The sequence below is a fragment of the Clostridium sp. AM25-23AC genome, assembly GCF_003435125.1.
Lineage (GTDB): Bacteria > Bacillota > Clostridia > Lachnospirales > Lachnospiraceae > Pilosibacter > Pilosibacter fragilis.
Map to the genome: position 1 here is coordinate 1 of NZ_QWGI01000015.1, position 57,671 is coordinate 57,671.

Below are 57,671 nucleotides of genomic sequence, written 5' to 3' on the forward strand. Positions count from 1 at the left end.
TTCACTCGGACACTTGGATGAGTCTGGGTGGGACGAGAACATTGTTTACTCAAACTCAATCGTAGCCGGCGGTTTCCCTGTGCAGTCATAGAGTACGCGGTTAACATGCGGTACTTCGTTGACAATACGACTTGATACAATTCCGAGAACTTCCCACGGAATCTCAGCAGCCTCGGCAGTCATAAAGTCGATGGTGTTTACGGCTCTCAGGGCAATCGCGTAGTCGTAGGTTCTCTCATCACCCATAACGCCTACGGAGCGCATATTGGTCAGGGCTGCGAAGTACTGACCGATATTGCGGTCGATTCCTGCCTTTGCGATCTCTTCGCGATAGATCGCGTCAGCTTCCTGTACCATCTTTACTTTCTCCGGTGTTACGGCGCCGATAATACGGATACCAAGTCCCGGACCCGGGAACGGCTGGCGGTATACAAGCTTCTCCGGAATTCCAAGTTCCAGACCGGCTTTACGAACCTCGTCCTTGAACAGGTCGCGGAGCGGCTCGATAATTTCCTTGAAGTCAACGTAATCTGGAAGTCCTCCGACATTGTGGTGGGATTTGATCACTGCAGATTCTCCACCGAGACCACTCTCTACAACGTCCGGATAAATTGTTCCCTGTACAAGGAAGTCAACAGCACCGATCTTCTTTGCCTCTTCCTCGAATACACGGATGAACTCCTCACCTATGATCTTTCTCTTTCTCTCCGGCTCCTCAACGCCTGCTAATTTATCGTAGAAACGCTGCTGCGCGTTTACACGGATAAAGTTCAGATCATACGGGCCATTCGGTCCAAATACTTCCTCTACCTCGTCGCCTTCATTCTTACGGAGAAGACCGTGATCAACGAATACACAGGTGAGCTGGTCGCCAACTGCCTTTGCGAGCATAACAGCTGCAACAGAAGAGTCAACTCCGCCGGATAATGCACAGAGAACTTTTCCATTTCCAACTTTCTCGCGGATCGCTTTGATGCTGTTTTCAACAAATGCGTCCATCTTCCATGTTCCGGCACATCCACAGACTTCATAGATGAAGTTATGGAGCATCTTTGTACCTTCCTGAGTATGAAGAACTTCCGGATGGAACTGGATCGCATATAATTTCTTCTCCTCGCACTCAGCGGCTGCAACCGGACAGTCCGGAGTATGTGCGACGATTCTGAATCCAGGTGCTTCTTTCTCGATGTAGTCATTGTGGCTCATCCAGCAGATCGTCTTCTCGGATACATCTCCGAAAAGCTTGCTTGTCTTATCCACAGTCACTTCGATCTTGCCGTACTCACGAACCGGTGCCTTGCATACATGTCCGCCGAGAACGTGGGACATCAGCTGCGCGCCGTAGCAGAGTCCGAGTACCGGAACGCCCATCTCAAACAGTTCCTTGCTGCATGTAGCAGCACCTTCCTCATAAACGCTGTTCGGACCTCCGGTTAAGATGATTCCTTTCGGATTCATTGCCTTGATCTGTTCGATCGGAGTCCGGTAGGAGTAGATCTCACAGTATACATGGCATTCACGGACACGACGGGCAACCAGCTGATTGTACTGGCCGCCGAAGTCGATAACAATAATTTTTTCCTGATTCATCGGGTGCCTCCTGAAATATGTGCATGTACTTCTTGATAACTGCCCGGCAATCCGCATCGATTTGTGCCGGAATGCCGGACAGATATAAATTTTCCTATTTGGAACTAATTATAAGGGATTCATAGAAACTTGGCAAGTGCTTTCCCTCAAAACCTCACGACAAACGCATGAATGATTGTCTACCACCAATTCTGTTTTCAGCTATTTTTAAGCTTCTAAAAGTTCTTCCAGATACTGAATTGGACGCATGCTAACTACGAACCTTTTCTTTCTCATCGACAACTTATGCCTTGTCATTTGTGCCGGCTTCAAAATACTTAGGCTCCATTTTCTTATGATATTCAAATTTTGTGCTGCCATTTTATCTAACGTTGTGTTTGCATCTTCCCGGAATGTTACATCCAAATGCCAGTGCATACTTTCTATACTCCAATGTCCTCTGACTGCACGACTGATCTGCTCTATATCTGCCTTTAAACTACTGATAAAATAACGATACTCTATCCTTCTCTTTCCATCCTTCTCTATCGTTTTCTTTTCCATCACGATACTGGACAGCCCTTTCCAGTTCTTTTTCTGACTTAACCATTTAATATCTTCTGTTTGATAATACTCCCTTATTTCAACCTGACCATGTGCCTTTTCCTGTGTCTTTTTGTAATTACCGCTCGCACGGATTCTTTTTTGAAACTCTTCATCCGAAAAGTATTCCTGCACATCCTCATACAGGCTGTTTTGATTTCTCTTCAATGCAAGAACATAATCTGCCCGTTTTTTCTTTATTTTTTCCGCTATTGCAGTCTGTGTTCCCATTGCATCAATCGTTACGGTCTGGCCTTTTATCTGGATCTTATCCAACAATTCTGGAATCACTACGATTTCATTGCTTTTTTCTTCAACAGCTTTTTGTCTAAGACAAAAACCATCCTCTTTACTCCACGCGGATACAATGTGAGCTGCCTTTCCAGCTCCCCTTTTATTGGAACGCATGGTTTTTCCATCAATACAGATGATTTTTTTCAGCAGCTCTCCATCATCCTGATTTAATCGGTCCTTCCATTTTCCATAGAGTTGTTGTAAGATTTCTGGTGATATCATCCCCATAACACGTCTGATCGTATCATGGGATGGAATCCCGTTCTTTAACTCGATATACTTACGAAGATAGTCCTGATAATTTTCCGCAAACAATGCCATTTCTACCCAGTCATCCGCATTCGCTAACGTTGCGAACAACACAATAACAAGAATATCTTTTAATGTGTGACAAATTTTTCTTTGCTGGCGATCATCTTCTATGTATTCCAGCCAATCTAATAATTCCTGCATATACCAACGCCCCTTTTCTTTTAATTTTACCAGAAAAGGGGCATGTTCACAATTTATTTACTCATGCGTTTTTCGTGCTCAAAACCTGTACTTTAATAAGTATGAAGGTTACTGTACTCAGGTAGGAATTTTCTGAACTGAAAATTCCGTACAATACAGTGGTGGTAGTGGATTTTGCCGATTCGGAATGCGAAGCATCGGCAAAATCCTGTTACAGTGCGCGGGCATGGAGTGCCCGTGTACTGTAACGTATGAAGGTTCCTGTACATAGTCAGGCACATTTGCACCTCGTGCAAGCAGCAACATTATTTCTCATACGTTCCCTTTTTAAGGATTTTCCCGTCTCTCATCATAGGCACGCCCATAGCGATCACCGTATCAAGAGAGAGATCTTCATTCATGATCAGGATATCCGCATCACTTTCTTCCTTCACAGCACCCTTTTTCGGATATAATTCCAGAGCCATCGCCGGATTCTTAGTTCCGAGAGCCAGAAGTTCCTCCAAATCCATATTTTCTTCTTTTACCATGTAGACGATCTGACGGTAGATCGTATCCACATCGGAAACACCGATCTCCACAAGTTTTCCTTCTGCATCATAGTTAGACCAGCTTCCCTGTCCGTCGGAGCTCATGGTCACCTTCTCCATTGGAACTCCTTCTTTTTTCGCTTTCTTGACAGCATCTGCAACAGAGTGGAACTTACTTTCAGATTCCCCACAGGTGAGGTCGATCGTTCCGCCCATCTTCGCGAACTTAAACGCATCCTCTAAGAGGTTCGCGTTGCGTCCCACGTGAGTCGGCTGAAATGTTTTCGGCGGAATCGAGGTGCGCTCTAATGCCTCAAATACCGGTTTTAATGCTCTCTTATCTCCGCCCATGTGAAGGCAGATAAATCCAGGTTTTCCACTCAGCATTCCTGCGGTGCGGACATCACTGGCCAGACGGATCAGTTCCTCTGTCGTGATATTCGGCGCACGGTGATCAGAGATCGCAAGCTTCACTCCAAGGATCTCATCGATAAACATAATGTCCTTGCTGACACTTCCGGTCACGGTCGTACTCGGATAACCATAGGCTCCGCAGATCGCATAAGCGGAAATTCCCTCTTCTTTTAACGCTTTTACCTTTGCTAAAAGATTCTCCACGCTTCTGCTGATTCCGTCAGTTCCCAAAAGTCCAAGTACAGTTGTAACACCACCCTTGATCAGGCTGGACAGCTGGACCTGCGGTGCCTGAGTGTGGAAGCTTCCTTCTCCGCCGCCTCCGGTCACATGGACATGACGGTCGATAATACCTGGAGTCACGATCTTTCCGGTTCCGTCGATTACTTCACATCCCTCATACTCCGGCAGATGATCCGCGATTCTTTCGATCCTTCCTCCGGCGATCAGGATATCCTTCACTCCGAGATATTCCGGTGCGTAAACTTTTGCGTTTTTTACTAACAGCATGGGCTTATTCCTCCTGTGTGATCTCTGTTTTACATAACTGCCCGATAGCAGGAAATTCAGTTCAGACAAACCAACGTACGGCTGAACTGTAATAGAAATTACTGTTGGACAATTATGATTTTCTTATTATTTTAGTATAACATACCGCCGGAAGTATTCCAAGTGATGATTCAAAACTTTCATTTCTTTACTCGTTACAGTACACGGGCACTCCATGCCCGCGCACTGTAACAGGATTTTGCCGATGCTTCGCATTCCGAATCGGCAAAATCCGCGGTCATAACGGTATCATACGGAATTTTCAGTTCAGAAAATTCCTACCCATGAAAAGTAACCTTTACTCGTCTGAACCGGCATCTCCGTTCTCAAGATACCGCTTGACATACTGCCCCGTATAGGACTCCGGAACCTTCACGATCTCCTCCGGCGTTCCTTTCGCGATCACGGTACCGCCGCGGTCTCCGCCTTCCGGTCCCATGTCGATAATATAATCCGCGGTCTTGATCACATCCAGATTGTGCTCAATCACAACCACCGTATTTCCACCTTCGGAAAGCTTTCTTAAGATCTCCACCAGCTTATGGACATCCGCGAAGTGGAGTCCTGTCGTCGGCTCATCGAGGATATAGATTGTTTTTCCGGTTCCGCGTCTGGAAAGCTCTGTGGCGAGCTTGATCCGCTGCGCCTCGCCGCCGGAAAGCTCCGTTGAGGGCTGTCCGAGACGGATATAGGAAAGTCCCACATCGTTCAATGTCGCAATCTTTCTCGCGATAGACGGCACATTCTCAAAGAACTTTAGCGCCTCCTCCACGGTCATATTCAGCACATCGTAAATGCTCTTTCCCTTATACTTCACTTCCAGAGTCTCACGGTTGTACCGCTTTCCGCCGCAGACCTCGCAGGGCACATAGACATCCGGAAGGAAATGCATTTCGATCTTGATGATTCCGTCACCGCTGCAGGCCTCGCATCGACCGCCCTTCACGTTGAAGCTGAACCGTCCCTTTGAGTATCCCTTCGCCTTCGCATCGGTGGTCGCTGCAAAAAGATCACGGATCAGGTCAAACACACCAGTGTAGGTCGCCGGGTTTGATCTCGGCGTTCTTCCGATCGGGGACTGGTCGATGGCGATGATCTTATCCAGCTGTTCCACACCATCGATTCCGTCGTGATCTCCCGGGATCGTCCGGGCACGGTTCAGCTTTTTCGCCAGCGCCTTATAGAGGATCTCGTTGATCAGGGAGCTCTTTCCCGATCCCGACACACCGGTCACGCAGGTCATAATTCCAAGTGGCACATCCACATCGATATTTTTCAGGTTATTCTCCCTCGCGCCGCGGATTTTGATCCAGCCTGTGGGGCTTCTTCTCTCCTTCGGCACCGGAATTTTGATCCGGCCGCTTAAATACGCACCGGTGATCGATTCTTTACACTTCATGATCTGGGCTGCCGTTCCCACAGCGACCACATTTCCGCCGTGTTCCCCGGCCCCCGGACCGATATCCACGATACAGTCCGCCGCCCGCATCGTATCCTCATCGTGTTCCACGACGATCACACTGTTTCCGAGATCCCGGAGATGTTCCAGCGTTTTCAACAGCTTATCGTTATCTCTCTGGTGCAGTCCGATACTCGGCTCATCAAGGATATAGGCAACCCCCACAAGTCCGGAGCCGATCTGGGTCGCCAGACGGATCCGCTGTGCCTCGCCGCCGGAAAGGGTACCGGTCGCCCGGGATAAGGACAGATAATCCAGTCCCACGTCGATCAGGAAGCTGATCCTCGCCCGGATTTCCTTCAAAATCTGTTCACCGATCATCTTCTGCATCTCGGATAGCTTCAGATCATCGATAAACTCCCTGAATTTTACGATAGACATATTCGTAGCCTCGTAAATATTCAGCCCACCTACCGTCACCGCCAGAGAAGACTGCTTTAAACGCTGTCCATGACAGGTGGTACACGGTGTGATCCGCATAAAGCTCTCGTACTCTGCCTTGCTGGCCTGGGAGAATGTCTCCCGGTAACGGCGGTTTACGTTCTCGATCAGACCCTCAAAGGCCACGTCATAAACACCGGTTCCCCTCTGTCCTGTATAGTGGACCTTTACTTCCTTTCCGCCGGTTCCGTAGATCAGGATATCATGGATCTCCTTCGGATAATCTTTGAACGGAGTATCAAGATCAAAGTGATACTCTGCCGCCAGGGCATCTAAGATCGCCCTTGAAAAGCTTCCCGGCTTCGCGCAGGACTGCCAGCCGAGAACGACGATTGCTCCCTCGTTGATACTCAGGGACTTATCCGGGATCATCAGATCCTCATCAAATTCCATCTTATATCCCAGACCGAAACAGTCCGGGCAGGCGCCGAACGGGTTGTTGAAGGAGAAGCTTCGCGGCTCCACCTCCTCGATGCTGATCCCGCAGTCCGGGCAGGAAAAGCTCTGGCTGAAGTTGATCGGCTCGCCGCCAGCTACATCCACGATCATCAGACCATCTGACAGCTTCATCACCGTCTCGATGGAGTCCGTCAGACGTTTCTCGATCCCCGGCTTCACAACGAGACGGTCCACAACGATCTCGATATTGTGCTTGACATTCTTCTCCAGCGTGATCTCCTCAGACAGCTCGTGGAGATTTCCATCGATCATCACGCGGACATAACCGCTGCGTTTCGCCTGTTCCAGAACCTTCTCATGACGTCCTTTTCTTCCACGGACCATTGGCGCTAAAAGCTGGATTTTCGTCCGCTCCGGCAGTGTCATGATCTGGTCCACCATCTGGTCCACGGTCTGTTTCCGGATCTCCCTGCCGCACTTCGGGCAGTGGGGGATACCGATCCTCGCGTACAGAAGACGCATATAGTCGTATATCTCCGTCACAGTTCCTACGGTGGAACGCGGGTTGCGGTTCGTGGATTTCTGGTCGATGGAGATCGCCGGGGAAAGTCCCTCGATGCTCTCAACATCCGGCTTTTCCATCTGGCCTAAGAACTGACGCGCATAGGAGGACAGAGACTCCATATAGCGTCTCTGTCCCTCCGCGTAGATCGTATCAAATGCCAGAGAAGATTTTCCCGATCCGGAAAGTCCGGTCAGGACTACCAGCTCATTTCTCGGGATATCCAGGGAAATATTTTTTAAGTTGTGCTCGTTGGCACCTCGTATTTTTATATATTGCTTCGGCATTGTGTTTCTCCTCTTTGCCATGTCTGCTTTTGCTTTATCATTCTCACAGAGTTCCGGGACTATACGTTTTCCATGGATTCCGGTTACTGTCCCGTGTTACGGTCAGTATACCACAATTCCATTTTATATGCAAACATTTGTTCGTTTCATATTTTACCACTTTTCATCTGCGCAGACCGTTTCAATCGGCATATCCATCTGTCTTTTCCCCAAAAAACGCGAAAGACCCCGGCAGCTGCCCGCCGGGGTCTCTCTTTATGGGTTTCTATGAAATTCTACATTATCTGTGTGTACTGTTTTTCAGCATTTCCCTGCTACGAGATCTTCTATACGCATATAAATTTAAGACTTCCAGAACTATTGATACAAATTCAGTCGGTAGAAGCAGCATAAACATATGGTACACCGGGATATACGTTATGAAAAGCTGTCGACATATCTTGTATGAGATAAAAGCTATAGGAACTATGAGTAGTATCCATCGTCCGTCTCTACTTCTTAAACTATCGTAAACAGCCAGTGCATATAGAATTTCAAGCACAAATATAATGCATGATACGCTTGAAATATTCGCAACATTACTTGCCAGTACTTCATCGACTAATTCTGGATTTTTTACCAGCTCATTCCAATATTCAAATGTAATGACTCCTGCCGGAGGAATATATTCTTTATGTCCGTTTTTCAGAATAAAGCCAATAAAGAATATATTAAACAAAATAACTGTCAAAGATGATAAATAAAAAAATTTGCTTTCTTCATAGCTATTCATTCCCTCCTAATCATATGAGATAATGTAATAGACACACTTTCTTTTCAATTCAATAAAAACATCGCCGTCATCATCCTTTATATAATCAAGCTTTTTGTATCCATTCCTACCAGGAAACTTCTACATTATATCCACCGTTCTGATCCTTCGTGATCTTATATTTCACGCCGTCCGCATCTGTCACGGTTCCGCTGGTCTTAACCTTACCGGATTCATTGACTACATATGTCTTTCCGTCAACGGTGACTTTCTCGTACTTCATTCCTTCTTCCGCACTCACAAGGCGTCCGTTCTCGTAGAGACTTCCGTCCTTCACACCCGTGAATCCGTCGCCTCTCGTTCCGATACTGCCGGAAGTTGTGAAGTAGAATACTTCGTTGTCATGGTTATCGTCGTTGATCACGATCCGCCCGGTCTTCATCTTTCCGTCACTGTCAAAGTAGAACTTTCTGCCGTCGCTCAGCTCCACAAGACCTGTCTTCATGCGGCCCTTTTTATCAAAGCAGTAGGTCTCGCCCTTGATCTTTGCTATTCCGTATCCGCAGGCCTCCGTTGTTTTATAGGATGTGGAGTATGCGCGGCCATCTTTAAAGTAGTACCAGTTTTCCTCAGCGTCATCCGGGGATGCCATATATCTCCAGCCGTTCATCTGCTGTCCGCCGCTGCGGAAGTAGCGAAGGGCATTGACATCGCTGTTGGAGAGGTCGTCACGTCCTGTAGATGTGTAATCAGACTCATTTACCCAGCCAGTCAGCATCCTTCCGCTGTGGTCAAAGATATAGGTCTCACCGGAGATCTTCAGCTCACCATCATAGATCAGCTTTCCACTGGAATTAAAATAGTACCAGTACTCACCCCAGTCATCCTCTCTGTCCGCCAGTTTTCTCCAGCCCGTCGTCATAGCTCCGGAATCTTCTAAATGATAGATCTTACCATCGATCTCCACCCAGCCGATATCCAAAACGGAATCCGTAAAGTGGTACCACACGTCATTGATCTGTTTCCAGCCGTTTGTGTACGCCTTTCCGTTCGCTCCAAAATATCTCCATCCGCTCTCGTTCCAGCGGCTGTTGTTGATGTACTTCCATGTGTTTGTGATCATGACACCATTCTCGTTTACATAATAAGTATCATCGATCAGGCTGTTTGTCTGCATCACTCCATTGTAATCCATATAATACCATGCATCCTTGGAGCATACCCAGTCATTCCGAACGAGGCGTCCGTTGTTGTCATTGTAGTAATACCATTTTCCATTCTGCTGCGACCAGTCCGCAAAAGAGGTCGTCGCCATTCCTGCGGTTAAAATCATCGCCGCAACTGCTGCACCTGCAAAATATCTCTTCTTCATAGAAACCCTCCTCTTCTAAATATTTCCGTTTCCGGAATATACTTTTTCACTTTCCCACCGGTTTCCTTTTCATCGTTCCCACGGTGGCTATTTGTTTTCGATATCTCCGTTAGATATCTTTCGTTTTTTGTTTGTACTTGTATTATACAGAAAACTTCCTAAAAACTCTTCTCTTTTTCCTTACATTTCATTAAAAATATGACGCAAAAATGCGGCAAAAACAGGATTGCATTCCCATTTCTGCCGCATTTAAAATTTTCTTATGATTTGCCGCCGGACACTGCAGTTTCTCCCTATGTCTTACCGCAGCACTGAACGTATATCCGACATTTTTATTTTACTCTGCATCTCCAAACAGACGGTTAACTGCACTGAAGATACCTCTTAAGGATGCTCTCGTGATGTTGGAGCTGATGCCGACACCGTATGTCACCTTGCCGGTCTTCTGATCCATCAGGTGGATATAGGAAGCCGCCTGTGCCCCGGAACCGGATGTCAGCGCATGCTCGCTGTAATCGAGAACCTTGATTGAGATACCAAGCTCCTCCTCCAGTCCGCGTTTCACAGCATCGATCGGGCCGTTTCCGACACCTTCAAACTGTTTTGTCTCGCCGTGGTTAGAGTAGGTAACAACAGCAACGGTTGTGAACTGGTCTCCGGACTCGAAATCTGTGGTCTTGCACTTGCGGAAGTGGTACGGTTCCTTGCGGTCGAGATACTCGATGCGGAACTCTTCCATGATCTGTTCCGGTGCGACCTCTCCCTGCTTCTCTGCGATCTTCTGGATCACATCCGCGAACTCTTTGTGCATGCCGCGTGGAAGCTTGAATCCAAAGAAGCTGTCCATAACGAAAGCAACACCGCCCTTTCCGGACTGGCTGTTGATACGGACCACCGGCTCGTACTCTCTTCCGATATCGGACGGATCGATCGGCAGATACGGAACCTGCCAGATCTCGCTCTTTCTTTCCATAAGCACATGCATTCCCTTGTTGATAGCATCCTGATGGGAACCGGAGAATGCAGTAAATACCAGCTTTCCAGCGTACGGATGACGCGGATCGATATGCATCTTTGTGCAGCGCTCGTAAACTTCCGCGATCTTCTTGATATCGCCGATTTCAAGCTCTGGGTCGATTCCCTGAGAGAACATATTGTAGGCGATGGTCAGGATATCCACGTTTCCGGTACGCTCACCATTTCCGAACAGGGTTCCCTCAACGCGGTCAGCGCCTGCAAGCATTGCAAGTTCTGCAGCAGCGACACCTGTTCCGCGGTCATTATGCGGATGAACGCTTAAAATGATGCTCTCGCGGTTCTCCAGATGTTTGCTCATCCACTCGATCTGGTCTGCAAATACGTTCGGCGTCGTCATCTCGACAGTGGACGGAAGGTTGATGATCATCTTATTGTCCGGTGTCGGTCCCCATGCTCTCTGGACCGCGTTGCAGATATCAAGCGCATAGTCCATCTCTGTTCCGGTAAAGCTCTCCGGGGAATACTCCAGGATCACTTTTCCGTCATAATCTTTCATGTACTTCTTTACCATATCGACGCCATCGATGGCGATCTGCTTGATCTCCTCGCGGTCCATATGGAATACAACATCACGCTGTAAGGTGGATGTAGAATTGTAAATATGTACAACTGCCTTTGGAATTCCCTGGATGGACTCGAAGGTTCTCTTTAACAGGTGGTCACGACACTGGGTCAGAACCTGGACCGTCACATCATCCGGGATCAGCCTGCGCTCAACAAGCTGCCTTAAAAAGTCAAATTCGATCTGGGAAGCGGCCGGGAAACCGATCTCGATCTCCTTAAAGCCCATCTGCACCAGCATATTGAACATTTCAATCTTTTCTTCAACAACCATTGGCTCAACAAGGGCCTGGTTGCCGTCGCGCAGATCCACGCTGCACCAGATCGGCGCTTTCTCAATCTCTTTATTCGGCCACTCCCGCTCCGGGTAATTCATGACCGGTACTCTCTGATATCTCTTATAATTCATCATAGTTTCTTTCCTCCGCTTTTCTGATAAAAGTTATTTTCATTCCTGCATTTCATGAATTTTTGTAATCATGCAGTCTTTCCAGGCACTGCAGTTTCCCTCCAGCTTCATAGTCGCAGGCCACGGAGTCGGTAAACCACGCTGTACTTCTCAATTATAAACAATGTTACGCTTTTAGGTCTAACCCCATTTTCATCAGTCCTTTTTTTGTGAAATTCAATCGACGGTCGCGTTTTTGACCGTCCTTTTCCGTTTTTTCATTATATCACTGTGAAAATGGAATCGCAAGGATCTATGCCATAACATTTAGATATAGGAGATATGAAGTGTTACAGTACACGGGCACTCCATGCCCGCACACTGTAACAGGATTTTGCCGATGCTTTGCATTCCGTATCGACAAAATCCGCGGTCATAACGATATCATACGGAATTTTCAGTTCAGAAAATTCTTACCCATGAAAAGTAACTATGAAGTCACTATGAAGTCACTATACACCTCCCAAGCCTTTCTGAGACTGTAACCGTATATAAAATGAGGCAGCGAATTTTTTCACTGCCTCATCGTTCATCTTTTATATTTCAAGCAATCAGCCTTCTGTCACATGACCTTTTTTCTTCAATACATCGATCACCTGATCCACATACTTCTCGCAGATCTCCGGTGTCTCCGCCTCGACCATAACGCGGATCAGCGGCTCTGTTCCGCTCTGGCGGAGAAGAAGCCTGCCGTCATTTCCAAGTGCCTCATCAACGGCCTTTCCTGCTGCCTGCACATCCGGATCATTTAATGCCGCCGTCTTGTCTGCCACGCGGACATTTTTTAGGAGCTGCGGAAGGATCGTAACCTCAGAAGCAAGCTTTCCGAGCGTCTCCTTCTTCTCCAGCATGACCTCCATGATCTTTAAAGATGTCAGTATTCCGTCTCCGGTAGTCGCGTACTTGCTGAAAATGATATGTCCGGACTGCTCGCCACCGAGGCAGTTTCCGGTCCTGGACATGTTCTCGTATACATATTTGTCGCCGACAGCCGTCTTTTCGTAGCCGATGCCCTCACGGTCAAGTGCCTTGTAAAGACCAAGGTTTGACATAACTGTGGTAACAATCTTGTTGTTGCGCAGAAGTCCCTGTTCCTTCATATATTTTCCACAGATGTAGAGGATCAGGTCGCCGTCCACGACGTTTCCGTTCTCATCCACAGCCAGGCAGCGGTCCGCGTCACCATCATAGGCAAAGCCCACATCGAGACCTTTCTCCTTCACGAATTTCTGAAGGTTTTCAATATGGGTGGAACCGCAGTCACGGTTGATGTTCAGTCCGTCAGGCTTGTCATTGATGACGTATGTGTCAGCGCCGAGGGCATCAAATACACTCTTCGCAACGGAGGAGGCGCTTCCGTTGGAGCAGTCGAGGCCGACTTTCTTGCCCTTGAAGGATCTCGTAGCGATTGAGATCAGGTAACCGATATAGCGGTTTCTTCCCGCTGCAAAATCCTGCGTTCTTCCGATATTTTCTCTCTTTGCAAGCGGGATCTCTTCCAGCTCTCCGTCTAAGTACTTCTCGATCTCTGTGATCACGCTATCCTCGAGCTTCTCGCCGTTGCCGTTCATGACCTTGATTCCATTGTCATAGTACGGATTGTGGCTGGCGGAGATCATGATTCCACAGTCGAAATCTTCCGTGCGGATCACATGGGACACACTCGGAGTTGTTGTTACATGTAAGAGATAAGTGTCAGCGCCGGATGCTGTGAGTCCCGCCGCAAGGGAGTACTCAAACATATAGCTGGAGCGTCTCGTGTCTTTTCCGATCACGACTCTGCAGCGGTCTCCCTTGGCCTGTTTTCCATAATACCAGCCGAGAAATCTTCCGACTTTATACGCATGTTCCACGGTAAGATCGACGTTTGCCTCGCCGCGGAAGCCGTCGGTACCAAAATATTTTCCCATTCCTCAATTTCCTCCATATACCGCGAACCTTATAGAGAATCGGACATTTCCATAAAACAATATCCTCATTCTCTATAGAGTCCGCGGTTTTCTGTCTCTTCATAGATTATGCGCATCTGCACCAAACTGTCCGGCATTGATACGCTGCTGACAGGACTTCGCAGATCCTGTTTTCTCTGATAAAACAGGCTGCCGGAGAACATGTCTTCACCGACAGCCGTATGTCTTTTTATAAGCAGGACCGGTCTTTCATCGCCAAATCCTGATCTTTATCTCAGTCCGGTAAGACTCCACCGCTTTCAGGCAGTGAATCCTTCTACCAGGTGATCTCCTTCAGATATCTCGCAACCGCGTCCTTCCACTCCGGAAGACGCTCGAAGCCGTTCTCTGTAAGCTTTTCCTTGCTCATCCGGCTGTTCATCGGGCGTTTTGCCTTTGCTGCCGGATACTCATCGGAATGCACCGGTGTCACCTTGACATCTATGCCGGCTGCGCGGAAGATCTCGCACGCGAACTCATACCAGGAGCAGAGTCCCTCGTTGGTCGCATGGTATCTGCCGTATTTGTCGGTCTGGATCATATCCACAAGGAGTCTTGCGAGATCGTAAGTGTAGGTCGGGGATCCGATCTGATCATCAACGACAGATGCGGCTCCTCGCTCCTTTCCGATCCGCAGCATGGTCTTGATAAAGTTCTTGCCGTTTACGCCGAATACCCAGGCGATGCGGACGGTAAAGAATTTCTCTACCAGCTCCTCGACTGCAAGCTCTCCCTCATATTTGGACTGTCCATAGACATTCAGTGGATGTCTCTCGTCATCCGGCTCCCACGGGCGGGTTCCCTGTCCGTCGAACACATAGTCCGTGCTGATGTACATCATCTTAATGCCGAGCTTTTTGCAGACTTCCGCGATATTTCTTGTCCCGCCTGCGTTGACCTTCATGCAAACATCCACATTGTCCTCCGCTGCGTCAACCGCTGTATAAGCGGCACAGTGGATGACCGCCTCGACATTTGCCTCCGTGATCACACGGTCGCATGCCTCTTTATCGGTAATATCCATCTCCGCAAGATCGACTCCGATCGGAGTCAGACCGCGTTTTTCCATCTCATTTACAACGTCATGACCAAGCTGGCCTTTTACGCCTGTTACTAAAACTCTCATGTTCGCGTTATTCCTTTCACCTGAAAGTGCCTTACTTTAAATCTTTACCGAGGCGGTCGCCGTACATATTATCGAAGTAATTGCTGTACTCACCGCTTAAGATGTGCTTCCACCAGTCCTCGTTATCCAGATACCACTGGATCGTCTGCTGGATACCGGTATCAAAGTTGTATTTCGGCTTCCAGCCAAGCTCTGTCTCAAGCTTTGTCGGGTCGATGGCGTAACGTCTGTCGTGGCCCGGGCGGTCTGTTACGAATTTAATGAGGCTCTCCGGCTTATTTAATGCCTTTAAGATCGTCTTAACGACCTCCAGGTTTGTTCTCTCATTGTGTCCGCCGACGTTATAAACCTCACCGACACGTCCGTTGTGGATGATCAGGTCGATGGCCTCACAGTGGTCGGAAACATGGAGCCAGTCGCGGACATTCTCGCCTGTTCCGTATACCGGAAGCGCCTCGTCTGCGAGGGCACGGCTGATCATCAGCGGGATCAGCTTCTCCGGGAAGTGGTACGGGCCATAGTTGTTGGAGCAGCGGGAGATCGTCACCGGGAGTCCGTAGGTTCTGTGGTAAGCGAGAACGAAAAGGTCAGCGCTTGCCTTGGAGGAAGAGTACGGGCTGGAGGTGTGGAGCGGTGTCTCCTCTGTGAAGAAGAGATCCGGGCGGTCCAACGGAAGATCTCCGTAGACCTCATCGGTGGAAACCTGATGGTAACGCTTGATCCCGTAGGTGCGGCATGCGTCAAGCAGCGTTGTAGTTCCCATAACATTTGTGCGGACAAAGCTTTCCGGATCTACAACGGAACGGTCAACATGGCTCTCCGCTGCGAAGTTTACAACGATATCCGGTTTCTCTTTTTCGAAGAGGTCGAATACGAATTTACGGTCTGCGATGTCGCCCTTTACGAACTTGTAGTTCGGCTTATTCTCGACCGGCTTTAATGTCTCAAGATTTCCGGCGTATGTTAAGAGATCGAGGTTTACGATCTGGTACTCCGGGTATTTGTTTACCATATGGTGGATGAAGTTGCCGCCGATAAATCCGGCGCCGCCTGTTACGATGATTTTCATGTGTTTATTTCTCCTTCATGAACATGATCCTGACTGCAAAATTTCCCTACAGGAATACACTCAGCTCATGTTCCATCCTTTCCTGTATCAGTTCAGAAGCTTCCACTCAAACGCTTTGTGTTTGGGCGTGAGTGCGCTGAAAGCCTGCTGTTTTTTCTCTTTACTTATCTGCGTGTCCCGGCAGTTTGTCGATATATTTTCCGTCGATGACATCCTTTAAATACTGGCCGTACTGGTTCTTCTTATAGATCTCGTATGCGGCCATAACTTCTTCCTTGGAGATCCAGCCATTCGTGTAGGCGATCTCTTCCAGACACGCGATCTTTCTGTGCTGGTGGGTCTCGATGGTCTTAACGAAGTTTGTGGCCTCAACTAAGGACTCGTGGGTACCGGTGTCAAGCCATGTAAAGCCCTGTCCTAAAAGTGTTACATCCAGCTCGCCGTTCTCAAGATAGATCCGGTTAAGGTCTGTGATCTCAAGCTCGCCTCTTGCGGATGGTTTTAAGTTCTTTGCGTACTCCACAACGCGGTTGTCGTAGAAATAAAGACCGGTTACGCAGTAGTTGGACTTCGGCTTCTCCGGCTTCTCCTCGATAGAGATTGCCTTTCCTGTCTCGTCGAACTCAACGATACCGAAACGCTCCGGATCATCGACATAGTAGCCGAATACGGTTGCACCTTTCTCCTTCTCCGCAGCTGCGCGGAGACGTTTCTTTAAGCCCTGTCCGTGGAAGATATTATCTCCCAAGATCATCGCAACAGAGTCACCATTGATGAATTTTTCACCGATGATGAAGGCCTGGGCAAGTCCGTCCGGGCTCGGCTGTACGGCGTAGGATAAGTTCACGCCGAACTGTTTTCCGTCACCTAACAGCGCCTCGAATCTCGGAGTATCGTCCGGTGTGGAGATGATGAGGATATCTCTGATTCCTGCGTTCATCAGTACGGATAACGGATAATAGATCATTGGTTTATCATAAATTGGTAAAAGCTGTTTGGAAGTTACCTTAGTGAGCGGATACAGTCTTGTGCCGCTTCCGCCGGCAAGTATGATTCCTTTCATATGCTCTCCTTTTCTCATCTGTTTTTGGGCACACTACGCCCTATACTGGGGTCATTATAGCATAAATGCCTTTTATTTTAAAGGTACTTCCTCTTATAATTCTCTTAAAAAACATGAAGATTTATGTGGATTTTTTATAATTTTCCCCATATTTCACATCATACCTATAATGTTCGCTGTCCGTTTTCCTCTGCAGACATCTGTTTTTCCTTCTGACTCTTTTCTTAACTGCCCCTGCACCTTCTTCGACATTCATTTCCCTTTGCAGTTCTATTCTTAAATATTCTTATAGACTATCCCTTTGTTTAAGAAAATTCGCTGAAATCATACCACAGGACCATACTTAAAAACCGTAACTTTTCCCAATTGCAAATCTTATAAAAATATGTTAGAACCTATATTATATTTTTTTCTGGAGGATGTATCTACATATGAATAATCGTCTTTTCAGCCGGAACGACCTGGTGCGCCTGATCATCCCCCTGATCGTGGATCAGTTTCTACAGGTCGCCGTCGGTCTTTCCGACTCCATCATGGTCGCCCGGGTCGGGGAGGCAGCCGTCTCCGGTGTTTCCCTGGTCGACACGGTCATGCTTCTCATCATCAATATCTTCACGGCTCTCGCCACCGGCGGTGCGGTGATTGCCGGACAGTATCTTGGAAGAAAAGATCCGAAAACCGGCTGCGAAGCGACCGCCCAGCTTTTTAACTTCACATTCCTGTTCTCGATCTTTATTATGATTCTCGGCTACCTCGGACAGAACGTGATCCTGTACCATGTATTCGGAAAAATCGAGCCGGAAGTCATGAAGGACAGTCGTACCTACCTGCTGATCGTCCTGTCTTCCATCCCGATGATCGCCATGTACAATGCGGGAGCCGCGATCTTCCGCGCCATGGGAAATTCCAATGTCGCGATGAAGACCTCACTTCTCATGAACTCCATCAACGTATTCGGAAACGCGCTTTTGATCTTCGGATTTCACCGCGGTGTCGAGGGCGTTGCGATCCCGACGGTCGTGTCCCGGGGTGTTGCCTGCGTGGTGATTCTTATTTTGTTAAACAACCAGGAACATGAACTTCACATTTTGCACCCATATCCGTTTAAGATCAAGTGGAATGTGCTGAAAAAGATCCTCTATATCGGAATTCCGAACGGCCTGGAGAACAGTATGTTCCAGCTTGGAAAGATCGCCGTTTTAAGTCTCGTCTCCGGTCTCGGAACCGCATCCCTGGCGGCGAACGCGGTCGGCAATAATATCGCGAACTTTGCGATCCTGCCCGGCATGTCCTTCGGCTTTGCACTTCTCACGGTCTGCGCCCAGTGCGTCGGCGCGGGAGATTTCGAGCAGGTAAAATATTACACAAAGCATATGATGCGCGTGGAGTATCTCTGCCTGATCGCATCAAACCTCATCGTGATCCTGGCGCTGCCGTTTATCCTGTCGGTCTACAATCTCTCCGACGAGGCCGCCCAGTATGCAAACGATATTATCCTGTATCATGCTGCCTGCGTTGTGACGATCTGGCCGCTGTCCTTCACGCTGCCGAATACGCTGCGCGCCGCGGCGGATGTGAAGGTCACCATGGTGCTCTCCATCATCTCCATGTGGGTGTTCCGGTTTGGTTTCAGCTACCTGCTGACCATGGTGTTCCATATGGGAATCTTCGGTGTCTGGGTTGCTATGACCATCGACTGGCTTGTCCGCGGGATCTTCTTTGTCTGCAGGTATAAGAGCGGACGGTGGCAGAAGATTATTTTCTCATAAAGAGAATGTGCCTTTTGTGAAATAGGGAATTTCTTGGAATTTCCCATTTTTTCAAGTCGAACGTCCATGAGACTTGACGCGTAATTCTGGTCAGCGCAAGCTTACATATTCTTTACAGAATCACTGCGCATCCTCGCGGAGCGTCTCTCTCAGTCGGAGACCTAACTCCCACTGAGACTAATCTGTTATGACTCACCACCTGAAGAGGTGGGAGTCTTCTCGACTGAGGTAAAAAATACCTTCGAAGATCATTTCTGGTCCTCGAAGGTATTTTTTAATTAGTTCTCATTCATCTTCGCAAGCTTCGCCGCCTGGTCAGCTGCGATCAGGCTGTCGATCAGCTCCTGAATATCGCCGTCCATGATGGCATCGATCTTATAGAGTGTCAGCTTGATCCTGTGGTCTGTCACACGTCCCTGCGGGAAGTTGTAGGTACGGATCTTCTCGGAGCGATCACCGGTACCGATCTGGCTGCGGCGCTCTGCCGCCTCCTCATTCTGGCGTCTCTCCAGCTCCATATCATATAACTTGGAACGCAGTAAACGGAACGCTTTCTCCTTGTTCTGAAGCTGGGACTTCTCAGTCTGGCTGTAGATCACGATTCCTGTCGGGATATGGGTTAAACGCACCGCGGAGTCTGTGGTGTTGACACACTGTCCGCCGTTACCGGACGCACGCATAACATCAATACGGATATCCTTATCATCGATCACAACGTCGAATTCCTCAGCCTCCGGCATGATGGCAACGGTTGCCGTGGAGGTGTGGATCCTTCCGCCGGACTCTGTCTCCGGGACACGCTGTACACGGTGGACGCCGCTCTCGTATTTTAACTTGGAGTAAGCGCCGTGTCCGGTGATCATAAACTCAACTTCCTTCATGCCGCCGATTCCGCTCTCACTGACGTTGATCATCTCTGTCTTCCAGTGCTGGCTCTCCGCATAGTGCACATACATGCGGTATAACTCGGAAGCGAATAATGCTGCCTCGTCTCCGCCTGCACCGGCACGGATCTCGACGATTACGTTCTTCTCATCGTTCGGGTCTTTCGGGAGAAGCAGGATCTTTAACTCCTGTTCCAGCTCCTCGATCCTCTTCTTTGCGTCGGCAAGTTCTTCCTTCGCGAGTTCCTTCATCTCCTCGTCGCTCTCCTCATCGAGAAGCGCAAGGCTGTCCTCCACGTCCTGTTTCGCCTGCTTGTACTGCTTGTATGCGTCAACGATCGGCGCCAGGTCTGCCTGCTCCTTCATCAGCTTGCGGAATTTTCTCTGGTCTTCCGCCACCGACGGGTTATTTAATTCCAGCATTAACTCTTCGTAATGCCGTAACATGTCATCCAAACGGTCAAACATCTATAAAACCTCCTCATACGCCTGCGGTCTGCCAGGCTCCGCACACAACGCGGTCTTTTCCTGCCAGATCCTGAATCACTCTTGTATCCTTAAAACCATGGATATCCAGCAGTTCCTTCACCGCTGCTCCCTGGTCATATCCGGTCTCAAAATACACATGTCCTCCCGGCGTCAGATGTTTGGCACATTCTTCTGCCAGAATTCTGTAAAAATAAAGCCCGTCCGCGGTCCCGTCAAGAGCTCCCCGGGGCTCATGGTCCCGCACTTCCGGTTCCAGCTCTTCGATAACTGCGCTGGGGATGTAGGGTGGGTTGGAAACGATCACATCAAACTGTTCTGTCTCCGGAAAATTGCTGAACATGTCACTGTGGCGGAATGTTACACCTGCCTGCGACAGCTTGCTGGCTTCAGAAATCTTGCGTTTTGCAGAATTATTCTGTTTATTCTGATTATTTGTCAGATTCGTGCAATTCTGTATTTGTTCTGTCCTGCTGCTGACTGCATCATTATTTACATCGTTGTTTTCAAGAATCTCTTCTGAATTTCTTTTTGCAACCTTTAACGACTCTTCCGAGATATCCGCGCCTTCCACATGCGCATATCCTCCAAGCTTCTTCAAGCTCACCGCAATACAGCCGGATCCAGTACACATATCAAGGATCGAAATATCCTTATCCTTCTGCTCCTGCAGCACAAGCTCCACCAGCGTCTCCGTATCCTGCCTCGGGATCAGTACATGCTCATTGACAAAGAACGAAAGTCCCATGAACTCCTGTTGTCCTATGATCTGCTGCAGCGGAATGCGGGCTGCGCGTTTTTTCAGTGCGTTCTCATACGCTGACAGTTTCTCTTTCAGCCACAGTTCTACACAGTCCAGCGCGTTTTTGCTCTCCAAAGAATTACCAGTCTGCTCTTGAGCAGTCATTTTCTGTGCCGTGCTTCCGACAATGTTCTCCCTTGCGCAAAGAAAATACTGCGCCCTGGAGATCCCGAAGCTCTGCTCAAACAGATACCAGGCGTCAAGATCCGCCTCCACAATCCCCGCATTCTTTAAGATCTTTTTTCCGTAGTTTAGGACATCTGCCCAGATCTTAAATTCACGCACACTATTTCCCGCGCATAGATCATCTCCAGACCGACCTGTTCCAGCCCCGACAGCGTTCTTCATCTCGCTCATGCCGTTATCTCCTGCGCGTTCTTCCCTGTCTGATCTTCTCTCTCAAAATATCCTGCCGGATACTGCTCCGGGAAATTTTCTTCCAGATATTTCTTCCAGTCAAACACAGCCTCGACCGCGACAATCGCTACCTCGATCATCGAGTCATCCGGCTCCTTTGTCGTAAGTCCCTGCATCCACATGCCCGGACGGCTGACGATGTCCATGATCTTCGAATTGCTGGTTCCTGCAAGGCGGAGCACCTCATAGGAGACACCCGCGATCACCGGGATCAGGACGATCCGGCTGACGATCCGAAGCCAGATCGTATCTACACGGACCACCATGAAGAACAGGATGCTGATCACCATAACGATCAGAAGAAAGCTCGTTCCGCAGCGCTTATGCTCTTTGGAGCTTTTTCTTACATTCTCCACGTTGAGCACAAGGCCATGCTCTAAGCAATTGATGCATTTATGTTCCGATCCGTGGTACATGAACGTCCGCTTGATGTCCTCCATCCGTGAGATCACCTTAATGTAGGTGATGAAAATCGCAATTCGGATACAGCCTTCAAGAATCGCCATCACAGTCTCAGAGTGGATAAATTTCCGGAAGATTCCCGCGATCAAAAGCGGGAGTACCATAAAGATCGCAATCGCCATAAAGATGGAGAATACCATCACCGCCGACATAACGACATTATCTACTTTTTCACCAAATGTATCGATCAAAAATTTCTCGAACTTTCCCGGCTCCTCGTCCTCCTCATCGTCCTCAAAGAAGCTTGCCGACCATGTCAGGGAACGCATTCCCAGGATCATGGAGTCCGCGAAACTAAAGATTCCTCTCACAAACGGCAGGGAGAAAAACTTTACTTTTTCTGTCATGCTCACATAGGTATCTTTCTTGACAACGATCTCGCCGTCCGGCTTTCTGACAGCCGTGGCGTAATTGTCCTTGTTCTTCATCATGATACCCTCTAATACTGCCTGTCCCCCGATACCGGAATATTTCAAGATTTTACCTCCATATATGTCTCATAGTGTCATACCAGAATCGCTCCGCACTTCGTGCTCCCGCGATTCTCCACAAACATTCATAATCCGCTCATTTTTCTTACGAAAAATGGCTGCTTGTTCATGTTTGTGCGGGAATCAAAGAGAAAAAATCCCCTGCAAGCAAGCTTGCGTTGATTTTTTCTCCTTGATTCCCTGTATGACAAAAAAGGCTGAGTTTTCAGAGTTATCCAAAAGCTCAACCTTTCACTAATCAAACCTTATTTGTCTGTTTTCATACCATACTTACGGTTGAACATCTCGATACGTCCGCGAGCGGAAGCAGCCTTCTGCTGACCAGTATAGAATGAATGGCATTTGGAACAGATTTCTACGTGAATGTCTTTCTTGGTAGAACCAGTTACAAATTCATTACCGCAGTTGCAAACGACCTTGGCCTGATAGTAATTTGGGTGGATTCCCTGTTTCATGATTTTCACCTCTTTAAAATTTTTGGTACATGACTGACAGTCACGTTACGTTAATAAAAAATAATACAGCTTTACAGCCATATGTCCTGTTCCGCCAGAACAGCTTAATAATTATAGCATATGCATACTGCTAATGCAAGTATATTTTCCGCGGTTTTTCATGATTTTTGCAGGTTATCCACAAGAGTTCTCACATCGCCCTGCTTTTTCCCCATTATCTCCCCGTAAAACAAGTTAAGGCCGACCGCGAGCGGATTATTCCACCGGCAGCCAGCCTTTGTTTCCTATAAGATCACTGCGTCATAAACCTCTTCCGGCTTTGCATCAAGAAGACGTTTTGCCATATCCCGCTTCATCTGTGCCAGAATCACTTCTTCTTCCTCGGTGCGGTTTGGTTTTCTTGCCATCTCAATGAAATCCTGACGTACAAAGCCCGGGCGAATGGTGACAACCACCGTCTTTCCTCTGTAGCTGAACCGGAAATAATATCTTCCATGGGGGCTTTCCAGAATGCCTGCTGCCTCCGGCAGATCTTTGTCTACATGGATCCGTCCGCCAGTAACGCAGCGGGTCACCATCTCGAAAGCATCCAGCCCTCCAGGACCCGGAAATGCGGTGACGAGCTCGATCTCCCTGCGCTCCAGAAGTTTTCCGTCATCAAGCTGCGGAAACGCTCTCTGCATGACCTGAAACGCGTGTGCTACACCGCCCGGATATCCTACTCCGTGATACTTTAACAGGTCCTCAAAGCTGAATTCAAGTTTCTGTCCCTTTTCAAGTACTATAATTTTTTCCATTTTTATTTCTCCTTTTTCTTAAGATTTCTCATGTATTATTCCTGTCTGTTGTCCAGAATTTCAGAAACCTGTTCATCTGTCAACTCATACTGATAAACAAACTCGAAGAATTCCTTCACTTCCTCTTTCATGTCCATATCGGCGAAAATATCCGGATACTGGATCTTTGCGGCCCACTTGACCATGAGCGGTGTCTCCACACCTGCCGGATCCCAACGGTAAGCGCCGATCGGGATTTTATAGACCTGATGATTCTTCACTGCATTGATAACGGACCAGTCTCTTCCGGTCTGTTTGTTTTCCAAAAGATCCGATGGCATCAGATCTGAATGGTTTCCAATATAGATGATATCCGGATTCCATAAAAGCATCTGCTCCATGTCGACCTCGGCCATCTTTCCTGTCAGGTCTTCCGCCGGATTTTTCGCTCCGCTCGGGATCATCCAGTGGTCATACTGTTTTACGGACACATTCATATCACTGTAAAGCTCAACGACTGTCGGTTTGTCCTCTTCTGACACATCGGCAAGGCGTGAGGTAACCTCCTCGATTCCCTCGTCAATATACTGCACCAGCTGCTCTCCGCGCTCTTCTTTCTGGCAAACAGCTGCCATGATCTGAAGATTTTCTTTTACACTGTCCAATTCCGCGCTTCGAAGTGCCACAACTTTAAGTCCCGCGTTTTCCATCTTCTCGATTTCCTTGTCATTCGTCGAATAGATGAATACAACATCTGGGCGCAGTTTCAGGAGTTCCTCAACATTTACGGTGGAATCCTTTGTGCACCAGTCTGTCTCTGCATTTTCCAGCTGCGGGTACATGTCCTTCAGCACGCTTTCATTGTACGCTGTGATGGAAGATGGGTTGCAGCCGACGATATTGTCCGTTGCGCCCTCGATCGCATAGTAGATGGACGGGAACGGCTTGCCGACTGTGGCAACACGCTCCGGAACCACATCAAATTCGATCTCCTTTCCGCGCACATCTGTGACTGTATAGCTTCCGCTCTCCGTCTCAGCTGCCGCTTCTGTCTGCGTCCCAGGAACTGTTGTCGCAGCCGCTTCTGTACTCTGACTGGCATTGTTTCCGCTGCAGGCAGTCAGCGCAAATGCAGCAGCTCCTGCTAAAACTAAGCCCATCATTTTTCTCATGTCTTTATTCCTCCGTTTGTTTTCTAAACTGAAATTTAAACACTTAAAGGATAAACCTCCATCAGATCTGCCGCCTCTTCCCGCAGGATATACGGTCTCTGGCGCAATCCTTTTCCAGTGTCGATCCGCTCTTTAAGAGAAGTACCTCTGATTCTCTCTTTCAGACATGTCTGCACTTTTTTCAGTTCCGCTTCACTGTAAGGCGCTTCTTCCAGAACAGACAATGCCTCATCGATCTGTTCCTTTGAATTAAAGGTTCCCAGAACGGAATGTACCCATGGGATCGACAGCACATAGCTGTAAGCCGCCTGCACAAGACTCTGATCTTCCCGGATCCGTATCGCGTCAAAAATATGGGAATATTTCAGAATATCTCCCGTTGCCAGCGGATTCATGGCTATGGTTCCCGCCCCGCTTTCCCATGTTGCTTTCAGTCCGTCCGCCCGGTACGCGCTGTTGACCACATTGAACCCCTGCACACTGTAGTCAAAGGGATACTCTTTTACGATCGGTTCGAGTTCCTGATTTTTCATATGCGCGGAGATCGCGATATGTTTTATCAATCCCTCTTCTCTGGCCCTCTCCATCTCTTTGAGTACTCCATATGCCTTCGCGCCGCTCCATTCTACGCCGCTTTTAACGCCCCAGAGGCAGGTAAACGCATCGATGCTGTCCACACCAAGCCGTTTCAGGGAATTTTCCAGATCCCGTCTAAATGTTTCATGATCTCCTGCATGTGTCTTTGACATGATAAAGAACGGGCGTTCTCCCTTTTTCATTTCTTTCACCGCCTCTCCCAGGATCAGTTCCGAATATCCTTCCCCGTAGGTGACGGATGTCTCAAAAAAATTGATTCCTTTTTTATAGGCATATAAAAAGTTCTGAACATGTTTGTCCATATCTGCCGGATCATTCAGATGATGGGTCCCCATGGAAATTCTGGACACGGAAATTCCTGAACGTCCTAAAACCGTATACTTCATTTTTCTCCTCTCTCTTTCTCCTCTTTCCGGTCATTGTCTGCGATCCGGTAAGGTGCGATCGTTCGGTAGGTTCTTCCTTCAGCTGAAAAATCCAGAATTCTGGCATGCGTCTGGAAGAATTCTTCCACATTGTTTTCGGTAATGATCTCCGCCGTGTCTCCGAACTTCTGCCGGTAATTTTGCCCCAGCAACAGCGTCTTGTCTGACAGTTGCAGCGCATGAGCCGGGAAATGTGTGTTGATGACGCAGGCCGTATTCTTTTCCTGATTGATATACGAGATCGCGTCCAAAACCCGCAGCTGGTTCTTCATGTCCAGATTTGACTCCGGCTCATCTAAGATCAGAAGTTTCGGTCCTGAGACCAATGCCCGCGCAAGCATTACCATCTGCAGCTCGCCGCCGGAAAGTTCGTTGCAGTACCTCCCTGCAAGTTTTCCGACGCCCAGTTCCTTTAGCATCTCATTTGCCTTGTCAAACTGATCTTTTTTCGGAGTATAGAAGAAACTGTTCTCTTTGTCGAGCCCCATGACGACCATTTCCAGAACTCCATAGGAAAATGCGCTCCGTTTTGCCTGCGGCACATAGCTGATCTGTCTCCAGAGTTCTCTATCGGAATATGCTTTTAAATTCTTCTCAAGGATCCGCGCCTCTCCCCCGTTCCATGGCAAAAAACCCATGATGCATTTTAAAAGAGTCGTTTTTCCCACGCCGTTCGGACCTAAGATCGTCATAATCTTCTGCTCTTCCAAGTCAAACGAGATATTCCTCAATATTTCCCTTTTCCCATAAGAAAAACTTCCATTCTTTACTCCCAGTATCATTCCCTGCCTCCTGACGTCTTTCTGAGGATCACGGCAAAAAACGGAGCGCCGACCATTGCTGTCAGGATGGACAGCGGAACCTCTCCCGCTGTGGCCGCTCTGGCTGCCGTATCGATCAACAGCAGGTAGATTGAACCCATAAGCACACTTGCCGGAATCAATGTCCGGTGGTCATTTCCGATCAGAAGTCGTGCAATATGGGGAATCACCAGACCGATCCATCCAATGATACCGCAGACGGACACGGTGACCGCAGTCATGATCGTTGCAATCAGGATCACGGCGAGGCGAAGCTTTTTGACGTTGATTCCCAGGGATCTGGCTTCCTCCTGATCCAGTGAAAGCAGGTTCATCTTCCAACGAAGGATCATGGCCACTGCCAGACACGGAATCTCAATTGCTGCGCAGAGCAGGACATCCCTGTATGAAACATTTGCCAGACTTCCCATCAGCCACATGGTGATCGTCGGAAGCTTGTCTTCCGGATCCGCAATGTACTTGATAAAGGAAACCAGCGCATCAAACATGGACTTCACAATAACGCCCGACAGCACCAGCACGAACAGTTCGCTGCGCCTCTTGATGCGTGATAGGTTCAGAACGATCACCACTGCCAGAAGGCCGCAGCCGAGTGCGATCACCTGTGTAGCAGCCATGCCACACGATAACAGGATCGCTAACGCCGCGCCAAATCCAGCTCCCGAAGAGACTCCGAGAATATCCGGGCTTACGAGTGGATTCCCGAAAACGGCCTGATAAATCGCGCCGGAAACAGAAAGCCCTGCCCCCACCAGAATTCCCATAAGGATTCTCGGAAGGCGGATACTCAGTATAACACTTGACTCGTATACATCCATTCCATCAGTCTTTCCGATGAACGATCTCCCTATAATTTCGAATGCCCGAAACGGACTGATCGGATATCGTCCTACACAGATCAGTACCAGAAACAGGACGATCAGAGCGATGGTCATGATGAACATCGCCGGTCTTTTATTATTTTCCAGAATTCCTCGATCCATTGTTGTCTCCTTACACATGGCTCATTGGTTAGTCACCACTAATTAGATATCACTAACTATACATTATTTTTCGAATTTTGTAAAATAAATAAAATTGTTCATTTATAAATAAAAGCTATGATGCATTAAAAATGAGCCCCGGCACATTCTCACGCCGAGCGCGGGCGCTTGCGACAATCTACATCTTCGTGCGAGTGTGCATCAAAATAGGCGGCCCGCTATCGGACCGCCCCGTAAAATTTCATGATCTCTTTTATAAACTGCTGCACTTCTTCCTGCTTCCAGCTGTCTTTTGTCCAGGCAATGCAGATTGGAACAGGCTTATCGCCTTCCAACTGTTTCCCAACGATTCCATCATTCTGACGGATCGCCTCCGCCGGAAAGTATCCTGTCGCCATATTTGCGGCGATCATCTGAAGCGCCGTGCTTTGCTGGTCGTATCTCCATGAGACCTGCGGCCCCTCCTCATAACCTGCCTGTAAGAATATCTGCCGTAATGCCTCTGTTTTGTAATGGTCGTGTTTTGTGGATACCATCTTTTCTTTCGCAATCATCGGTACTGTGATCCGCTCTTCATGTGCCAGCGCATGGTTTTTCGAGACACAGTACAGCATTTCTGTAGTCTTAAGTTCCGCCCATTTCAAATCATTTTCCATTGGAGCTCCACCGTGATTCAGGACCAGAACGGCATCCAGCTTCTTGTCCCGCAGTTTCTCGATCAGTTCTGATGTAGAATCCACGGTCACCTTTATCTCCACATTCTGATACTTTTCGGCCTCATTCGAAAAATACTCCATGTAGGCGGCAGAACCCGCAGATTTTGTCAGACCGATCCGCAGATTTCTCGTATGTTTTACCATATTATGTACCTGGTCATCGAATTCCTTCGCGTGATCCAGCATCTGGGACGCATATTGGTAAAATCCTTCCCCCGCCTTCGTGAGCCGGATACTTTTCCCTTCCTTATCCACCAGGCGGACCGCATACTCCTTCTCCAGTTCACGGATCGCAGCCGTAACCGCTGGCTGCGTCACAAAAAATTTTTTCGCGGCCTGCGTGATGCTGTGGCATTCGCAGACCATGCAGTAGTATTTCAGTTGTTGTAATGTCATTTTTTCACCATGTATTGATCTATTAGGACTATAAATGTTTAAAATATATAAGTTAGTTCTTACTAACCGTATATATTATACTACATGGTTTTTGATGTTGCAAGTCTCTGAACAATTCTCACAGTATATCAGTTCTATTCCGGTTACTGTACACGCCTTGCGCAAACAGTAACTGATTTTACCGATGCTTCGCATTCCGAATCGGCAAAATCCACTACCACCACTGTATTGTACGGAATTTTCAGTTCAGAAAATTCCTACCCGTGTGCAGTAACCTATTCCGTCCGTTCACATTTCTTTAATTTTCCCAATCTTATTTTCTGCAATATACGTATTATAGAACTCCTCAAATACATCTGCCGCCAGACAGACCGTCTCCAGACAGCGCACATCGTCCTTCTTATAGACTTTCACCAGCTCTGAGCAATCTGTATTTCCAAGCTTATTGCGGAATGCCTCCACGAGATCTGCGCATGTATCCTTAAAACCATCGGTCGCATGGGCACGGGTATTTACCGTCAGCCGTCCCAGCGCTGCCATCGCACCGCATAATGCGCCGCAGGATGATCCGCATCCCATTCCGCCGCCAAACGCACTGACCAGCTTGAAATCATCTTCCGTAAGACCGATCCCGTATTCCTCGTCAATACATCTTAAGATCGTCTCCGCACAATTGTAATCCTGTTCCAGATAGTATTTTTTTACGTTATCTCTCAGCATACCCTCTTCCTCCAATTCTTTTTTCTGACTGAGTCCCAATTCTCTCTCAAAGTACTTTAATGATGAAAAATGATATCGACGCTCAAATTCTCTTTCATGAAGCTTTTTTATTCCTTTTATATGTTCGACATAATCATCAACAAATTTTATCACAGAATCTACTATCTTTTCAATATTATATATAACTTCTTTGTATTCGTCCTGATCAACAACAGTGATATCCTCGTTTATAAATTCTTGATTGGTGACAATTACCACTTTTGTAAAATCCAATCCCGAATGATGCTTTCTCGATCTTTCTGATGCTTGGAAATGATACGCATATTTATGACGTATTTCAGTCCGAAACGGTACACATATCAAGTATCCATGTTGTTTAACAAGAAGACATGAATATGGTCTATCCTCTTTACTTAGAATTTCCTCATACATTTTAGATGGATACCTCTGATAAAATTTTTTGCTTAATTTCTTTATACAAAATTCAATTGATGTATTCATGGTAAGAATCCCCTAAGAAAAATAGACTGGTATAGAAAAGGGAGGATTTCTCCTCCCTCAAAGATTCTTCGCTCGGTCACTTTTTATTTTACCGACGAGTCGGAACCGTCACTCGTCTCATCGCTCGGTCACTTTTTATTTTACCGACGAGTCAGAACCGTCACTCGTCTCATCTGCGAAGGAAAGATTAACTCTTTCACTGATAGTATAGTGGATTTCTTATCGAAATACTATTAGCATTTTTTACAAAAAAGAACGTTTGAATTTTACGTGCTGCTGTTCATGCGGTACGCAGACAGTAACGGATTTTCTGCAGTTCTTATTCCCCCCTATCCTTCCAGTTTTCTCCCTCCGGACAATACTCTCCACACCCCCGGCAGGAAACGGACGAGGAATTTTGCGAGAATGTAAGAGGCAATAACTGCGATTGCCGGAAGCAGGAAATAGACGACCAGGGAGATTCCGGCGGCTGTTGTTGTGCCTGCAAGACTTCTCGTCACGACGGCTGTTCCTTTGTTTACGAATCGTACGACGATAAAATGGATCGCATAAAGAAACATGCTCTGGCGCATCCATGGACGGATCTTCGGAAGACGCACTCCGCAGGCGAAAGCCCAGCACGTCATCGGCACAGCCATGCGGTAAAAGCAGGTCCAGAGGACGGCCGCTTCAGGTGCCATCATCCTCCTGTAACAGAATACAGAGATCATGACTCCCGCCAGGCCTTCTGCAAAACAGCGCCTTCTCACATGGTCCGGGATGACACTGGCTGTATTTCCATCTTTGTCCTCTGGAGCAGCTTTCTTTTCTTTCGTTCCATGATCTTCCTTCCACCCGGCTGCTTCTTCCTCCATACTTCTCTCCACCAGCCCGCGCCGATGGACTGCAAAGTATGCAGCAACCGAATAGTAAAGCAGGGCGTCCGTATTCGGATGGCGCATATCCAGATGGAGATGCACCGCAAACACAAGTCCCACGATCCAGAAAAGACCGACCGCCCGATTCTTAACAAGTGCGTAGATCATCGGTGACACGATGATCAGGAAGATCAGCTGATAAAGATACCAGAAGATTGGCGCATACGCATACTGTGAGACCGCCCGCCAGATCTCCTGCACGGAAAATGGAATGATGTCACGTCCGACCACGGATCGTATGGCGAGAAACCGGGATGCTGCCATATAACCCAGATAGTAGATGAGATTCCAGACTACATAAGGGATCAGGACGCTGAATACCCGGCTCTTCCATTTTCCGACTAGCTTGTCCCAGGAAAAATTCCGGAAAAACAGGTAGGAGGACAGCAGGAAAAAGCCCGGAACGGCGATTTGTCCCAGTCCCACCGACACGAAATTTTCGATCCGGTCCGCAAGACTCCATATCCCATCCCGCGCCCCACCGGAAAACAGATCCACATTATAAGAGTGGACCCAGATCACAAATATGCTGAATAGAAACATCAGCCATGATATCTGGTCATGAAATCGTTTTTCTCCGCCGCCTGTCACCATACGCACTCCCCACAGTTTTCTTTTATCTTACCATATAAAATAGGACATTTCCAGACAGACTATCAAAGAATCCAAAATCAAGTTGAACGTCCGTGAGGTTTGACAGATTCCTCATTTCCCATTAATATTTGTGATGTCGGGGCAAGAGGTCAGAAACCTGCCTCAGGCCTGCTTGCAGGAGGATTTTTAACCCTGATTCCCGCCCAAACATGTGTAAGCAGCTATTTTTCAAAGAGAAACGAGCAAATTGCGAATATTTTCAGAATACGATCCTTTTGAAAGAAGGTCCTTATATGTACATTTTTCTCCAGTCCATCCTGCGCATGACCGCATGGCCGATGACACCCCCGGTGCCTTATTCTGCCTTCCATATTCTGCTGACTCTCTTTGGGGCAGGATTTGCGTTCTCTTTTGCACGGGTTTTCGGCAAAAAAATACGGTCCATGGCATCGCCTGAACCGTATTTCCGCCATATTCTCTTTTCCTGTGGAGTACTTCTTGCACTCATGGAACTCTATAAGCAGGCATTTTTATATGTCATCGAATTTCACGGGCATTTCGACTGGTGGTATTTTCCATTCCAACTCTGCAGCATTCCCATGTACATCTGTCTTGCTGCACCGCTCCTTCACTCCGAAAAAACACTTCGCCGCGCCGCCACCTTCCTTCAGGATTTCGGGCTGCTGGGCGGAATCATGGCCCTGGCTGTGCCGCCAGGACTCATGCATCCGTACTGGACGATGACGCTCCATGGCTTCCTCTGGCATTTTACTCTGCTCTTCCTTGGACTTTTATCCTGTATGTCAGGCATCGCCGGACATGAACGGCGGGATTATATGGATATTCTTCCGTTCTTTTTCCTATGCTGTGTAATTGCCTGTGTGATCAACATCGCCGCAGGTCCCACCGCTGACGCTGACATGTTCTACATATCCCCATTCCATCCGTCCTCGCAGCCGGTTTTCCACGAAATCGCGTGTACGGCTGGTATCTTCTGGGGAAATCTGCTGTATGTCGTATCCATGATAGCAGGAGGACTTCTAATGCACAAATTTTCATCGCAGCTTTTATAATTAACAAAAGCGCTCCGCGAGGATGCGCAGTGATTCTGTATGGAATATGTCAGCTTTGCTGACCAGAATCACGCGCCAAGTCTCACGGACGTTCGACTTGAATAACCACCTGCACAACCTACCACTGGCAGCGTCTGCCTGATGTACGTCTGCGAACATAAAAGACCGATATCTCTTTCCATCACAGTGGTTTGACATATCGGCCTTTTTGATCATATCCTAATCTAAGACTTTTATTTCAGACACTTATTAACCCACTCAATAAAGTTCGTCACAGAGTCCCCAGTGCTCTCTGCCATCGTATGGCCTTCCCCCCAGATTGTCGCAAAATCCACATCTGCGCCATAATTTTTCAACGCCAACGCCAGATTTACTTCTGTTGTGAGAGAAGTGTCGCTCTGGGCGATTCCGGTGCGGATGCGCCAGTAGTCGGCAACGGTGGATTTCTGGTAACCGTCGTAATAGCTGGACAGATAGTACAGGGGATTATACATATTTCCACGCTCAGTTACAGTATTTCCCTGTGAATCGGTCTTTTCCATCGCCTCTGTGAATGCCGCGCCGTAGGTCTCGTCGTCCTTTAAGAGGGCTGCCAGTGTGGCATCAAAGTGGGATGTCGTTCCATCGCCATATCCGAATAAGGTGTTTTCTGCCTGACTCTCATCCAGGGCGTCGAACGCACCGATTCCTTTGGAGGCACGCTTGCATGCGTTCGTGAAATCCACGATGCTGGTGATCGTCGCCGTGTTGGTTGCGCTGTCATAGTTGACCCATGTACCGTCCGCATTCAGGGCATCGATGTAGTCCTGGGCAGTTTCGTAGGTACCGGAGAGTGTCACGCCGCCTGTGGAGAGATTGCGGTCTACTCCGTCCATGGCGTAGAAATCAGGAGCGCCGTTTCCTTTATCCGAAGCTGCATCTCCGTCCGCATTCTTGTCTGCCGGTGCTTTCTCTTCCGATGCTTTGCGATTTTTTTCTGTCCTTGTCTTTGTCGTATCATCTCCGGCTTTATTTTCATCCGATGTTCCCTGAGCTTGTTTTCCGTCCAGTCGTCCATCCTTCTGACCGTCTTTCTGCATATCATCAGGCATTCCGTTTCCGTCCTGCGGTGCTCCATCCGGCTTCTGACCACTATTTTCTCCCTGCGGCGCTCCGTCCGGTTTCTGGCCGTCCGGTCGTTCTCCGCCGCCCCGCGGACCTTTTTTCGTCTCCACCGTATACGGAAACGTGGTATCTTCCAGGAAATTATTCAGTGATGTCTCCACCACACCTTTCAGATACTCATAATATGTGCCAGACTGATAGATTCCCTCTTCAGACTCCGTCAATGTCAGCACATTTCCCGAAGAATCCTTGAGCCCAAGATCATTGATATACTGCGCAAATGCCTCTGCCATTCCGTTTGACAGCGTCTGTTCCTGCTCCGTAAGGTCCGTTCTTGTGCTCCCAAGATTCCACTCATACGCCTCATCCGCGTAATCGAGTTCCGTGATCGGGCACCAGCACATGGAACCGGTCACTGCATCACTGACACCGGAGACCGCGCCGATGGCTGTCAGATATGGCTCATACTCTTCGCTGTCACCGGTTGCTCCCAAAAGTGCGCTCTGGGCTCCTCCGCCACTCATGCCGAAGGAAAATACCCTGTCCACATCTCCCGGGATCACACCGTCATTATACCGGATATACCGGATCGCAGCCTTCAGATCTGTCACTCCCGCCGGTGCGCCTGCGTCGCGTCCGCGACAGCCTGCTGCCACATAGATAAATCCGGCGCTCGTGTAAGATACGGAATCTGTCACATAGTCTGTCGGCGCTTCCATTGCGGAATATCCAGGCGTATTGACCGGAATCACGATGGGCGCAGAGTCCGCCGTATATCCTTGGACAGCCGCCTGGTTATTAATCTCACAGGTGAATGTTCCGTCCCCGTTGTCCTTCGCGTTCATGTATGCCGCCGGAATAAAGATTCCAAGTGTCTCATAATTTTCATCTGCCGGATTCTCACAGTAGGAGATTCCTGTCTGCCAGTATATCTTATCATCAGAATTATACTGCCATTTCGTGGAGTCGATCTGCGGCAGCGATGTCACCGCCGTCTCCCCGGCACGCTCCGTCTCCGCCTGACTTGTCTCTGCTTCCGTCTGCGCCGCGCTGCTCCCGATTTCTGCCGCACTGTTGCTGCATCCGGAAAGTATAAGCGCCGCCGCCAAAAATAACCCGATCCGCCTTCCAACCTTCATCATAACCGTTTCTCTCCGTTTCCTTTCCATTTATAACACATCGTCACTGTCTATTTTATAGATTAGGAAACTTTTGTGAAAAGCCTGTGAAAATATTGTGTTAATTTTTAGAAGAATTGTGTCTTTTTTGCAGCAGCGGATATCATAAAAGTCTCCAATAGCCCTATCGGACCATTAGAGACTTGCCGCGTGATTCTGGTCAGCGAAGCTGACATGTTCTTGTCCGAATCACCGCGCACCCTCGCAGAGCGTTTATTCTTTCAATAATACAATGGTTCACACCATAAAAAGACCCCCAATAGCCTCATCAGCCGTCGGGGATCTCTTCGTGCAATCATACCTTAAGTTTTAGTTGGAGAATATCTATTTTATATTATAAATCTGTCTTAGTTTACATGAAACGCATCCATTCCCGGATATACCCCATTCTCTCCGAGTTCTTCCTCGATTCTGAGAAGCTGGTTATACTTCGCGACACGCTCGGATCTGGACGGGGCACCAGTCTTGATCTGGCAGGTGTTGAGAGCTACGGCGAGGTCTGCAATAGTCGTATCTGCGGTCTCACCGGAGCGATGGGAGGAGATTGCTGTGTAGCCGGCACGGTGCGCCATCTTGATCGCCTCCAATGTCTCAGATACGGAACCGATCTGATTTAACTTGATCAGGATGGAGTTTGCGCAGCCGAGCTTGATCCCTTTGGAAAGTCTCTCTGTGTTTGTTACAAAAAGGTCATCTCCGACTAGCTGCACCTTCGTTCCAAGCTCTGCGGTCAGCTTTTTCCATCCTTCCCAGTCTTCCTCATCAAGGGCATCCTCGATGGAAATGATCGGATATTTCTCAACAAGCTTTTTCCAGTGCTCGATGAGCTGCTCGGAAGTATAGACAGTTCCTGCCTTGGGGAGCTTGTACTCTCCGGTTTTTCCTGTCTTCCACTCGGAGGACGCCGCGTCCATAGCGATCCTGAAGTCACGGCCCGGCTCATATCCGGCTTTCTTTACTGCCTCGAGGATCGTCTCGATCGCTTCCTCATCAGACTTCAATGCCGGAGCAAAGCCACCCTCATCTCCAACGGAGGTTGCAAGTCCGCGTTCTTTTAAGATCGCAGCCAGTGCATGGAAGACCTCTGCACACCATCTTAAGCACTCCTTGAAGGACGGAGCACCGACCGGCATGATCATAAATTCCTGAACATCAAGACCGGAGGAAAGTGCATGGCAGCCGCCGTTGATAATGTTCATCATCGGAACCGGAAGACGGTTTCCGCCTATTCCACCGAGGAATCTGTATAACGGAATATCTAAGGAGATGGCTGCGGCACGCGCGCAGGCGATAGATACCGCAAGGATCGCATTCGCTCCAAGTTTTGACTTGTCCTTTGTTCCGTCAGCCTTGATCATCGCGCGGTCAACTGCATAAATATCGGACGCGTCCAGGCCTGTCAGGGTCTCGTTGATAATTGTATTGATATTTTCAACAGCCTTTGTCACACCTTTTCCGCCATAACGTGCCTGATCTCCGTCTCTTAATTCCAGCGCCTCGAACTCGCCGGTAGATGCACCGCTCGGCGCGGTTCCTCTCCCGATGGTTCCGTCTGCCAGATATACTTCCGCCTCAACCGTGGGATTTCCACGGGAATCTAAGATCTCTCTTCCAATGACTTTCTCAATTTCCAGATAATTCATCATCATAAGCTCCTTTCGAGTATCAACGCCAATTACTCTCCCACCCGGATCAGGCAGGAAAAACAACGTGATCGATTGATCTGTCCACCTGCGAAATCAACCACCTGCACATGTTTAGGAAATGCCAGCCAGTATTTCGGTTAGTTTTTTCTAACCATCATGATTTTATCATAGCATTATTTTCAGTTCAAGAGGATCGTATGCCAAAACATCCAATTGAAAAAAGTTGTCGTTACCATAAATTGATCGGCAATCCCCGGAATAGAAAAGAGTGTGCTTTTTTATGTAACAGAGAATTCCTCGGAATTTCCTGTTGCATAAAAAATGGACCATCCTGATATCCTTAGGATCGCCCATTTTTTTATATTTATTCGCATTTTTATTTCATCTGATATCAGCCCGTCACGTGCAGCAGATCAACCAGAAACAGCATCGCCAGTCCATAATAAACCACAATTGCGACAAGGTCGTTCACTGTCGTGATCAGCGGGCCGGACGCAACCGCCGGGTCTACATTGATCTTCTTGAAGAACATCGGGATCAGTGTGCCGACCATACTGGAGATCACCATCGCTGTCACAAGCGCGATTCCGACACAGCCGGAGACAAGCAGCGCATGGTGGATCGGATATCCCTTGATCACGCAGATATAGATTCCGAGGAAAAGCCACGCCATAACTCCAAGAAACAGTCCGTTCACGAAGCCGATCTTCATCTCTTTCACAACAAGCATAAGCTTCTGCTTTGCGGTCAGTTCCTCATCCATAAGCACACGGATCGTAACAGCCAGAGACTGTGTTCCGACGTTTCCTGCCATGTCGAGGATCAGGGACTGGAAACACATGACGATCGGGATCACGGCAACGACAGACTCAAAAGCGCCCACAACGGAAGATACTACCATGCCCAGGAATAACAGAATGACCAGCCACGGAAGTCTCTTTTTCACGCTCTCCGCCAGCTTCTCGTTCAGATCCTCCTCCGCAGTCAAACCGGCTAATTTCGCGTAATCTTCGCCCATCTCATCATCCACGGCCTCAACGATATCCTGGGATGTGATGATACCAGCGATCGTTCCGTCTTCCTGCAGTACCGGGATGGAATCCTCGGCGTAATCCCTGATCTTATCGATACAGTCGCTGACCTTTTCATGGTCCATAACATACGGGTAGGAGTGACTGATAATATCCTCAAGATCTGTATACTCTCTCGCAATGATCAGATCTTTCAGATCGATCGCGCCGTAAAACTTATCTTCCTCATCAATCACATAGATCGTGGAGATATTGTCGTTCTCTCCCGCCTGCTCGACCAGTTCGCGCATCGCCTGGCGGATCGTCAGGTGGTTGTGGATCATGATGAAGTTGGTCGTCATGCGGCTACCGATCTCATCATCATCGTATGAGAACAGGAGTCTGACGTCATCGCTTGCTTCCTTATCCAGCATGCCGACGATCTTGTGTTTCGTCGTCGCATCCATCTCTTCGAGGACATCGACCGCATCGTCGGAGTCCATCTCGGAGACGATCTTTGCAGCACTCTCGATCGGGAGTTCTTTTAAATATGGCTCCGCATCATCCAAATATGCGAAGATCTCCGCAACGCGCTCCACACCGATCAGCGGGTATAATTCCCGTCTCTCATCCGGTGTCAACTTCGTGAGGGCATCCGCGATATCGTTATCATGATAATCGGATAACCGGTCGATCAGCTCCTCTTTCGGAAGTCCGCTGCGGATGATCTCGACCAGTTCTTCCACATAGTGTTGTTCTTTTAAAACTTCTGTTTCCATTTCTGCCTCCTTTTCCGTTGTAACTGTCCTTTATCCGTCCAGTTACTTTTTATCATCAGGACTGTGCGTATCTTCGCGCCTCCTGATCGAATTGCCTGAATTTCGGCAACAAAAAGAACACCGCCCAGGATCATTCCTGGCGGGGTCCAACCATACATCGCTGTGATGGACAGGCCGTTCCCTTGCGGTGTTCTCGAGACATCTCAATATGGAATCCAGCTATCAGAGGATTACATCATCGCACCGATAGCCGCATCCTGCGTCTCTCTGTATGCCACACCGCATTTCGTACTTCGCCCTGTACTATCGCAACTATCCATGCAATTCACCTCCGTAAAATTTCTTGGTTTTAAATATTCTCTGCGAAAAAAGGAAACTGCTGCGCACAGATATCTTTTTCCGCACACAGCAGTATAACATTTTTTTATAGGAATTGTAAAGTAAAAATCTGGCAAAATAAAGGTGGGGAAATACGGTTAAAACATGTAAAATGTTCCGGCTGTCTGCTGTCCTGATCCTCAACGTCCGCGATAACAGGACTACACAGCTATCCGGGAAAAGCCCGTAATTTTTTTCTATCTCATCAGCACTACCGTTGCAAGAATACACGCAAACCCGATCAGATCTGTCGGAGAAAAGCTGGAGTGCAGCCAGACGACAGACAAGGTTGCCGCAGTCAAAGGTTCCATGCAGGACAGGAGTGCCGCTTTTACGGGGCCTACCAGAGCGATCCCCTGGAGGAATAACGTAAACGCACCGACAGTCCCAAGCAGGACGATCACCGCCATATAGAGCATCGCCCGTCCGTCCAGACTTGCCGGGATCCTCCAGCTCTGGGCGATCAGGGACAGAGCGATCCCGCCGATGAACATCCCCATTCCGGACACAGGGATACTTCCGCGGTGTTTTACCGGTGCTCTGGAAAGCAGGGAATAGCTTGCCGCGCCGATTCCAGCCATGAGTCCCCAGAAGAGGCCCCTCGGTGTGAGTTCCATGTTTCCGGGCTTTCCGCCAGTGGCAAGAAGCCAGACACCAAACAGCGCCAGAAAAATGCAGAATACGGTCCGTTTATCCGGTGCTGTCCTTGTAGTCATGCAGACATAGACTGCGATAAATACGATGGACAGATTCTGGATCACCGTCGCCGTTCCGGAATTCGTCCATTTGATGGCACTGAGGTACGCGTACTGGCAGAGCGCCAGACCCGCAATGGCAAACAGAACGATCTCTATAAGCCCTTTTTTGTCTTTTCCAAGTTCCTTCAGATTCAGACTGTGCTTCGCAAACGCAAGAAACAGCAATATGATCCCCGCTGATGTCATTCTCACCGCCGTCACCCATGTCGTATCTACCGGGTACTGGGAAAACAGCGCCTCACTGCAGGTTCCTGAAAGTCCCCAGCTCGTCGCCCCCGCCGTGCAGCAGAGAATTCCAAGTTTTTCTCTCTTCTTGTCCTTTGTGTCTGTCATAACACCCTCCAGATAATCGATCGATCTTCATAATACCGTCATTGCAGCCTACCCGTCTGGACCTGCTGCCCTGACATTTGAATTATATCGGGATTTCGAAGATGTGTACAGCAGAATTTCAATAAAAAGCCGAATTTGTCTTTCTTTACATCCGGTCCAGAACCGCCGCTTCCTCCGGAATACTCGGGATCCCGCCCGACTGTGTCGTGGAGATGCTTGCCGCCGTGCAGGCGAACTGACCGATAAATCCAAGTTCTTCCGTGCTGAGCTCTTCCGGCGCTTTTCCTGTCTTTAACAGTCTGGACACCGCGCTTCCTCCGAAGATATCCCCGGCTCCCGTCGTATCGATGGGCTTTACCTTGGGGCACTTCGCGTAGGCGGCGCCATTCTGATTTGCAAGATATGCCCCTTTCGGTCCCATAGTGACCATAGCGAGGCGGATTCCAAACTCGTCGAGCAGCTTCTCTGCCGCCTCCTTCTCGTCCGTGACCCCCCAGAGGAATTCCACCTCCTCATCGCTGATCTTCACAACATCCGCATGGGCCAGCCCCCATAAGATCTGCTCTTTCGCCGCGTCCGTTGTCTCCCAGAGCGGAAGTCTTAAATTCGGGTCAAAGGTGATGAGCTTTCCATGCTCTTTCGCATACTCCACACACTTTTTCGTCGCCGTGCGCACCGGATCATCCGTAAGACTCAGGGTTCCGAAATGAAAAACCGATGCCTCATCGATCATGGTAAGATCGATCTCCTCAAAGCTCAGTCTTGTATCCGCTCCCGGTTTTCTCGCGAAGCTGAAGGAACGGTCACCTTCCGGCGAAAAAGTCACAAATGCCAGTGTCGTAAACACAGACGGATCTGTCAATATCCCCTTTGTCTCAATTCCGGCTTTCTCAAACGTCTTTACCAGCAGTTTGCCAAAAGCGTCATCCCCGACTTTTCCGAGAAATGCCGTCTTCATTCCATATTTATTTAACGCTGCAAGGAAATTTCCCGGTGCACCGCCCGGATTCGCCTTCATAGTCGGATATCCATCCACATCCGTCTCCTTTGCCGCAAAATCGATCAGAAGCTCACCAAGAGCGATCACATCGTACATTCCAATACCTCCCTGCACTCATGTTCCAGTAATTCAATTTCGTCTTTTCCGTCCAGGATCTGGAATCGGATACGGTTTATATGTTTCTCGAAGGGTTTCAGGATCTCCGTCGCCCCGGCGCGGCCATCAAACCCACAGTTTGTCGGCTCCAGTGCCATCGCGAAGTCCCCGGATGCCAGGCTCTTCCACTGGGTCAGGTAGGGGATCGCCGATTTTTCAAAACGGATACAGAGCCCGATCTGAAGCTCGTCATTCACAAACGCCGCAAACGTATTTCCATTATGATCTGCTGCCAGCTCATGCTGGAATACCTGCTCCGGTGCATGGTCCCTCGGCTCATCCATCACATTCCAGTCCGCCTCGCCCGCCTTTGCGTCCGCATCTCTCGGGCTGCAGAAGATCGATGGCATCACGACCCGCAGCCCCGGCACCAGAAACGGATATCCGGCATTGCAGTGATAGAGAAAGCAGAGCGGCTGGTTCTCAAAGCCCTGATTTTCGATCTCGTCCGTGAATACGATCTCCCGGCTGCCGTAAGTCGTCTCAATCGTTCGTCTGAGTATCAGGTTTTCACCAAAGATCTGTGCCTCCCGCATCTCCCCGGACACCAAAATCTTATACTCCCCGTTCTCCCAGAACGCGTCCATGGAGATCTTTTCCGCGGGAGTTGTTCTCATCCGTCCGTGAACCGGATATTCCACACCGTCCACCACCCGGTTTCCGTGGACGTTTCCAAGACCGCAGGTGAACATCGCGCCGCCCATGATGGAGCGCACCGCCTCGTCCCCCGCGGTATCGTAGGGATTCCGCCCCTGAAGTCCCGGCTTTGCGAGGAGACTTAAGTTGATCCCCTTATACCGGATCCAGGCCGGGTCCAGGCATTTATCGAGCATCAGCGGAAGCTCCAGCGGTCCATTATGGATCATCGCACAGCGAAGTCCCGCTGCCCGCCCGTCCTGAAATTTCATCTGACGGACTCCGGCGACCTGATCCATATGACCGCAGACCGCCATCAGTGTTCTCTGATCTACCATCTATTTTGCCTCCGGATATTCGTTGCACAGCAGACGATACGGTGCTTCATCCTCCTCGATCTCCGGGAATCTTCCCATCTTCTCGTAGAAACGGTTATCCACGTTATCGTCGTTGCACTGGCTGACTTCTCCCAAAAGGACCGGACCGGTTCCCTCTTCCACCTCGAAATCATGGTACATGTACGGGTAGATGGAAATGCTCTCACCGGGAGTCAGGCGCACCTGAGTGCCCGCCGGAACAACCATTTCTCTTCCGTCAACATGGACATGGACATCGTTCACTTTATCGAGATCCTCATCCTTCGTGGAATTGTATACACGGATCAGAACATTTCCGCCGCCACGGTTGATGATATCCTCCATCTTGGACCAGTGGAAGTGCATCGGGGAATACTGCCCCTCTTTGATGTACAGGAGTTTTTCCGCATATGTCTTTGTGTATTTGTCCTTCATCTTCAGGTTGCCGTTGCGGATCGTGATCAGGGAAAACCCGACCTTATCGAAGTCCCCGAGACCGTAGTCCGTGATATCCCATCCTAACATGTTGTCGCGGATCTCATCGTAATCATGGCCTTTTTCCTTCCACTCTTCCGGTGTGAAATTGCAGAATGGCGGGATCGCGAAGCGATACTCCCTAATCATCTGTTCCATCTCTTTTAAAGCCGCGTTGATCTCACTGCGTTTCATACAAATGTCCTCCTGTCCCTTATATGCAGGAACGCCGATCCTTTCGGCCCGGCGTTCCATTGCGTTACATGGTTCAGTAACTGTCCGTCGCGCGGAAGCTACCGTTATTTTAATTCATTTTCGTGCCGGTTTCCAGTTTATTTTCCTGCCCGGCACCTTTTCTTTCATTCAGGGCCATCATTCATGCGCTGCACGAACTGTAACCATTGAAATTCTTTATCAGTTCGTAACTGTTCCGTACACAGTTACATCAGTTCTTTTTCAGAACAGATACGCCTGTATCGCTGACAGCGCCGCCGAGTTCTTCGCCCTCTAACGCTCTCACTGCTGCCTTTACGCCCTCTTTACCCATAACATCAGGGTTCTGAGCCATTGTGCAGAGGAGATATCCGTCATTGATGAGGTTCATGATCGCATCGGATTTATCGAAGCCAACGCCTACGATATCTGTCTTTCCGGATGCCTTAATCGCATTACCGGTACCAGTCGTGGAACCTTCGTTGCAGCCGAAGATGCCGACAACGCCCTGTGTGATGTAGTTTTCAGCGATGGTCTGGGACTTCGCTGCATCACCTTCGCCGTACTGAGTCTCCATAAGCTCGTAACCTTTTCCTTCAAATGCGGAGCGGAAACCAGCTTCTCTCTTGACTGTGGAATCTGTTGCTGCGTTTACGTTTACGATACCGATCTTACCGGATGTGATGCCTGCTGCCTCGAGAGCCTTGATCATCTCATCGCCTGCTGTCTTACCAGCTGCCTCGTTGTCTGTGGAGAAGGTTGCCTCTGCCTCTACGTTTGCCGGAGAGTCAACATACACGATCTTCACGCCTGTGGAAGCGGCTTCCTTTAATGCGGAAGAGATCGCGTCCGGGCCGTTTGCCGCTACGATAATTGCCTCATAGCCGCCTGCGACTGCGTTGTTCACACACTCGATCTGCTGAGCATCATCCTTTGTGTTCGGGGACATGAAGCTTACGGTTACGCCAAGTGCCTTTGCCTCTGCTTGAGCGCCCTCATTTAAAGTTACCCAGTGCTGGTCGATGGAGTCCATGGTGATCAGCGCGATCTTCCAGTCCTTTGTTGCTGTCACGTCAGTTGTTCCTGCTGCATCCTCAGTGTTGCCTGCCTTGATGACAGAAACGCCTGTATCCGTTACAAGACCGCCAAATGTCTCACCCTGAAGCGCACGGACAGCTGCCTCAACACCGTCTCTACCCATGAGATCCGGGTTCTGAGCCATTGTGCAGAGAAGATATCCGTCATTGATAAGGTTCATGATCGCGTCGGATTTATCGAAACCAACACCGATGATGCCTGTATTGCCGGATGCCTTGATGGCATTACCGGTACCGGTCGTGGACCCCTCGTTGCAGCCGAAGATGCCGACAACACCCTGTGTGATGTAGTTCTCAGCGATGGTCTGGGACTTCGCTGCGTCACCTTCGCCGTACTGGGTCTCCATGAGCTCAAAGCCTTTTCCTTCGAATGCCTTACGGAATCCGGCTTCTCTCTTGACTGTGGAGTCTGTTGCTGCGTTTACATTTACAATACCGATCTTACCGGATGTGATGCCGGACTCTTCAAGAGCTTTGAGCATCTCTTTACCGGCTGTCTCACCAGCTGCCTCGTTATCGGTAGAGAAGGTTGCCTCTGCCTCCACATTTGCCGGGGAATCAACGTATACGATCTTAATGCCCGCGTCCTTTGCTTCCTTCAGTGCGGAAGAGATCGCGTCCGGGCCGTTTGCCGCTACGATGATCGCCTGATAGCCGCCTGCGACTGCGTTATTTACGCACTCGATCTGCTGAGCGTCATCCTTTGTGTTCGGGGACATGAAGCTTACTGTCACGCCGAGCTCTTTCGCCTCTTCCTGAGCACCCTCGTTTAAGGTTACCCAGTGCTGGTCGATGGAGTCCATGGTGATCAGCGCGATCTTATAATCGCCGACTTCTTTGGACGGAGCACCTGTGGTGGACTCTGCCTCTGCAGACGCAGCTGCGGATTCTGCAGGTTTCTGGCTGGAACAGCCGGTGATGCTGGCTGCCGCAAGGGCTGCACAGCTTAACAGTGCGAACAATCTCTTTTTCATAAAAATCCTCCTTAAGATTTTCTTATATGTAACTCCCGTATATCATGGGAGTTAGATATCCATGTAACGATATTTCCGGACCAGCATCCTGCTTATTCTCATGCAGGACCGCGGACCGACTGTTGCTGCAAAATGCCGCAGACACAAAACAGTTTTTTCTCTGTCTTATTTGGATGCTTTCTTTCCGAAGTTTCCGGAACGAACGACAACATCAAGAAGTACAGAGAATACAACGATGATACCGATGACAAGTCTCTGGATGCCGACCTGTGCACCGATCATGTTCAGACCATTCTCCAGTGTCTGCCATACAGCCGCACCAGCAAAGGTTCCGAGCAGAAGTCCTGTTCCGCCGAGCGGGGAGATGCCGCCGATAACGCCGGCCGCAACGCCGTACATCTCGTACATGTTTCCTGCTTCCATGTTGCCCATTCCTGCCTGTGCGCAGAGGATATAACCAACGACACACGCGCAGACAGCACTTACCAGATATGCCTTAATTGTTGTATTTACAACATTCACACCGGACAGTTTCGCAGCATCCACGTTGGAGCCGATCGCGTAAATATGTCTTCCTGTGCGGGTCTTTGAGAGCAGGAAGAAGAAGATCAGAAAGATCACGAGAGCGATCCAGAAGGTGTTGTAAACACCAAGTGTCTTTCCATAGTAGAAGACGTTCTGGAACTTATCCCCTGCTTCCTTTCCGATACCGGTGGCGATGGCATCCGTGTTTCGGTTGTTATTGACCATGTAGGCAACGCCTCGTGTCACGAACATGGTACCCAGGGTAGCGATGAACGGCGGAAGCTTGAACTTTCCGACTAACATTCCGTTGATCACTCCGGTAACCAGGCAGCACGCCATCGCAACCGCCATCGCAACGAACGGATTGACGCCCATCGCCATCAGGGTTGCCGAGATCATGGCGCTCATTCCGACCATGGAACCGATCGAGAGATCGATGTTTCCGGTGATCAGAAGATAGCTCTGTCCGACGCCGATCAGAAGGTACTTTGACATGGAACGCAGAAGGTTCATGACGTTCTGTCCTGCAAATACTTTACGGTCGATGAGACCGAATGCTACATAGATGATGATCAGTCCCGCGAATGCCGTGATGACCGCGCCCATTCCGCGTGTCCCCAGGATCCGCTTTACTGTACTCTGCTTCTTTTCATTCATTCTCCTGTCCTCCCTCAGCTAACCTGTTGTTTCTTCTCAAATTCGGTAGCGAACTTCAGAACCTCATTCTGGCTTGTCTCCTTCGCCATGACTTCGCCGGTGATCTTTCCGTCGCACATGACGATGACGCGGTCCGCGATTCCCAGGACTTCCGGCATCTCCGAGGAGACGAACATAACGGCAATGCCCTGTTTCTTTAACTGGTTCATCAGGTTGTAGATCTCGACCTTCGCGCCTACATCGATGCCTCGTGTCGGCTCATCGAAGATCACGACTCTGGAATTTCTCGCCAGCCACTTTCCGACAACCACTTTCTGCTGGTTTCCTCCGGAAAGATTGCCCGCGTTGACCTCCACCGTCGGGGTCTTGATCAGGAGGTCCTTCACCGCCTTCTCGCAGAGGTCGTCCTCCTTTTTACTGCTGATCACGCCGAGCTTGCTGCAGATGAGGTCCAGGTTCGGGAGTGCCAGGTTATGACGGATGCTGAGTTTCGTGCAGAGACCGTCTTTTTTCCGGTCCTCCGGCGCCAGTACGATCCCGGCTTTGATCGCGTCCATCGGACAGGTGATCTTCACTTCTTTTCCGTCCAGCCAGATCTCCCCTCTGGTCTTCGGGTCAACTCCGAAGATCGCTCTCGTTGTCTCGGTACGTCCCGCTCCCATCAGTCCCGCGAATCCGACGATCTCGCCCTCATAGAGGGAGAAATTGATGTCGCGGACGAGATGTCCGGCATTTAAGTTTTTCACCTCGAAGATCTTCTTTCCTTTCGGGCAGGAGACTCTCGGGAACTGTTCCTTGATCTCACGGCCGACCATGTTTGCGATGATCTGTTCCATCGTCATATCTGCGAAATTTCCGTCTGTGATATACTGACCGTCACGCATAATCGTCACCCGGTCCACGATGGCCTTCAGCTCCTCCAGACGATGGGAAATATAGACGATTCCGCAGCCGTCTGCCTTTAACTGGCGGATGATCCGGAAGAGCTCCTCGATCTCTTTTGCTGTCAGGGAAGAAGTCGGCTCATCCATGATCAGGATCTTCGCGTGGATCGAAAGTGCCTTCGCGATCTCGACCATCTGCTGTTTGGATACCGGAAGATCGCCGACGGTCTGTCTCGGGTCGATGTCGATCTTCAGATCGCCGAGGATCTTTGCCGCCTCTGCCTCCATCTCCCGGTCATTTAAGACGATCCCGTTGACCTTCTCTCTTCCGAGGAACATGTTTTCCGCGACCGATAAGTGGCGGCACATGTTTAACTCCTGGTGGATGATCGCAACGCCGACGTCCTGTGCCTGCTTCGGCGTCAGATTGTCATATTCCGTTCCGAATATGGTCATCGTTCCGCTGTCTTTTGTATAAACACCGCTTAAGATCTTCATCAGTGTAGATTTTCCTGCTCCGTTCTCCCCGAGAAGCGCCATGACCTCTCCCGACCGGAGTTCGAAATTTACATGATCCAGGGCTTTGACGCCCGGGAATGTCTTGACGATGTCTTTCATTGAAACAATTACTTCGCCCATCTTCTCCCCCACTTTCCAGTTTTGGTTTCTCGTTTGATCCGGTCTACCGGGTCGTTTTATGTGTGCGAAAATATGCCCTGCACATCCTTTTGTGGCTATATTTCTAATGTTTTTCCTGTAACTGCAGGGATTCCGGACAGTTACATTCTTTTTGTGGTTTCTCCGCAAATCCCGGCATTTTCATTTTTTACAGGTTCATGGCGACACAGAGTGCCGCGATATCTCCGATTGATTCCCCGAGTCCCGCCGGAACGATCCGGCAGATCTCTACGCCCGGTTTCAGTGCTTCTTTCCGGATCTTTTCTTCCATGGAAGCTCTCAGATACTTCTCCGCCCGGACGAAAATACTTCCGATGACGATCACCTCCGGATTTAAAAGGTCGATCAGGATCGCCAGCATGCTTCCAAGATGTTCTCCTGTCTGCGCCCAGATCTGCAACGTCTCCGGATCTCCTTCTTCCGCCCGTTTTCCTAGCTCCGCCGCGGTTCCTTTTCCGTACTGGGCGATCCCGCCGCCGCTCACATATCCTTCGTACGAGCCGGACTTTCCGTAGCCAACGTGTCCATCCTCAAAAAGCCGTACATGACCGATCTCCCCGGCCAGCCCGCATGTTCCTTCGTAGAGCTTTCCGTTTAAGATCAGCCCCGCGCCGATCCCGGTCCCGAAGGTAAGAAAGATCATGTTCTCCGCGCCTTTTCCGGCTCCGAACTGCCATTCCGCCACGGCACAGGCATCCGCATCATTTCTTAAATATGCCGGAAGTCCGAACCGCTCCGTCAGCATATCCGTAATCGGAACTTCGTCCCATCCCGGAAGATTCGGAGGTCCCAGGATCACACCCGTCCTGCTGTTTAACGGTCCGCCGCAGCTGACGCCGATCGCTTTCGTCTGATCTGTTTTCAGATCCGCAACGCTCTGAAAGATCATTTCCAGAGTTTCTCCCTTCGTTGTCGTCGCGAATCGCTTCTTTTCAAGGATCGTTCCGTTCTCGTCTCCACGAACGATGGCTGTTTTCGTCCCGCCGATATCGATTCCTATATACTCGTTCATATAGACCTCCCCTGTTAGTTCCATCTTACATGAAAAATGTCCCCCGTAACAGAGGACAATCCTACGGTTATGGGGGACAATATTTTGATGTATACAACAGGACGGGGCAGCTCCAATCCTACCTCACAATTCTCTTAAACTCACTCTTCTCATACACTGCCGCCACCTTCCCCTGCTCCACGACGAGCAGTCGGTCCGAGATATCAAGCGTATCGGAGATACTCGCGGTGATCATGAGTATCGCCGTCCCCTGTTTCTGGATCTGGCGCAGCACATTTAAAATTCTCATGCGGCAGAACATGTCGCCCTTTGCGAGCGGCTGGATGCAGACCATGATCCGCGGACGCAGAAGATTCATCTTATGATAGAGCAGGGCAAACTGGTCTTCCTGCGGAATATCGCGCACACAGGGCGCGTCGATCACCGGCCCCACGAGCGGCAGATATTCTGAATGGATGCTCCTATAGATCTTCCCCGGAATCAGGCTTTTTTTGAGTTTTCGGTCTAGGAGAAATGTCAGGTTCTCCATGTAGCTCCCATCCAGAAACAGCAGCCGGTTTACCCCGTCCGCCGGGATCACGGCGATCCCCTCATCGAGATAATCCGCCGCTTTTTTCTGCGTGTAGGTCACATGTTCCACTGTGATCCATCCTGATCTGCACCGCTTCTTCCCGGTCATCAGATCCATCATGTCCCCTGCGATCTTATTCTCCTTGTCGAGGATCGTCATACACTCACCGCGGTGCAGGATGAAGCGAAGACCATTTAAATTTCCGACTCCCACGGTGTGAAAGTGCAGGATCCCGTCATCCTCGGCATCCTGATCATTCTCCGTGGACATGATCTTCCATTCTGAGATGTACGGTGCCATCTTTTCGTCCGTCATCTCATCCCGCTCAAAGACCTTGTAGATGTGACCGTCCGAAAAAAGTGCGGTCCGGTCCGCGATCTTAAAGAGCTCCTGGTGGTGGTTTCCCACATAGAGCACGGAGATCCCCTCTTTCCGGATCTTCTTTAACATCTGCTGGAACTCGAAGAGCTCATACTGGCTCAAATAGTTCGCCGGGTTATCCACGATAATGAGATGACAGCCCGAAAGCAGCGCCTTTCCGAGCTCCACAAAGCATCTCTCAAGCTCTGTCAGGTTCTCCACTCTCTTTTCCAGGTCCACTTTCAGCCCTTTTTCCTCAAAAAAGCGGACCGCCTGGCTAAAGATCACCTGCTCATTGATAAAATATTTCCGGAAACCTTCCCGCAGGATAAAAAGGTTGTCCACAACGCTGAGTCCCTGCACGAGATGGCTCTTCTGCTCGATCAGCGCCACCTTGTTGGACTCGCCGCTGCTGTAGGCGTAGCTATTTACAACGTTTCCGTCATACCACACGGATCCCAGGCTGATCGGATCGTTCCGGCAGATCAGATCCACCATCTCTTTCTGGCCTTTCCGGTTCCGAGCCACTAGGCCAACGATCTCCCCGGCAAACATCTGGAATTCCAGATCATCCAAGAGCAGCTCTCCGTCCCGTTCAAGATCGACATGCGATATTCGAAGAAGTTCTTTTCTCATCGCCATCCTCCCTGACGATCCCCGTCGCGCACCAGCGGAAGCTCCACTATGACATCAGTTCCGATCCCCTCTTTGCTGTAGACATGGATTCCGTACTCCTCGCCGAAGAGGAGCCTGATCCGCCTGTTCACGTTCACCACCGCGATCCCGCCGCGGGCCGGCTTCTTCTCCTCCTCTTTTTCCGGGACATCTGTCTCCACATCAAGACGGCGCAGTTTTTCATTCAGTTCCTTCAGTTTTTCGTCCGTCATTCCGCGTCCATCATCGGAAATTCTGATGTAGAGCCGTTCCTCACTCGCACTGATCCGGATCACAAGATGACCTTTTCCGATCTTTCGCTCGATCCCGTGGTAGATGGAATTTTCCACGATCGGCTGCAATGTCAGCTTCGGAAGTTTGCACTGCAGAAAATCCATCTCCGTGAAATCGTCGTCCGGATCCCGGTCATACTGGATCTTCAGGTCCAGTTTGGAACCGAATCGGAACTGTTGAATATAGTAATAATTCTCGATATTGGCAAGTTCGTCCTCCAGCGTCACGAGATTTTCCAGGTTTGAGATCGTGTAGCGGAAGAAGGTCGCCAGCGCCTCCGTCATCTCCGCGATGCTGTCCAGCCCCGCGATCAGCGCCTCACTCCGGATCCCCTCCAGCGTGTTGTAGAGGAAATGGGGATTGATCTGGTTCTGAAGCGCCAGATACTCCGCCTGTTTCTTCGAGATCGCGATCAGGTTGTTCCGGTCGATGATCTCGTTCAGGCGCAGGACTGCCTGCTCACTCTCCGGTGAAAACGGATAGCGGACCTTAAAAAGGTCCTCCATGACATAGCCCATGACAAACTGCTCATAGATCTTCCGAGTCTCCCGGTATGGGATCAGCACCGTCCGGTAGACGATCACCGCCAGAGCAGCGGAAAGCGCCGTAAATACAGCCGGGACCATCAGGGACTGCATTTCCCGGATGCACACCACCCACATTCTCACGAGGAATGCCCCGATCAGCCCGGCTGCGAGAAGTGCACACCATTTGATCCGGACGGACAGGTAATTTTTCTCATCGGTATATTTCTTCTCCATCATGAGTACAGCTTTCTGTATTCCTTGGGCTTTAAACCCGCATATTTTGTAAAGGTCTTCGTGAAATACCGCACATCGCTGTAACCGACCTTCCCGCAGATATCGGCCACCGTGTCATTTGTCTCCTTTAAGAGCTTTTTTGCCATGTCCATGCGAACCTTCGAGAGGTATTCCAGAAACGTCATCCCCGTATCCTTTTTAAAGATCGTGCTAAGGTATGTCGGGGAGAGATCCACAACCTGACTGAGTTCTTCCAGCGTCAGCGGCTCTCCAAAATGTTCTTCCACATACTTTTTCACCACGCGGATCGGGCGGTTTTCATCCTGCCGCTTTAACCTTGCTGCCTTCTCATAGGAAGTCGTGATCCGTCTCGTCAGATAATCGAAAAGCTCCGCCGCATCTGCACAGTTGTCGGCACTGACGCTGAAGTTCTCCATAAAGTTCTCTTCCACCGGAAGGCGGTACTTTTTCATAAAAAACAGGTACTGGTTGCAGATCTCCTTCGTCATCTGAAGGATCTCATGACCGCTGATCTCCTTTTCAGCCAGCATTTTCGTTTTCAGATAGATCAGTTCTTCCCGCACTGCAAAGGAATCCAGACTCTCCAGCGTGTGGGCGATCCGGTCATTAAATTTCGCGAAGATCTCACTGTCCGCGAAGGACTCCCCGCTTTCGATCTTTCCTTCCATCAGCTTTCCCGTTCCTGCGAGCAGCCGCTCCTCGATGAGGAGTCTGGCATTTTTCAAGGAACTGCCGATCTCCGGGAGACTTCCCACGCCCTCTCCGAGTGCCAGTGTCACCGACAGGTTCTTTAAAATATCCCCCTGGACCCGAATCTCCGAGAGCAGGGCTTTCATCTGTCTCCGGATCTGCATCCGGTCCTCTGCGTCATAGTTCAGCAGAAAGAAATGGAATCCGTTGAGCTCCGTATTCTCTGTCTCCATGACATAGTCTTTTAAAAATCTTTCCGCCGCAGACTGGACTTTCTCCGCCATAAACTGGACATTCTGCTCCTCGTCGCAGACACGACCGTCCAGTTTTAAGATGGCGATGCAGAATTCCCCCGGCTCAAAACGATAGTGAAATTCCCGGTTGATCTCCAAAAGCGGCTGCGACAGGGTCTCCTTATTTCTTCTCCCCACAAGATCCTGTAAAAAGGCCTGTCTCAGGTTCTTCTCATCGCTTCTGATCGCCAGTCTGGTCTTCTCCTCCTGGCTCAGCTGCTCCGTCTGCACCCGGAAACGGGTGCTGAGGCGTTTTAATGTCTCCGTCAGCTCGTCCTTTTTTATCGGTTTTAAGAGATACGCGTTCACCCCGTACCGGATCGCCATCTGCGCGTATTCAAAATGGCGGTAACCGCTAATGATCACAAACTCTGCCTCCGGAGCTTCCTCTTTTCCCAGCCGGATCAGGTCCAGCCCGTCATATCCCGGCATCCGGATATCCGTGATCACGATATCCGGGTGAAATTCTTTTATTTTTCCCAACGCCTCGATCCCGTTCTCGGCAACTGCGACAACCTCCATCCCAAGCGCATCCCAGTCCACAAGCTTCTCGATCAGCTGGCACACCTTGCTCTCGTCGTCGGCGATCAGTACTCTCAGCATCCGCAATTCCCCCCTGTTTCCCCCGAAAGTAATATAATTTCATTGTACCCCGCATGGGACATTTCCGTCAACCCATATGAATTACTGCCCTTTGCGTTTTTGGTCAGACCTTTTATTTCCACTTGACTTCCCCCACAACATCTGGTATATATAGCTTATACCGATCATATGACTGACGGATAAGTGGATAAACCACGTGAAGTATGATCGAAGAAAGCCGACCGTCTGGGCAATCATAGCGCAGACCGTGGGCTGTTTTTTTGCCCTTTTGTCTGATGGCGCATTCTGCGCCGCGCTGTGATTCTGTAACAGCTGAGATCTCCCTAAAGAGAAAATTTCCCATATGACAGATTTTGATAATGATTCTCATTTAGAGTATTGTTTTTTCCTGTCACGATCTGTTATAATGGCGAAGCATTTCTTCACAACCGAAGATTTCAGAATGATCCCTTTTTAACAATATGTAATAGTAATGGAAACAAGGAGGAACCACCATGTCTGAACAGAATACCAGAAACGGAAACGCTGATGTTTTCAAAAAAGCCTGGAGAGGATTCCAGGGCGCAAAATGGACCGACGAGGTCAATGTCCGCGAATTCATCCAGAATAACTATACCCAGTACGACGGAACCGAGGATTTCCTTGCAGCTCCGACCGAAGCTACCGATAAACTCTGGGGACGTCTTCAGGAGCTCCAGAAAGAGGAACGCAAAAAAGGCGGTGTCTTAGAGTGCGAGACTGAGATCGTGTCCAGCCTGACTTCCTACGGCCCGGGCTATATCGACGAGAGCTTAAAAGACCTCGAGACCATCGTCGGACTCCAGACAGACAAACCGTTAAAACGTGCATTCATGCCTTTCGGCGGAATCAAGATGGCGGAGGAAGCTGCCGAAACTTACGGATATAAGGTAAATGAGAAGTTCCACAAGATCTTCACTGAATACCACAAAACTCACAACCAGGCTGTTTTTGATGCCTACACACCGGAGATGAAGGCTGCCCGCCACTGCCACATCGTAACCGGTCTTCCGGATACCTACGGACGTGGACGTATCGTCGGCGACTACCGCCGTGTGGCCCTCTACGGTATCGACTTCCTGATCGAAGAAAAGAAGAAAGACCTGGATCTCTGCGGAAACGGTGCGATGTACGATGAGATCATCCGCCAGAGAGAGGAGATCGCAGAGCAGATCCGTGCCTTAAAGGGCATGAAAGAGATGGCAAAGATCTACGGCTATGACATTTCCGCTCCGGCAACAAACGCAAAAGAGGCAATCCAGTGGCTTTATTTCGGCTATCTTGCCGCTGTTAAGACTCAGAACGGCGCAGCTATGAGCGTTGGACGTATCTCTACCTTTATCGATATCTACGTAAACCGTGACCTCGAGGAAGGTACACTTACCGAGTCCCAGGCACAGGAGCTGATCGACCATATGACCATGAAATTCCGCATGGTGAAGTTCGCGAGAATTCCGTCCTACAACCAGCTCTTCTCCGGTGATCCGGTTTGGGCGACACTGGAAGTTGCAGGTCTCGGACAGGATGGGCGTCACATGGTAACAAAGACAGACTTCCGTTTCCTCCATACTTTAGAGAACATGGGACCGTCCCCGGAGCCGAACCTGACTGTACTTTACTCCTCCCGTCTCCCGGAGAATTTCAAAAAGTACGCGGCAAAGATCTCCGTTGACACATCCTCAATCCAGTATGAGAATGATGATGTGATGCGTCCGGTATGGGGCGATGACTACAGCATCTGCTGCTGCGTATCCGCTACCCAGACAGGTAAGGAGATGCAGTTCTTCGGAGCACGTGCAAACCTTGCGAAGTGCCTGCTCTACGCGATCAACGGCGGTAAAGACGAGAAGTACAAGACAAAGGACGGAAAGCCGATGCAGGCTGGTCCGGAGTACGCACCGATCACCTCCGAGTATCTTGATTATGACGAGGTGATGCATAAGTATGACCTGATGATGGACTGGCTGGCAGGAATCTATGTAAACATCCTGAACCTGATCCAGTATATGCACGATAAATATTACTATGAGGCAGCCGAGATGGCTCTCATCGATACCGATGTACGGCGTACCTTCGCAACCGGTATCGCAGGCTTCTCCCACGTGGTAGACTCCCTCTCTGCGATCAAGTACGCAAAGGTAAAGGTTGTCCGCGACGAGAACGGTATGGCGACAAGCTTCGTAACAGAGGGTGATTTCCCGCGTTACGGAAACGATGATGACCGTGCGGATGATATCGCGGTTTGGCTGTTAAAGACATTCTTAAAGAAGGTTAAGAAGTACCACACCTACAGAAATTCCGAACCGACTACTTCGATCCTTACGATCACATCCAATGTGGTTTATGGTAAGGCAACAGGCGCTCTTCCGGACGGCCGCGCGGCATTTACTCCATTTGCTCCGGGCGCTACTCCATCCTACGGTGCAGAGCAGAACGGTCTTCTCGCTTCCTTAAACTCTGTCGCAAAGCTTCCGTATGAGTACGCACTCGACGGAATCTCCAACACCGAGACGATCGCTCCGGGTGCTCTCGGACATTCTGAGGATGAGAGAAAGAACAACCTTGTCCATGTTCTCGACGGATATTTTGATCAGGGCGCTCATCACCTCAACGTGAACGTATTCGGTCTTGATAAGCTGAAGGACGCGATGGAACATCCGGAAAAGCCGGAGTACGCAAACTTCACGATCCGTGTTTCCGGTTATGCCGTTAAATTCATTGATCTGACAAGAGAGCAGCAGCTGGATGTCATTGCAAGAACCTGCCACGAGGCGATGTAAAATAAGCAGCAATCGCTCACTAACTTTATCGATTTAAAATCAGCCGGGAATGTTGTTTATTCCCGGCTGAGTCTAAATTATGAAGTTTTTTTCTGGCTTGGCATTGAGATTTTAGTGTTTGCGCTTTTGCACCCACTACTCATTTTACCTTTATTTTTATCCCCGGCAGATTCCGGGAGAAGGGAAACTTTTATATGGAAACAACAGGCTACATTCACTCCATCGACAGTTTTGGTTCCGTAGACGGACCCGGAGTCCGCTTTGTGACTTTTCTTCAGGGCTGCCATATGCGGTGCCGGTATTGTCATAATCCGGATACATGGAAATTAGCGAACGCTGCTGCCGTTTCTGAGCAACAGATCTCCGAAAACGCAGCTCATGCGAATACTGTCCAAAATACAGCTTCTGACAGCGCAGCGCCTTCTTCCGTCTGTAATTATAAAGAAATGACCCCCTCTGCCCTGATCAGACAGGCACTCCGCTACAAGCGCTACTGGGGCAAAGAGGGCGGCATCACGGTCAGTGGAGGCGAACCGCTCTTACAGATCGATTTCATGAATGAGCTTTTCCGCCTTGCAAAAGAAAACGGCGTCGGCACAGTGCTTGACACCGCAGGACAGCCGTTTACAAGAGAAGATCCATTTTTCTCAAAGCTCACCGATCTCATGGAAAATACCGATCTTGTCATGCTGGACTTAAAACACATCGATCCGGAAAAGCACCGCGCTCTCACCGGCCATACCAACGAAAATATTCTGGCCTTCGCCAGATACCTGAATGAGATCGGCAAACCCATGTGGATCCGCCATGTCCTCGTTCCAGGCGTAACCGATGACAATGAGAATCTTCATGGAATCCGTGCGTTTTTAGATACGCTGTCCAATGTAAAAAAAGTGGAAGTTCTTCCGTACCATACACTCGGCATCTACAAATGGGAGTCCCTTGGAATCCCCTACACCTTAAAAGATGTGGATCCGCCGACTGCAGACACGGTGAAGCGGGCAGAAGAAATTCTGGGGTGTTCGAAATAAGTTTTCTGCATACAGACTCTCTGATCTATACCTGCACTTTTCTCTAAAACTTCAGAAATCACAATTTGTTTCTCAAATCACTGTGATTTTCATATTCCTTTTTCTCGCTGTTCATATAAGTAAAACACGTACTGTCTAAAATTGAGCTCTATCCAACTCCAGTCAGTACGTGTTTCTCTTATTTTTTCTGATTATAAATTTTCTTCAAATCCTCAATCGCGAGAACCGGATCCATCGTATGAAACATCATATAATTTCGTTTCATAACTTCGACCGGTGCTTGTTTGTATATCTTTTTGCTATCCTCACCGCTGTAGTAATGCCAATAACGATAAATGTAGCCAATCCAATACAGGACATCTTTTGAAAATACTTCTCCGCCAACCGACACTTTATTGCCAGCATTATCCACAACTTCCTCCAAGAGATATTCTTCCCCTGCCCATTGCATACGATTATATTTTGAGTCAAGCGCTCTTGACACATCTGAATTCATAAACACACGAATGAATTTTATACTATCATACTTCTGATTCGCTGATAGCTCAAATAATCTCCCCTGTATATCACATAATTTTAACGCTATTTCATCCAAATTTGTACCTCTTTTTACCGCAAAACACATTTTCTAAAAAGAAAAGCGGAGCAAACATCGTATCCACAATGCCGCTCCGCAAAAGTTAAACTTTTTCCATGTATCTATATTTTATGCTGTCTTGAACCAATTGTCAACCACTAATTTGAGAAAATTAAATGTACTACTAATCATTGAATTTGATAGATAATACTCCTGATGTTTATTAACTCGTCCCATTAATTTCTGAAGCTCGTCCTCTGCTACTTTCCGTATTCCATCACTCTCAACCATTGTTTTATGTAGATAGAACGTAACTATTCAGTACCTTCATAGTTACGTGCAAAAATCCATTCCAGATCAGCTTCGCTGATGGGATTTTTGCCTTCCAGCCTATGTTTTCTTACGGTCAGCGCAGCAAGTGCGCAGACCTATTGAACAGTTACGATAGAACAATATTACTATTTGCTGAATCCTTGCATTACTCATGCGATTTTTACGAAAATTCATATTCATGCCCTGAATGGTCATAAGTTTGGCGGTAATCGATGCATTGGTTACATTCGTCGAAGTTCTAGCTTTTAAATCATTAAGAATACAGTTATTGTGTGCAGATGCATTTCTAATCTTTTTACATGTTAACAAATTATAGTAATTATCCATCATGTCCCTATCCGTAAATCTTTTTGCACAAAACCCATAGAAATCAACAAATCTTCCCAACGTTATGATTTCTACAAACGCCCATACAGGATAAGCATCATCATACTTTTCAATAA

The 57,671-nt window shown here is 49.0% G+C and carries 43 protein-coding genes and 1 riboswitch (1 of these 44 running past the window's edge); of the genes, 4 read left to right on the plus strand and 39 right to left on the minus strand.

The window, feature by feature from the left end:
* Nucleotides 1-45: 45 nt before the first annotated feature.
* From guaA to rfbA, 11 genes are all read right to left on the minus strand, one after another.
* Nucleotides 46-1,590 (minus strand): glutamine-hydrolyzing GMP synthase, encoded by a 1,545-nt coding sequence (guaA, locus tag DW677_RS10245; protein WP_117567117.1) that lies wholly within the window; start codon nt 1,588-1,590, stop codon nt 46-48.
* A 207-nt stretch (nt 1,591-1,797) separates the two neighbouring features.
* Nucleotides 1,798-2,919, minus strand: a complete 1,122-nt coding sequence (locus DW677_RS10250) for an ISAs1 family transposase (protein ID WP_117567119.1) — start codon at nt 2,917-2,919, stop codon at nt 1,798-1,800.
* A 305-nt stretch (nt 2,920-3,224) separates the two neighbouring features.
* The gene (iadA, locus tag DW677_RS10255) at nt 3,225-4,373 is read right to left on the minus strand and encodes a beta-aspartyl-peptidase (protein ID WP_117470439.1); all 1,149 of its coding nucleotides are present in this window, start codon (nt 4,371-4,373) and stop codon (nt 3,225-3,227) included.
* Between the two features lie 337 nt (nt 4,374-4,710).
* Complete coding sequence (gene uvrA, locus DW677_RS10260) at nt 4,711-7,560, minus strand: excinuclease ABC subunit UvrA (protein WP_117567121.1); 2,850 nt, start codon at nt 7,558-7,560, stop codon at nt 4,711-4,713.
* 280 nt (nt 7,561-7,840) lie between these two features.
* Entirely contained in the window at nt 7,841-8,332 is a 492-nt protein-coding gene (locus tag DW677_RS10265; protein WP_117567122.1) for a hypothetical protein, read from the minus strand.
* Nucleotides 8,333-8,438: 106 nt separating this feature from the next.
* Complete coding sequence (locus DW677_RS10270; protein ID WP_015552510.1) at nt 8,439-9,683, minus strand: FOG: Glucan-binding domain (YG repeat); 1,245 nt, start codon at nt 9,681-9,683, stop codon at nt 8,439-8,441.
* 337 nt (nt 9,684-10,020) lie between these two features.
* Nucleotides 10,021-11,694 carry a 2-isopropylmalate synthase gene (gene leuA / locus DW677_RS10275; protein ID WP_117567124.1) on the minus strand — a complete coding sequence of 558 codons (1,674 nt, stop codon included), beginning with the start codon at nt 11,692-11,694 and terminating at the stop codon, nt 10,021-10,023.
* 587 nt (nt 11,695-12,281) lie between these two features.
* Entirely contained in the window at nt 12,282-13,640 is a 1,359-nt protein-coding gene (gene glmM, locus DW677_RS10280; RefSeq protein WP_117567126.1) for a phosphoglucosamine mutase, read from the minus strand.
* A gap of 316 nt (nt 13,641-13,956) precedes the next feature.
* The gene (gene rfbD / locus DW677_RS10285; RefSeq protein WP_117552685.1) at nt 13,957-14,805 is read right to left on the minus strand and encodes a dTDP-4-dehydrorhamnose reductase; all 849 of its coding nucleotides are present in this window, start codon (nt 14,803-14,805) and stop codon (nt 13,957-13,959) included.
* A 31-nt stretch (nt 14,806-14,836) separates the two neighbouring features.
* Entirely contained in the window at nt 14,837-15,874 is a 1,038-nt protein-coding gene (gene rfbB / locus DW677_RS10290; protein ID WP_015552506.1) for a dTDP-glucose 4,6-dehydratase, read from the minus strand.
* A 160-nt stretch (nt 15,875-16,034) separates the two neighbouring features.
* Nucleotides 16,035-16,937 (minus strand): glucose-1-phosphate thymidylyltransferase RfbA, encoded by a 903-nt coding sequence (rfbA, locus tag DW677_RS10295; RefSeq protein ID WP_015552504.1) that lies wholly within the window; start codon nt 16,935-16,937, stop codon nt 16,035-16,037.
* Nucleotides 16,938-17,368: 431 nt separating this feature from the next.
* Here rfbA and DW677_RS10300 point away from each other — a divergent pair, with 431 nt between their 5' ends.
* Nucleotides 17,369-18,706 carry an MATE family efflux transporter gene (locus DW677_RS10300; RefSeq protein ID WP_117567128.1) on the plus strand — a complete coding sequence of 446 codons (1,338 nt, stop codon included), beginning with the start codon at nt 17,369-17,371 and terminating at the stop codon, nt 18,704-18,706.
* 278 nt (nt 18,707-18,984) lie between these two features.
* Here the strand turns inward: DW677_RS10300 and prfA are convergent, their stop codons facing one another.
* The 12 genes from prfA to DW677_RS10360 form a co-directional block, all read right to left on the minus strand.
* Nucleotides 18,985-20,058, minus strand: coding sequence for a peptide chain release factor 1 (gene prfA / locus DW677_RS10305; protein ID WP_015552502.1), 1,074 nt, complete (start codon nt 20,056-20,058; stop codon nt 18,985-18,987).
* A 13-nt stretch (nt 20,059-20,071) separates the two neighbouring features.
* Complete coding sequence (locus DW677_RS10310) at nt 20,072-21,235, minus strand: HemK/PrmC family methyltransferase (RefSeq protein WP_242992146.1); 1,164 nt, start codon at nt 21,233-21,235, stop codon at nt 20,072-20,074.
* Nucleotides 21,232-22,233 carry a DUF1385 domain-containing protein gene (locus tag DW677_RS10315; RefSeq protein ID WP_021905622.1) on the minus strand — a complete coding sequence of 334 codons (1,002 nt, stop codon included), beginning with the start codon at nt 22,231-22,233 and terminating at the stop codon, nt 21,232-21,234. The genes DW677_RS10310 and DW677_RS10315 overlap by 4 nt, the downstream gene beginning before the upstream one ends.
* A 260-nt stretch (nt 22,234-22,493) precedes the next feature.
* The gene (gene rpmE, locus DW677_RS10320) at nt 22,494-22,703 is read right to left on the minus strand and encodes a 50S ribosomal protein L31 (protein WP_015552500.1); all 210 of its coding nucleotides are present in this window, start codon (nt 22,701-22,703) and stop codon (nt 22,494-22,496) included.
* A gap of 284 nt (nt 22,704-22,987) precedes the next feature.
* Nucleotides 22,988-23,500, minus strand: coding sequence for a hypothetical protein (locus DW677_RS10325; protein WP_117470445.1), 513 nt, complete (start codon nt 23,498-23,500; stop codon nt 22,988-22,990).
* 35 nt (nt 23,501-23,535) lie between these two features.
* Nucleotides 23,536-24,651 carry an ABC transporter substrate-binding protein gene (locus DW677_RS10330; protein WP_117470446.1) on the minus strand — a complete coding sequence of 372 codons (1,116 nt, stop codon included), beginning with the start codon at nt 24,649-24,651 and terminating at the stop codon, nt 23,536-23,538.
* 35 nt (nt 24,652-24,686) lie between these two features.
* Entirely contained in the window at nt 24,687-25,634 is a 948-nt protein-coding gene (locus DW677_RS10335; protein WP_117470447.1) for an aldo/keto reductase, read from the minus strand.
* Nucleotides 25,631-26,455 carry an ABC transporter ATP-binding protein gene (locus DW677_RS10340; protein ID WP_117567130.1) on the minus strand — a complete coding sequence of 275 codons (825 nt, stop codon included), beginning with the start codon at nt 26,453-26,455 and terminating at the stop codon, nt 25,631-25,633. Before DW677_RS10340 ends, DW677_RS10335 begins: the two co-directional genes overlap by 4 nt.
* Entirely contained in the window at nt 26,452-27,477 is a 1,026-nt protein-coding gene (locus tag DW677_RS10345; RefSeq protein WP_117470449.1) for an iron ABC transporter permease, read from the minus strand. The genes DW677_RS10340 and DW677_RS10345 overlap by 4 nt, the downstream gene beginning before the upstream one ends.
* 218 nt (nt 27,478-27,695) lie before the next feature.
* Nucleotides 27,696-28,589, minus strand: coding sequence for a LysR family transcriptional regulator (locus DW677_RS10350; protein ID WP_117470450.1), 894 nt, complete (start codon nt 28,587-28,589; stop codon nt 27,696-27,698).
* A gap of 288 nt (nt 28,590-28,877) precedes the next feature.
* Nucleotides 28,878-29,309, minus strand: coding sequence for a C-GCAxxG-C-C family (seleno)protein (locus DW677_RS18315; protein ID WP_165859973.1), 432 nt, complete (start codon nt 29,307-29,309; stop codon nt 28,878-28,880).
* Nucleotides 29,310-30,139: 830 nt separating this feature from the next.
* On the minus strand, nt 30,140-31,321 hold the full coding sequence (locus DW677_RS10360) for an acyltransferase (RefSeq protein WP_117567133.1): 1,182 nt from the start codon (nt 31,319-31,321) through the stop codon (nt 30,140-30,142).
* 506 nt (nt 31,322-31,827) lie between these two features.
* On the opposite strand from DW677_RS10360, the gene DW677_RS10365 reads away from it, so the two are divergent.
* Nucleotides 31,828-32,394 (plus strand): hypothetical protein, encoded by a 567-nt coding sequence (locus DW677_RS10365; RefSeq protein WP_343220800.1) that lies wholly within the window; start codon nt 31,828-31,830, stop codon nt 32,392-32,394.
* A 233-nt stretch (nt 32,395-32,627) separates the two neighbouring features.
* Here the strand turns inward: DW677_RS10365 and DW677_RS10370 are convergent, their stop codons facing one another.
* The 14 genes from DW677_RS10370 to DW677_RS10435 all read right to left on the minus strand — a co-directional run bounded on the left by DW677_RS10370 (nt 32,628) and on the right by DW677_RS10435 (nt 52,489).
* Nucleotides 32,628-34,640: a tannase gene (locus tag DW677_RS10370; RefSeq protein WP_117567135.1), complete on the minus strand. Its 2,013-nt coding sequence runs from the start codon at nt 34,638-34,640 to the stop codon at nt 32,628-32,630.
* A 383-nt stretch (nt 34,641-35,023) separates the two neighbouring features.
* Nucleotides 35,024-36,319, minus strand: a complete 1,296-nt coding sequence (gene eno / locus DW677_RS10375) for a phosphopyruvate hydratase (RefSeq protein ID WP_117552670.1) — start codon at nt 36,317-36,319, stop codon at nt 35,024-35,026.
* Nucleotides 36,320-36,713: 394 nt separating this feature from the next.
* Nucleotides 36,714-38,111 (minus strand): magnesium transporter, encoded by a 1,398-nt coding sequence (gene mgtE / locus DW677_RS10380; protein ID WP_117567136.1) that lies wholly within the window; start codon nt 38,109-38,111, stop codon nt 36,714-36,716.
* Between the two features lie 575 nt (nt 38,112-38,686).
* Entirely contained in the window at nt 38,687-39,580 is an 894-nt protein-coding gene (locus tag DW677_RS10385; protein ID WP_117567138.1) for an EamA family transporter, read from the minus strand.
* Nucleotides 39,581-39,725: 145 nt separating this feature from the next.
* Nucleotides 39,726-40,676, minus strand: a complete 951-nt coding sequence (locus DW677_RS10390) for a carbohydrate kinase (protein WP_117567139.1) — start codon at nt 40,674-40,676, stop codon at nt 39,726-39,728.
* Complete coding sequence (locus DW677_RS10395; RefSeq protein ID WP_117567141.1) at nt 40,664-41,710, minus strand: aldose 1-epimerase family protein; 1,047 nt, start codon at nt 41,708-41,710, stop codon at nt 40,664-40,666. Before DW677_RS10395 ends, DW677_RS10390 begins: the two co-directional genes overlap by 13 nt.
* Nucleotides 41,711-42,397: a D-lyxose/D-mannose family sugar isomerase gene (locus DW677_RS10400; protein ID WP_117567143.1), complete on the minus strand. Its 687-nt coding sequence runs from the start codon at nt 42,395-42,397 to the stop codon at nt 41,711-41,713.
* A 250-nt stretch (nt 42,398-42,647) separates the two neighbouring features.
* Nucleotides 42,648-44,486, minus strand: a complete 1,839-nt coding sequence (locus DW677_RS19195; RefSeq protein ID WP_117504757.1) for a substrate-binding domain-containing protein — start codon at nt 44,484-44,486, stop codon at nt 42,648-42,650.
* 165 nt (nt 44,487-44,651) lie between these two features.
* Nucleotides 44,652-45,668, minus strand: coding sequence for an ABC transporter permease (locus DW677_RS10410; RefSeq protein ID WP_117504755.1), 1,017 nt, complete (start codon nt 45,666-45,668; stop codon nt 44,652-44,654).
* A 14-nt stretch (nt 45,669-45,682) separates the two neighbouring features.
* Nucleotides 45,683-47,191, minus strand: a complete 1,509-nt coding sequence (locus tag DW677_RS10415; RefSeq protein WP_117567145.1) for a sugar ABC transporter ATP-binding protein — start codon at nt 47,189-47,191, stop codon at nt 45,683-45,685.
* Between the two features lie 187 nt (nt 47,192-47,378).
* Nucleotides 47,379-48,242, minus strand: a complete 864-nt coding sequence (locus tag DW677_RS10420; protein ID WP_117504751.1) for an ROK family protein — start codon at nt 48,240-48,242, stop codon at nt 47,379-47,381.
* Nucleotides 48,243-48,360: 118 nt separating this feature from the next.
* Nucleotides 48,361-49,809: an ATP-binding cassette domain-containing protein gene (locus tag DW677_RS10425; RefSeq protein WP_242992147.1), complete on the minus strand. Its 1,449-nt coding sequence runs from the start codon at nt 49,807-49,809 to the stop codon at nt 48,361-48,363.
* A complete protein-coding gene (locus tag DW677_RS10430) occupies nt 49,806-50,885 on the minus strand; it encodes a histidine kinase (protein ID WP_347473139.1) in 1,080 nt (359 codons plus the stop codon). Before DW677_RS10430 ends, DW677_RS10425 begins: the two co-directional genes overlap by 4 nt.
* The gene (locus DW677_RS10435) at nt 50,882-52,489 is read right to left on the minus strand and encodes a response regulator (RefSeq protein WP_117567148.1); all 1,608 of its coding nucleotides are present in this window, start codon (nt 52,487-52,489) and stop codon (nt 50,882-50,884) included. Before DW677_RS10435 ends, DW677_RS10430 begins: the two co-directional genes overlap by 4 nt.
* A gap of 158 nt (nt 52,490-52,647) precedes the next feature.
* A riboswitch (ZMP/ZTP riboswitch) is annotated at nt 52,648-52,727 on the plus strand.
* A 256-nt stretch (nt 52,728-52,983) separates the two neighbouring features.
* Between DW677_RS10435 and pflB the strand changes: the two genes are divergently transcribed.
* Together pflB and DW677_RS10450 are read left to right on the plus strand one after the other, a co-directional pair.
* A complete protein-coding gene (pflB, locus tag DW677_RS10445; RefSeq protein WP_117567150.1) occupies nt 52,984-55,287 on the plus strand; it encodes a formate C-acetyltransferase in 2,304 nt (767 codons plus the stop codon).
* Between the two features lie 194 nt (nt 55,288-55,481).
* Nucleotides 55,482-56,318: a radical SAM protein gene (locus tag DW677_RS10450; protein ID WP_117567153.1), complete on the plus strand. Its 837-nt coding sequence runs from the start codon at nt 55,482-55,484 to the stop codon at nt 56,316-56,318.
* 178 nt (nt 56,319-56,496) lie between these two features.
* Here the strand turns inward: DW677_RS10450 and DW677_RS10455 are convergent, their stop codons facing one another.
* The gene (locus DW677_RS10455; RefSeq protein ID WP_242992148.1) at nt 56,497-56,913 is read right to left on the minus strand and encodes a hypothetical protein; all 417 of its coding nucleotides are present in this window, start codon (nt 56,911-56,913) and stop codon (nt 56,497-56,499) included.
* 372 nt (nt 56,914-57,285) lie between these two features.
* A protein-coding gene (locus DW677_RS10460; RefSeq protein ID WP_117567155.1) for an Abi family protein crosses the window boundary here: on the minus strand, nt 57,286-57,671 show its 3' portion. Its footprint extends 439 nt past the window's final position; the window shows 386 of its 825 coding nt (coding positions 440-825); its start codon lies off the right edge, out of view; its stop codon occupies nt 57,286-57,288.

Coding starts and splice junctions, on each gene's coding strand:
- DW677_RS10340 (WP_117567130.1), bottom strand. CDS start 26,455: ATGATACTGGGAGTAAAGAATGGAAGTTTTTCTTATGGGAAAAGGGAA.
- DW677_RS10390 (WP_117567139.1), bottom strand. CDS start 40,676: ATGTACGATGTGATCGCTCTTGGTGAGCTTCTGATCGATTTTGCGGCA.
- DW677_RS10300 (WP_117567128.1), top strand. CDS start 17,369: ATGAATAATCGTCTTTTCAGCCGGAACGACCTGGTGCGCCTGATCATC.
- rfbA (WP_015552504.1), bottom strand. CDS start 16,937: ATGAAAGGAATCATACTTGCCGGCGGAAGCGGCACAAGACTGTATCCG.
- DW677_RS10450 (WP_117567153.1), top strand. CDS start 55,482: ATGGAAACAACAGGCTACATTCACTCCATCGACAGTTTTGGTTCCGTA.
- glmM (WP_117567126.1), bottom strand. CDS start 13,640: ATGGGAAAATATTTTGGTACCGACGGCTTCCGCGGCGAGGCAAACGTC.
- DW677_RS10345 (WP_117470449.1), bottom strand. CDS start 27,477: ATGGATCGAGGAATTCTGGAAAATAATAAAAGACCGGCGATGTTCATC.
- DW677_RS10395 (WP_117567141.1), bottom strand. CDS start 41,710: ATGGTAGATCAGAGAACACTGATGGCGGTCTGCGGTCATATGGATCAG.
- eno (WP_117552670.1), bottom strand. CDS start 36,319: ATGAATTATCTGGAAATTGAGAAAGTCATTGGAAGAGAGATCTTAGAT.
- DW677_RS10370 (WP_117567135.1), bottom strand. CDS start 34,640: ATGATGAAGGTTGGAAGGCGGATCGGGTTATTTTTGGCGGCGGCGCTT.
- DW677_RS10360 (WP_117567133.1), bottom strand. CDS start 31,321: ATGGTGACAGGCGGCGGAGAAAAACGATTTCATGACCAGATATCATGG.
- DW677_RS10425 (WP_242992147.1), bottom strand. CDS start 49,809: ATGAGAAAAGAACTTCTTCGAATATCGCATGTCGATCTTGAACGGGAC.
- rfbD (WP_117552685.1), bottom strand. CDS start 14,805: ATGAGAGTTTTAGTAACAGGCGTAAAAGGCCAGCTTGGTCATGACGTT.
- uvrA (WP_117567121.1), bottom strand. CDS start 7,560: ATGCCGAAGCAATATATAAAAATACGAGGTGCCAACGAGCACAACTTA.
- DW677_RS19195 (WP_117504757.1), bottom strand. CDS start 44,486: ATGAAAAAGAGATTGTTCGCACTGTTAAGCTGTGCAGCCCTTGCGGCA.
- pflB (WP_117567150.1), top strand. CDS start 52,984: ATGTCTGAACAGAATACCAGAAACGGAAACGCTGATGTTTTCAAAAAA.
- rpmE (WP_015552500.1), bottom strand. CDS start 22,703: ATGAAACAGGGAATCCACCCAAATTACTATCAGGCCAAGGTCGTTTGC.
- DW677_RS10385 (WP_117567138.1), bottom strand. CDS start 39,580: ATGACAGACACAAAGGACAAGAAGAGAGAAAAACTTGGAATTCTCTGC.
- DW677_RS10335 (WP_117470447.1), bottom strand. CDS start 25,634: ATGAAGTATACGGTTTTAGGACGTTCAGGAATTTCCGTGTCCAGAATT.
- DW677_RS10325 (WP_117470445.1), bottom strand. CDS start 23,500: ATGGAAAAAATTATAGTACTTGAAAAGGGACAGAAACTTGAATTCAGC.
- guaA (WP_117567117.1), bottom strand. CDS start 1,590: ATGAATCAGGAAAAAATTATTGTTATCGACTTCGGCGGCCAGTACAAT.
- DW677_RS10250 (WP_117567119.1), bottom strand. CDS start 2,919: ATGCAGGAATTATTAGATTGGCTGGAATACATAGAAGATGATCGCCAG.
- DW677_RS10310 (WP_242992146.1), bottom strand. CDS start 21,235: ATGAGCGAGATGAAGAACGCTGTCGGGGCTGGAACAGGTCGGTCTGGA.
- DW677_RS10410 (WP_117504755.1), bottom strand. CDS start 45,668: ATGAATGAAAAGAAGCAGAGTACAGTAAAGCGGATCCTGGGGACACGC.
- DW677_RS10435 (WP_117567148.1), bottom strand. CDS start 52,489: ATGCTGAGAGTACTGATCGCCGACGACGAGAGCAAGGTGTGCCAGCTG.
- DW677_RS10265 (WP_117567122.1), bottom strand. CDS start 8,332: ATGAATAGCTATGAAGAAAGCAAATTTTTTTATTTATCATCTTTGACA.
- DW677_RS10415 (WP_117567145.1), bottom strand. CDS start 47,191: ATGGGCGAAGTAATTGTTTCAATGAAAGACATCGTCAAGACATTCCCG.
- DW677_RS10420 (WP_117504751.1), bottom strand. CDS start 48,242: ATGAACGAGTATATAGGAATCGATATCGGCGGGACGAAAACAGCCATC.
- DW677_RS10365 (WP_343220800.1), top strand. CDS start 31,828: ATGGAACTCTATAAGCAGGCATTTTTATATGTCATCGAATTTCACGGG.
- mgtE (WP_117567136.1), bottom strand. CDS start 38,111: ATGGAAACAGAAGTTTTAAAAGAACAACACTATGTGGAAGAACTGGTC.
- prfA (WP_015552502.1), bottom strand. CDS start 20,058: ATGTTTGACCGTTTGGATGACATGTTACGGCATTACGAAGAGTTAATG.
- DW677_RS10330 (WP_117470446.1), bottom strand. CDS start 24,651: ATGAGAAAAATGATGGGCTTAGTTTTAGCAGGAGCTGCTGCATTTGCG.
- leuA (WP_117567124.1), bottom strand. CDS start 11,694: ATGATGAATTATAAGAGATATCAGAGAGTACCGGTCATGAATTACCCG.
- DW677_RS18315 (WP_165859973.1), bottom strand. CDS start 29,309: ATGCTGAGAGATAACGTAAAAAAATACTATCTGGAACAGGATTACAAT.
- DW677_RS10400 (WP_117567143.1), bottom strand. CDS start 42,397: ATGAAACGCAGTGAGATCAACGCGGCTTTAAAAGAGATGGAACAGATG.
- DW677_RS10270 (WP_015552510.1), bottom strand. CDS start 9,683: ATGAAGAAGAGATATTTTGCAGGTGCAGCAGTTGCGGCGATGATTTTA.
- DW677_RS10350 (WP_117470450.1), bottom strand. CDS start 28,589: ATGACATTACAACAACTGAAATACTACTGCATGGTCTGCGAATGCCAC.
- DW677_RS10430 (WP_347473139.1), bottom strand. CDS start 50,885: ATGATGGAGAAGAAATATACCGATGAGAAAAATTACCTGTCCGTCCGG.
- rfbB (WP_015552506.1), bottom strand. CDS start 15,874: ATGAAAATCATCGTAACAGGCGGCGCCGGATTTATCGGCGGCAACTTC.
- iadA (WP_117470439.1), bottom strand. CDS start 4,373: ATGCTGTTAGTAAAAAACGCAAAAGTTTACGCACCGGAATATCTCGGA.